The sequence below is a fragment of the Microcystis aeruginosa LEGE 91341 genome (assembly GCF_015206885.1).
In the GTDB taxonomy this organism is placed as follows: Bacteria; Cyanobacteriota; Cyanobacteriia; order Cyanobacteriales; family Microcystaceae; genus Microcystis; species Microcystis aeruginosa_H.
In genome coordinates this window covers 1-42,331 of sequence record NZ_JADEXY010000015.1, presented here as the reverse complement: position 1 = coordinate 42,331, position 42,331 = coordinate 1, and the positions used below count along the sequence as shown (strand labels likewise).

The window sequence follows — 42,331 nt, the reverse complement described above, 5'->3', positions numbered from 1 at the left end:
AGGCAAGAACTTACAAAGACTTAATAGAAGGGATTGAATTAGCTATGTTAGAAGTTACTCAAAAAGATATTCGCAATTGGTTTACTCACTGTTGCTACTGTACCTCATGAGTCAGAGAATTGCTATATATTGGGACTAAGTGTATTAGAGTATATGTACTTGAGTTTATACTCTTTTGGGCTTAATCGAGTCTTCCTTAAGACTTGGTAGATTATTTTAACGCAGGTCCCTGTTGCGGTTAATGTTAGGCTTTTGCTGCCGAAAAACTTTGCTGAGATTTTCCCCGATAATGCTAGGAATATTCAACTATTAAACTGGCGATCAATCCTGCACTCCTAAAACTGTAAATTTGACAAAAACTGATAACTGACTACTGTTTTGGATTAAGCCACCAAGAGGAAATCGTTGGCTGTTAGGCTAGGATTACCAGTTAAAACCGCAAAATTGGCACCGGTTCCCAAACCCGCTGCGCTACCATTTTGGTTATAGAATAGATGGCCAGTGCCACTGCTATAAACAATAAAAGCATTACTAGCGGCAACTAAACTATTATTAGCAACGACGGCGAAATTACTAGCTTGACTAAAACCATTACCAACCGCACTGGTTAAAGCAGCAAAAGTGGTTTTGCTCAGGACAATTTTATCTTGATTAACCACGAAATCGCTGATCGTATCTACCCCAAAATCGCTGGCAACAAAAGCACGAGTAGAGCGATATTCAATTTGATCAATTCCTGCTCCACCCGTGAGAGTATCATTACCCGCATTACCTGCGAGAGTATCATTTCCTAAGTCACCATTGAGGATATTATTGCCACTATTACCTGTGATGCGATTATTACCTGCGTTACCAGTGCCGTTAATCGGATCCGTGCCAATCAGTTGTAGGTTTTCTAACCCATTTGTGAGGACGGTGCTGACATTGCTTTCGAGAGTATCGGTGATGGTGATCGTCGCCATCGCCCGGGCGATCGTGGCGTTGACTGGGTTGGACAGGGTAACGGTAAATGTTTCGTCCGCTTCGTTGAGGGTATCGTTAGCGATCGGGACGCGAATAAAAGCGGTGGTTGTATTGGCCGGAATCGTCAAAATTCCCGAGGACGAGGTGTAATCCGTAGCAGCGATCGCTGTGCCGTTGGTGGTGGTGTAGTTGACGCGGATCGGTTCACCGAAAGGGCCGTTAAGACGGACGGGGATCAATGCGTTCGCTTCCAATCCCTCCAGGAAGATCAGGTTATCGATCGTCAGGGTCGGTAGATCGTCGTTGGCGATCGTTCCCGTGATGGCTTCCGTCGTCCCACGGGTGTAATCGGTTCCTGGAGCGATCGCGAGAGAGACGGTTTCATTGGGTTCGATGAGCGCGTCGCCGACGGGATCGATGGTGACGATCGCCGTACTTGCACCCGCGTTAAAGCGTACCGTTCCCCCAGTCGCGGTAAAAGTGAGTGCCCCAGTTTGGGTGTAGTCGGTGGTCAAAGTTGCAGTTCCCGTGACGTTGAAGTTGACTGTGAGGGGATTGGTGAGCGGGCCGCGACGGGTGAAGGTGTACAGGAGGTTCGGTGTACCGTTCTCGGTGACGGTAGCTGGGGAAACGGTTAGGGTGATGTCCGACAGGTTCGGTAAACGACCGATCACGGTGTCGCCGTTCAGATCCATCTCGAAATCCCGCTCTAATTGTAATGCCGTCGGGGAGGTGGGGGAGATCGGAGCGTCATTTCCCGCAAACTGCCAGTCCGCGTCCATTGTCCAAAGTTCGAGCGCGTTCGTCGTCGTGTTTCGCCAGACGATCTGATTAATTCCGTTTAGCGTTTCCGCGCCGAGAATCTGTCGTCCAGGATTCGAGGTTTCCGTCAGAGGTGTACCGTTAATCGCCCCGATCGCCGTATCTCCTAAGCTCGTTCGGGCGTAGAGTCGGTTCAGGGTATCCCGGACGATCGCAACCGATCCCGCCGCTTCAAGGTTGGTGAAGGTCATACCGATCCGGCCGTCTCCGTTGGCATCGAACTGGAATTTTTTCTCTAGATTGTACGCATCTAGGGTATTTAATCCGTTTGTACTATCCCCGCCGAGCCAACGCCAATTCGTATCGGTGTACCAAACCTGAAGATAGTTATTGCGGGTATTTTTCCATAAAATCTGGTTGAGTCCGTCGATCCGCTCGACCGCGAGTGCTTGCCAATCGGGATATTGACCGATCCGGAGTGGCGTATCCTCTAGGCTATAAAGCGGGAGGGTTTCTTCGCTCGATCGCGCGTAGAGACGATTGGCCGAGTCGCGGACGAGGGTGATATTACTGCCTAAACTCGCAGGTTCGATCACCGTGTAAACATCGTTATCGGTGAGGGTGATAACCGCGCCGCTGGTGGCTCCGAGGGTGTAGCCAGTTCCCTCGGAGATCTGTAAAAGAACGACTTCGTTCCCCTCGATTGCCGTATCCTCGATCGGGTTAATCGTGACGGTGGCGGTACTACTTCCCGCCGCGAAAGTAACTCTTCCGGTGAGATTACTGTAATCTACCCCGTTGGTAGCCGACCCAGCAAGGAGATAGTTCACGGTCAGCGCGTTCCCTATATTCCCGCTTCGGGTGAGGGTAAAAACGCCCGCGTTGGCCGGCTCGCCCGCGCTGGCATCGGTGACAGCCACGGTGATCCTGGTTACGGGAGCGGCGGGAACGAAGACAAAAACCTCGTCGCCTAGACTGGTATAGCCTCTGACCCGAGCGATCAGTTCATCGCGTTCCCCCAAAGGTTTAATAAGGTAAATTTCTACTGTGTCGCTACGGAAAGGTTGTTGTTGGACGAGATAGTCCGCTCGCGAACCGCGTAGTTGAATCCGATCACCCTCGGAAAAATCGGCATCTTGGATATCGGCGTAATCCTGATAGCCATCATTGCGCGTGTTACCGTCATCGTAGCCGATCCAGTTCGCGCCACCGAGGATGAACAGATCCGCCCCCGCTCCCCCGTAGAGATTGTCCTGTTCGTTCTGTCCGGGGGTGGCTGCGTTGGGGTTGACCCCGATCAGGCGATCGTTATCATCTTCCCCGTACAGGGTATCCGATCCCCAACCGCCGATGAGAAAATCGTTCCCGTCCTCCCCGAAAAGCAAGTCCTCCCCGCTATTACCGTCGATGGTATCATCGCCGCCGTTGCCGCGGAGACCTTCTGATGTGCTAAAACGAACACTATCCGATCCCGAACCGCCGAGAATAAAATCGTTATCCTCCGTACCGGATAGATTGCAACGCTCGATCGAGATCAGCGTATCGACTTTATTCCCACTAATTACCGTACCGTTACCCGTGGCGGTATCGTAGGTCATGAAAACTGGGCTACCGGAAAAATCGATCGAGTAGGTATCGGTTCCCGCACCGCCATCGACGGTATCGTTTCCATTCGACGAAAACAATCGATCATCTCCTGCGCCACCGAAGAGGGAATCATTGCCTTCCCCACTGTCAAGATCATCGTTGCCGTCGCCCCCGTCGAGGTTATCGGCTCCATTGCCGCCGAAGAGAGAATCGTTTCCCCCGTTGCCGTAGAGGGTATCGTCGTGATTCTCGCCGTAGATGGTATCGGCATCGTTACCCCCGTAGAGGAGATCTTTATCCTCGCCGCCGTAGAGGACGTTATTGCCGGGGTTGCCGTAGAGGGTATCGACCCCATCGCCGCCGTACACGGTATCTCTTCCCCCGTCCCCGTAGATGAGATCGTTATCGTCATCGCCGTAAAGAACGTCATCGCCGCCGTTACCGACAACGGTATCGTTTCCTTTTCCCCCGCTTACGTTGGGGTCGTTACCGCTACCACCGAGGAGGGAATCGTTAAATTCCGTGCCGATGAGAAAGAGGCGTTCTACAGAGATTAATAAATCTGTTTGATTCCCGACGATAATCCGCGGGTTTCCCAAAGTGCCGCCGTAGTCCATCGTTATCGCCGTCGGGGAAGTGTTGTAAGTCGTATCGTAGAGATCGGTTCCTACACCCCCGTTCAGGGTGTCATTGCCGCTACCCCCGACGAGGGTATCATCGCCGCTATCGCCGTTCACGACATCGTTCCCGAGACCACCGAGGAGATAATCGTTATCGGAACCGCCGTTGAGAATATCGTCGCCACTATCGCCGGAGAGGGTATCATTGCCCTGATTGCCAGAGATGGTATCGTTGCCTGCGCCACCTTGAATATTGGAGTCATTGCCCGACCCCCCGAAGAGGACATCGTTGAAGGAACTACCGATGAAGTTATCGAATTTCTCGATCGAGTAGAAAAAGTCCCGTTCGCTCCCGACGGTGATCGTCCCGTTACTCGAGGTGATTGAGTAGGTCATTACTACCCGCGCTGCGGAGGCGTTGTAGTCGGCGCGGTAGGTATCGATTCCGTTACCACCGTAGAGAGAATCGTTGCCCGCGTCTTGGTAGAGAATATCGCCCCCTGCGCCGCCGTCAACGAGATCGTTCCCGTTACCGCCGATGAGAAAATCGTTTCCATCGCCTCCGTAGAGGGAATCGTTTCCCTCGTTGCCGTAGAGTTCGTCGTTGTCGCTTCCCCCGTCGAGGTAATCGTTCCCGTTCTTACCGTACACCGAGTCATCGCCACTGTTGGCGAAAACCGTATCGTTGCCCGCGCCCCCGTCGATATTGTTATCGTTGGCGGTTCCGCCGAATAGATAATCGTCGAATGCGGAACCCAGAAAACCGCTAAAACTCTCGATCGAGGTAAAGGCATCTCTTTCTCCCCCCACCTGGATCGTCCCGCTCCCGGTCGCGATACTGTAGGTCATGATGACGTTGCTGATCGCGTTCCGATAATTGCCGACGAAGGTATCGGTTCCCCCCCCACCGTCGATGATGTCGTTCCCCGCCTCGGTAAAGAAGAAATCGGAACCGCCGTCCCCGTAGAGGGTATCGTCACCCCCCCCGCCGAAAATCGTGTCGTTTCCGGCTAATCCCTCAATGATATCTGCGCTCGCAGTTCCCTGTAGATTATCGTCATTGTTCGTACCGACGATATCCTGCTTTTCGACCACTAGCTCTCGTCCGTCCACCACGATCATCGCGTGATCGTCTTCTTCCCGCCATCGGTTCAGAATTTCCGGCGATAGCTCCTGTCCGAGGACGAAAGCGGCAAAAATCGCGCCCTCGTCCCCTTTTGTATCGATCGGGTTCAAAGAGTGATCGATCGCGTGACCGATTTCTTCGAGAAGAAGGTTCACCAATCCCTCGGAACTTATCTGGCGATCGGCGATATAAATAGTATCGGTGGCGCTCGAGTAGGCTCCGCGCGCGCCGGGTAAGCGATCAGCGGGGAGGACTACGATCGCTGGCAAGTTACTAAAATCTCCTCTTTGCCATTGAATGCGTAGGGTTTCCGCTTTACTGGTGTCGTACTGATTGCCGAAAATTGCGGTTAAGCTTTGATAATAGGTTTCTGAATTGGCAAATTGAGCAAGAATGGCTTCTAGTCCCAATCCCATCAAGATATTGCCAGAATTAGCCGCGCTAGTCATGGTAAAAACTCCTTTTTGTTTGGCCTCTATTACTTGTTGCGGAGGAGGCTTAATTTTTATGCAGTGGCAAGAAAACTTGTTACATAAGTTCATAATTGTGGGAGAGCCGTAAAGCCGACTGATCCCAAAAAGCAATTAAGAAGTAACGATTCGATCAAAATTTTTGAATGGGTTAGGGAAGAAAATGCTGGTAGTTTTACTCCAGACAAGCCACTTTTAAAATTCTAAGTGACGATCAATACAGATCATCTAATTTTTTTGTAAATTATTGCTACAAAGGTCTGAAAAAATGAGACCTTTAACATTAACAAAAATTCCTTGACAATATCTTCCAAATATGATAGGGGAGCGGCCTTCTGGTAACTAAGGCTAATAGTTTACCGCTATCTAAACGAAAAAAAAGGAGTGAAAATAATCACTCCTACTGATAATCACAAGAAAAACTGTCTTAAATCTAGAGAGCGTTGGCCCCCGCTACTACTTCTAACAATTCTTGGGTAATAGCGGCTTGACGCGCTTTGTTATAGGTACGGCTTAAAGTGCCAATTAACTCGCTGGCGTTCTCGCTGGCGTTACTCATCGCCGTCATCCGGGCGGCTAATTCACTAGCTGCTGATTCCTGGAGGGCGCGCAGTAATTGGTTATTTAAGTACAAAGGTAGGAGAGAATCGAGAATTTGGACGGGATTCTGCTCAAAAATCATGTCTTGGGGAAAAACCTGCGCCGGTTGGCTGGCCATTTTTTCCCGTTGTACCTTAAATTTTCCCTCTTTAGTCACCAAACGGAAAATCTCGTCATCCTGTACCGCTAAACCTTGGGTAGTTAAAGGTAACAGGGTTTGAATCACGGGAGTGGAACTGATCAGGGAGATAAAACGAGTATAAATTAACTCGACTCGATCGACTGTTTCCGATAAAAATAAGGAAAGCAATTCATCCCCAATCGTGCCAGCTTCATCGGCAGTGGGAATCTGTTCGAGGTTAATAAATTTAGCGGCAATGGGAGCATTCCGGCGCTCGAAATACTGTGCCGCTTTCCGGCCAGCAATAACTAATTGATAGTTAATCCCTTGCTCTTTTAATTCATTCATCCGTTGTTCGGCACGACGGATGACGTTAGTATTATAACCGCCACAAAGACCTCGATCGCCTGTGACTACCAACAGAGCCACGGTTTTTACTTCCCGTTGGGCCAGCAGGGGTAAATTAACATCACTAAAGGCTAAACGACCTTGGAGATTATAGAGTACCTGAGCGAGGGCATCGGCAAAAGGACGGGTACACAGAACTTGTTCTTGGGCGCGTCGCACTTTTGCGGCCGCCACCAGACGCATAGCCTCGGTAATTTTTTTGGTATTTTTGACCGATTGAATTTGGTCGCGAATCGCTTTGAGATTAGGCATAATTCAGTTATCAGTTATCAGTTATCAGTCATCAGTCATCAGTCAAGATTCAGGGTTTAGGAGGGAATGGAGAGGTTGGGAAATAGGGAGATCGGGAAATTTCAACTAATACCCCAAAACCCCAAAACCTCAACACCCCATCCCCTAAAACCTAACCCCCATTACCAACATTCATTTACTGATTACCGAGATTATTTAAAGGCTTGTTTGTACTCGTTGATACCATCTTTGAGCAGGCCTTCTGCTTCGTCGTTGAGTTGTTTTTCGGTGCTGACGATCTCAACGTAGCGAGGTTTGCTAGTTTTCAGGTATTCGCGTAAACCGGCGCAGAAATCGATAACTTTATCGGTGGCGATATCGTCGAGATAACCGTTTAAACCGGCATAAACCACCGCCACCTGTTCCCAAACGGAGAGGGGGAAGTTTTGGGGCTGTTTCAGGATTTGACGCAGACGTTGACCGCGAGACAGTTGTGCTTGGGTGGCCGCATCAAGGTCAGAAGCGAATTGAGCAAAAGCTTCTAATTCGTCAAACTGGGCTAATTCGAGTTTTAATTTACCAGCAACTTTCTTCATCGCTTTCGTTTGGGCCGCCGAACCGACGCGGGATACGGAAATACCAGCGTTAATAGCGGGACGGAAACCAGCGTTAAAGAGGTCGGTGGAGAGGAAGATCTGACCGTCAGTAATCGAAATTACATTGGTGGGAATGTAGGCAGAAACGTCACCGGCCTGGGTTTCGATAATCGGCAGGGCGGTCATGCTACCACCACCGAGGGCATCGCTGAGTTTAGCGGCGCGCTCTAGTAAACGGGAGTGGAGATAGAAAACGTCGCCGGGGTAAGCTTCCCGACCAGGAGGACGACGCATGAGCAGGGATAGCTGACGATAAGCTTGAGCCTGTTTGGTGAGGTCATCGTAGATAACTAGGGTCGCTTTGCCTTTATACATGAAGTATTCAGCGATCGAAGCTCCGGTATAGGGGGCGATATACTGGAGGGTGGCGGGGTCGTTAGCGTTAGCGGCCACCACTACGGTGTAATCCATGGCACCTCTTTGGGTGAGGGTGTCGATTACTTGGGCGACGGTGGAGGCTTTTTGACCGATGGCGACATAGACACAGATTACGTCTTCGCTTTTCTGGTTAATGATCGTGTCAATGGCGATCGCTGTTTTACCAGTTTTTCTGTCACCGATAATTAACTCCCGTTGACCACGACCGACGGGAATCATGGCATCGATAGCGGTAATGCCGGTTTGCATCGGTTCACAGACGGATTTGCGAGCGACAATACCGGGGGCGGGGGATTCCACCAGACGGGTTTCGCTGGCGAGGATGTCTCCTTTCCCGTCGATGGGACGACCGAGGGCATCAACCACGCGGCCGACTAAGGCATCACCCACGGGAACCTGAGCGATTTTACCGGTAGCTTTCACCGTACCGCCTTCTTTAATCCCGAAACCGTCACCCATTAACACCGCACCGACGTTATCTTCTTCGAGGTTAAGGGCGATGCCGACGGTTCCATCTTCAAATTCTAATAGTTCTCCCGACATGGCCTGTTGTAGGCCGTAGATGCGGGCAGTACCGTCACCCACTTGCAGGACGGTTCCCACGTTGGAGACCTGTACTTCTTGGTTATAGGATTCGATCTGTTGACGAATAATTGTACTAATTTCGTCGGGTCTGATAGCTACCATAGTTTAATCTGGGAAAAAGTAAAAAATTAGAAGGTGAAAAAACGGCAAAAAAGAGAGATTAGATGACCTTAGCGCAGGGAGAGGCTGAGGCGTTGTAGTTGACCGCGAATGCTGGCATCAAAGACCTGAGAACCGACTTTGATCACCACACCACCGATCAGGCTGGTATCAACTTTGGTTTTCAGTTCGACCACGTTCGCCCCGGTTAGGGTTTTCACTTTGTCGATGACGATTTGTTTTTGGCTATCGTTCAATTCGGTGGCCGAGGAAACTTCCGCTAAAACGGTGTTGGTCAGCGCTCTGGCCAGGGTGAGATATTGTTGACAAACGGGTTCTAAAAATTGAATCCGACGTTTATCGACTAATAACATCATGAAGTTAGTTAAATAGGGATTGGCACTGGTCCCCATTACTTGGGAAAGAACGGCTTTTTTAGCTTCTTCTTTGATGACAGGATTGCCGATAAAAGCTCTTAGATCGGGAGCATTTTCCAACAATTCTAAGAGGGATTTAATTTCGCCGCCGATCGCTTCTAATTGTCCGCTGCTTTGGGCGACGGAAAGTAATGCTTGGGCGTAGGGTTCGGCTATTTCTGAACTGATTAAACTTCCCTGCATCTATTTACCTCCTAGGTTGGCCAAACTGCGATCAATTAGGGTTTGTTGTACCGATTCTTCCAGACCGGCGCTTAATTGGGATTCCACATTAGCTAAGGCTAAAGCGGTAATTCTTTGGCGTAATTCTACTAAAACGCGATCCTGTTCCGCCGAGAGATCTTTAGCGGCACTTTCGCGCATTCTTTGAATATCGAGTTCGGCTTGGGCGGCGATGTCGGTGGTGACAGTTTTAGCTCTATCTCGAGCATTATTGATAATTTTTTCGGCCTCTTGTTTTGCCAGGGCGAGTTTTTTCTGTTCTTCGGCGAGGGCGTTAGCGGCAATATTTTTCCGGTCTTCAGCTTCGGCTAAAGCTTCAGCAATCTTCGACTGACGTTCTCCGAGGATTTGTCCGAGAACTTTGCGGCCGTAGAAGATGACTAAACCGAGCAGAATTGAGAGGTTAAATAGGTTAGTTCCTAGGATATCGGTGTTGATGCCGAATCCTTCTGCTGCCGCTTCCTTCGCCTCCGTGGCTAATAATAAAACTGTGTCGATGATCATGATTATTGAGGGCGGGGAGTAGGTTATTCAGTTATCAGTTATCAGAGGTAAGTTTCCAGTCTTCTAACTCCTGACGACTGACTTCTATCTTTTCACTGATCACTGTTATTAACCAAGGGCTGGGGTTTAGCGAACGAGTTCGGGGCCGAGGAGTTTTTCGAGAATTTGACGGGAAAGAGAGGCCACTTGTCCTTCTAGAGAACGAAAGGCTTCTTCTTTCTGTTGGGCAATTTCGGCGGCGACGGCTTCTTTACGAGCGATCGCTTCTTTTTGGGCTGCGGCAACTCGTTCGCTGGCTAGTTTTTGGGCCTCGGCTTGCGCTTGGGCGATAATCTCTTGGGATTGTTTACGAGCCGAAGTTAATTGCAATTCGTACTCTTGTACCAGTGCTTCGGTTTTGGCTAGTTGTTCTTTGGCTCCGCCTTCGGTTTGCCGAATATACTCCGCCCGTTCATCTAAAACTTTACTGAGGGGTTTATAAAAAACGGCGTTCAGGATCACTGCCAAAAGAATAAACTGTAGTGCCATCACTGGCAGGGTGGCATCGAAATCAAACATTGATTTATTCCTGATAAATAGAAGCTATAGACAGGTTCAAAAAAGGAAGATGATCCCCCTGCTTTAAAAGTAAACAGTCAGGGGGAATCACTAAAATTCCCTTAACTAGCTATCAGCCTTCCGTCCCAAAAACCAGATTTTTTAGTTGGCTCCCTTGGCGTTTTTTAGAGTTTTTAAAACTCTGCTGCCAAGCTAGGGACTGGGGGCTGATAGCCCACTGCTTTTTTAATTAGGCGAAGGGGTTAGCGAACAGTAAAACGAGAGCGATAACCAAGCCGTAGATGGTTAAGGATTCCATGAATGCCAAGCTGAGGAGAAGGGTACCACGAATTCTTCCTTCAGCTTCGGGTTGACGGGCGATACCGGAAACAGCTTCTCCAGAAGCAGTACCTTGACCAACACCGGGGCCGATAGCGGCTAAACCAACGGCGAGGGCGGCGGCGATAACGGAAGCGGCAGCTACTGTGGGGTTCATGGTGATTTTTTCCTCTATTTACTAATCAATTTCAATCTGTTGTTTACAGAGCGCGTTCTCAGCCGTAAAAAATGGCTGGTTTTCTGATCAAAACTCCCGAAAGAGTTTTTGGGAAAGAACGATCTGGGAATTCAGTTGCTCATCCTGAATTCGACCAATAATTTCTTAGTTATTATCCTATTATTTGGACACTTTTTCCTAAGAAATTTTTCTTTTTTCGTCCCTCGCTTTTAAGCGTGTTCCTCTTCGTGTTCCGATTCCAGGGCCTCATGGATATAGGCCCCGGCAAGGGTGGCAAAGACAAGGGCCTGAATAGCGCTGGTAAATAAACCGAGAGCCATCAGGGGTAGGGGTACGACTAGGGGGACAAGGAAGACTAATACGGCTACTACCAACTCGTCCGCGAGGATGTTTCCGAAAAGACGGAAGCTGAGGGAGAGGGGTTTGGTAAAGTCTTCTAAAATTTTGATCGGTAATAGCACGGGAATCGGCTCTAGGTAGTGAGCGAAGTAACCGAGTCCTTTTTTACTGATGCCTGCGTAGAAGTAAGCGAGGGAAGTCAGTAGGGCTAACGCCACCGTGGTATTGATGTCGTTAGTGGGGGCGGCTAATTCTCCTTCGGGCAGTTCGATTAACTTCCAAGGAATCAAGGCCCCTAACCAGTTAGAAACGAAGATAAATAAAAATAGGGTGCCGATGAAGGGCAACCAGGGTCGATATTCCTTTTCTCCTAGCTGGTTTTTGGCTAAATCGCGCAGAAATTCGAGAACGTACTCCATGAGGTTTTGAATACCGCTAGGGACTTTCTGGATCTTGCGGGTAGCGGCGATCGAGGCGATGATTAAGATAGCGAAGACGATCCAGGAGACCGCGATCACTTGCCCGTGAATTTTTAGTCCGCCGATGTGCCAGTACCAGTGTTGTCCCACTTCCAGGGAAGCGAGACTATAAAAATTAAGCACACTTAAACTGTCTAACATTTCCACCTTGGGGAGATTCAGGTTCGCAAATCAGGGTTATTTTAACGGTCAAAGGGTTTAGGAATCGGCTTTCTGCTCCAACTTGAAGATGGTTTGCAGGGTATAGACGATGATCGCCCCTTTATAGGTCAAAAAACCCAAAAAAACTGGCACTATGTGCAGTTCTTGCCAACGACTGGCGATGATGATTAATCCAGCGAATAGGGCTAATCCTTTTTTGCCTACCCGATTTTTCGTTACCCCCAATTTTTCCACTTCCCCGGCCAGGAGTTTTAGGTAAACGACTCCCACCATTGCCCCCAATAGGTAATTAAGGGCAGTATTGAGGGAATAAAACAGCCACACGGGTATAAAGATCAGACCGCTTAAGATCAGGGTGGTGATCAGTAGGGTGTTTTGTAGTTGATAGTATTCCCGCATCGGATCTGACGGCGGGTTGGTTTCTGGGGTTGGGGGAGATTCGATCGATGGGTCAGACAAGGTACACCTAAATCAGCGATAGACTAATCTCAATATCTGGATTGCTTTCCCAGCTATGACGCTCAGGTAAGCCACAAGACATATTATCACGGCAGCGGCAACAATTATTAAGCAATTGTAAATTGTCATGATTCCGTCGGTCGTCGGTCGTTAGGAGACAGGAGACAGGAGACAGGAGACAGGAGATAGGAGACAGGAGACAGGAGACAGGAGACAGGAGATTACTTTTATTTATTATCCCCATTTCCCCACTTCCCCACTTCCCCCTTTCGCCAGAATTAGTCTCAATCAGGTTTTTTTAAGAGTTTTGCCCCACAGTTTTTACAAAAATTGGCATCTATATCGTGACGGGGTAAACCACAATCTGGACAAGGATAATCAGTTTGAGTGCCAGATTTTAATAGTTGTTTAGTCAGAGTGCTAATTTGTAAGGGGATTAACAAAACTCCCGTTAAAATCATTAAAACTGTCACCATTTTGCCCCCATCAGAAAGGGGAGTCACATCCCCAAATCCCACGGTAGTCATAGTCACAACGGCGAAGTAAAAAGCATCAAAAAATGTCCGATAAACTTGGGGATTAATTGGGTGTTCGATCTGATAAATTAAACCAGCATAGACAAAAATAATCGAAAATAGAGTTATTAAAATGCGAATAAATACTATCTGATCGGAAGTTTTAATTTGAAAAATAGAAAGATCGGAGCCAAAAAAACGAATCACTCGCAAAATTCTAAACCAGCGAAAAATTCTAAAAAACCTAATATCAAAAAAACCAAAAAATAGAGGCAGGATTGATAATAAATCTAGGATGGAAAAAATATTAAAAACAAAGCCTAGTTTTGATTCCGCACACCAAAACCTAATTAAATACTCTAGGGAAAATAAGCTTAAAATTCCCCAATCAAGCTGACGTAACCACATTTGCCAAGTGGCGGATAAGGGATAGGTTTGAGCCACATAAATCCCCAACGAGAGTAAAATTAATGCTAAGATAAGCAGATTTACCGTCAGTCCGATCGCCGTGGTGACATCCTCTAAATAAAAAGCTATCTTGGCACGAAAAGAGAGCATAAATTCAGCTATCAGCCATTTAGGAGTCAGGAGATTTTTCAGTAAACAGTAACCAGTAATCAGTGAACTGATAACTGATAACTGATAACTGATTAAGGTAATTCCACCGAAGTTGGTTTAGCAATATGAGGCAAACCCCAACCCAATTTTTCCCGGAGGATGCGGAAGAATTCCGTCGATTGCAGACGAATAAAATGGACTTGGTGGGGCGATTTCTGCACATTAATTCGATCTTCTGGCAAGATATAAGAACCGCCATTGCCGTCCACTACCATCACCATCCGATTAGCAGTTGCTGGGAAAATATTTACTGTTTCCTTGTCAGAAAATACCAAGGATCTGGAAGCTAAAGAATGGGGACAAATGGGGGCTAATTGTAATACCGGCACATCGGGAGTTATTACCGGGCCACCGGCACTGAGAGCATAGGCAGTAGAACCGGTAGGAGTGGAGAGAATCACCCCATCGGCAGCGATATCGACGGGTGCGTGTTCACCAATTTGAATCTCAAAATGACACATACTGGTGAGGGGTTCCCGGTGGACGACCACCTCATTGAGAGAAAGTGCCTCCCAGAGGAGGGTATCTTCGCGAAACAGTCGCACCGTGATCATCGAGCGATTTTCGAGGGTGTATTTCCCCTCTAGAACCAGTTCTAAGGCGGGTTCAAGCTGATTTAGGTAAATTTCGGTCAAAAAGCCCATGTGTCCCGTATTGACCGTTAACAGGGGCAAATTGAGGGTGGCCAACTGCCGGGCTGCCGATAGGACTGTACCATCGCCCCCCAACACGATCGCAAAACTTAAATCTTGCTCGAAGTGGGGGGGGACTAACTGATCGATCGGAGTAAAACAAACGGGACGAGAGGGTTTAGAATGGCCTAGCAGGCCACCGCTGCCGGTAGCCATAAACACCTGCCAACCTAAAGAAAGTAGCTGATCTTGTATCTGATGGGCTGTTTTACAAGCGATAGGCTTAATATCGTTGTAAATAATGCCGATTTTGGGCATTGACAAATTTTCCTACTGCTGGTTCACGCTTTCTTTTTGAAAGGGGTTTTCTTCTTCTTCTGAGCTTTTTGTTTCTCGAAGTCGATTTCCTTGAGCTTCTTGAGAATGCGGCTAAAGTATTCTTGTAAATAGGATTCTAAAGTAGTTGTTTGACTCGGATCAAGGCCAAATACTTGATAAACTTCTGCCATGGGGGCATCAAGGGCTTGACCACTAGCGAGAACTTCCGCAAAAGCTAGTCGGTCAGATATATTATAAGTCCACTGGAAACAATGGGTTATTCCCCGCATAAAACGCAGTAATCCCATGGGTAAACGCCAAATTTTCCCCTCTTTACCCGATAGGCGTTCGCAAACTTCGATAATTTCTTCAGCTTTCCAAGCTTTGCTGCCGACCACGGGATAGGACTGACCGACGGTTTCGGGGACTTCTAAAGCGCGAACGGCGAATTTAGCGATATCTTGGGTGTCCATGTAGGCGATCGCTGTACTTTCTCCCGTGATCCAGACGGTTTGATTATCTAACATCGGGATGGCGTATTGACCGATTAAACCCTGCATAAAGCCACAGGGACGGAGAATTGTATATTTTAAACCCGATTCTGCTAGAAATTTCTCCGTACAGCGTTTTATCTCCATTAAAGGCACGTTGGGATATTTTTCGGCATTGAGAATCGAAAAGAAAATAAAGCGATCGACTCCGGCGGTTTTGGCCGCTTGAATCAGATTAACTTTACCATCCCAATCCACCTGTTTAATGCTGGCTGAGTCCGTCGCCCGGGCCGTAGCGGCATCGATCACCGCGTCCATTCCCTCTAAAGCAGGAATAATGGTACTTTTATCCCGCAGGGTTCCCCCGACTAATTCCGCGCCCCATTCCTTCAAAAAAGCCGCTTTTCTCTGACTGCGTACCAAACAACGCACTTGATGTCCCTGATCGATGGCATGACGCACGATCTGTCGCCCTAGGGTTCCCGTCGCACCGACAACTAATACTTTCATCTATAATTAATTTTTTGTTACATTTGTTAACACTTCTCTAAGATAGTATCAAAAAAGTGGCTCATTAGGGATAGAAAAATTCTAAGATTCCCCGATCCCCGTCCAGTTCTACCATTGTTCCCACTGGTAAAGCGGCATTATCGCCATCATGACCGAAAGGTAACTCAGCAATAACCGCAATGCCTAAATCGCCCAAACGCTCTTTTAAGACTTCCTCCACGCTTTGACTATCACTGCCGGGGGCCGCCAGACAACGGCTAAAACGACCGAGGGCAATGGCTTTAATTTGGGAGAAAATGCCCAGCATTCGCCACTGAGTTAACATTCGATCAATCCGGTAGGGGGCCTCGGTTACGTCCTCTAGGGCTAAAATTACCCCCTCTAGGGTGGGTTGAACCGAGGTTCCGAGGAGGTGGGTGGCTACGGTTAAATTGGCCGGTAATAAGCGTCCCCGCACTTTGCCCCCACCCCAACCTTGACCGATAAGAGGAGCTAAAGGACGACCTTCCAGAAGAGAAAAGAGGCGATCAATTGATTGGGGACTTTCTTGGGCTAAGGTGGTTAAAACTGGACCGTGAACGCTACAAATGCCCTGTTTCGCTAAACTCCATAAAATCCCCGTCACGTCGGAAAAACCGATTAACCATTTTGGGTTAGTTTTTGCCCATGTCCAATTTTCTAAGAGGCGAGCGCTACCGTAACCCCCCCTAGCGCAGAGAATTGCTTGACAATCGGCATCTTGCCATGTTTGGGCTAAAGCTTGACGACGTTGCTCGTCGCTACCAGCGAGATAACCCAGACGATTCGACCAATTCTCGCTAAATTCCACTTGATAACCCCTCGATCGCCAGATTTCTACGCCTTTTTCTAGGGCGGCTAATTCCTTGACGGATCCACTGGTGGCCACCAGAGAAACTTTAGCACCGGGTTGCAGAAATGATGGGATGATCATAGGTTAATTCTCTTTTGTGGGCGGATTAAGCGGAAATTACAGGTAATTTTGTGGCAGCATGAAAACTGACAGCATATTCTATCGAATGTTTCTCGATTTTCCCGATTCGTTCTTTGAATTAATTGAGCGACCCGATGCTATCGTTAGCAATTATCGATTTACTTCCCAAGAAGTTAAACAACTAGCTTTTCGATTGGATGGTTTATTTTTGCCGCTCGATAATCTAGAAAATTCACCCTTTTATCTGGTAGAAGTGCAGTTTCAAAAGGATGAAGACCTATATTATCGATTATTTTCGGAACTTTTCCTGTATCTTAGACAGTATAAACCTTTATCACCCTGGCAGATAGTTGTTATTTATCCTAGTCGAGAAATTGAGCGAGAACATCCCCAGCAATTTGCCGATTTTTTATCCTTGGCCAGGATTAAAAGAATCTATCTGGATGAATTGGCAAATGACGAGACTCCTTCCTTAGCGATCGCCATGGTCAAATTGGTTACGGAAAGTGAGAGTCAAGCTGTTAATTCTGCTAAGATTTTAATTAAACAGGCTCAAAGAGAAGTGAGCGATCGCTTAGTGCAGAAAAATGTCATTGATTTAATCGAAACCATAATCATTTATAAGTTACCCCAAAAAAGTCGAGAGGAAATTGAAGCTATGTTGGAACTACAAGACCTAAAACAAACTCGTTTCTATCAAGAAGCTTTTGGAGATGGAATTGAACAGGGAATTGAACAGGGAATTGAACAGGGAATTGAACAGGGAATTGAACAGGGAATAAACTTGCAAAAATTGAAAACAATTTCTCTACTGCAAGACCTCGGTTTAACCCCACAACAAATCTCAGAACGCTTAGACTTGACTCTGGAAACAGTGCTTAACTATTTGGCACAACAGCAACAATAATCAAACCTGTTTTAACAGTCCAGAAAAACAGCAGTCGAGAGGAAATAGAAGCTATGTTAGAACTACAAGACCTAAAACAAACTCGTTTCTATCAAGAAGCTTTTGGAGATGGAATTGAACAGGGAATTGAACAGGGAATTGAACAGGGAATAAACTTGCAAAAATTGAAAACAATTCCTCTACTGCAAGACCTCGGTTTAACCCCACAACAAATCTCAGAACGCTTAGAATTAACTCTGGACACAGTGCTTAACTATTTGGCACGACAGCAACAATAATCAAACCTGTTTTAACAGTCCAGAAAAACAGTAATTGCTAAGTAGTGGACAAATGGATAGTAGCGAATCAGTGACCTTTAACCTATCAGTGATGACTCGATGAATAACGACTTATTGACTTTTCTCTTTGGTGTTGTCCTTCTCATTCTCTATCTAGTTTTTTCAGCTTTAACCGAGATGGGAACAAAATGGCCTTGGACAAAAAAATAGAAATACTTATAGCGGTAAGCGCTTGAGTGAGATACAAACCAAGCTTTGACTAGCATGGTTTATAGCTCGTGACACTGTACCTCATACGACTGCACACCGTTATATAGAGGTTAATAAACATAACACCGGCCAAGGGATTCGGCCATTGGAAAGATTCTAGAGATTTGCTATCTAAACAATTAACTCGATCGCTCTACTGATAAAATATGAAACTAATTGCTGATATTTCCCCGAGCTTAGATTTATTCTTGTTGCTTTTTTTCTGGCATTGTCTCATCGGTGGCATTGCTACAGTCATCGCTATCAATAAAGGCTATCCAAGATTAAATTGGCTAATCTTCGGCCTTCTGGGAGGAACCTTTACCTTTTTTATCGCTCTTTTCCTGAAAAAAAAGCCCAAAATTTAAGGGATAATATGGCTTGATTATCCTTTAATAGTTCCCATCAACACCTCTAAATCTTCTGCGTCTAACTCCTCTGGGATACCATTACGAATTAATTCCGAAAAATCCTCATTGGGAACCATAAAACATAGTGCATAAAGTCTTTCGTCCCCCACATTTCTAATCTCGTGAATACCCGTGGGACGGACTAATAAACTATCCCCCGGACCGAGGGGAATCGCTTTACCATCACAGATAGCCATTCCCTCCCCTTTGAGGATAAAAAACATTTCTACGGCAAAATGATGACGATGGGTAGGGGTGCGACCGTGGGGATCGAAAATTTCCACACAGACGGTCAAGGAATCCCCCGCTACGGTAGAATCAAAGACGATCGCCAAACGATTCGTATCCCCAGCGCTAATGCGAAAAACTTGATAATCCTGGGGAGATCGAATCACGGGTAACATACAATGATCGCTGGTTAGTTGGCTATTCATCGCTAATTTCGATCGAACTGTGGATGATTCTAAGACTAGCAAAAATTTTCAACTTCGCTCGATTGCGTCCACCACTTTCCTCACATCTACGATCGCAGCCACATCATGAACGCGCAGGATATCAGCCCCCTTAGCGATCGCTATAGCACAGGCCGCCGCCGTTCCGAAAACTCGTTCTTTTGGGTCATCTTTGCCTGTAATCTCGCCGATAAAGCGTTTTCTCGACAACCCAATTAAAATAGGTAAATCTAAATCCCGAAATTGCCCTAATTCTCGCAATAACTCAAGATTTTGTGTCCCAGTTTTGGCGAAACCAATCCCCGGATCGATGATAATATTTTCCCTAGCAATACCCCACTGTAAAGCTTCCTTAACGCGATTCTGTAAAAATTCTTTAATTTCCTTGACTAAATTATCATAATGTGTTAGGGATTGCATGGTTTGCGGATTGCCCCGCAGGTGCATGAGGATGATGGGAACGGCTAATTTAGCCACCGTAGGTAATAATAGGCGATCAAAGGTTCCCCCAGAAATATCATTGATCAAATCGGCCCCGGCGGCGATACCTTGGGCTGCTACGATCGCCCTAGTGGTATCGAGAGAGATAGGAATAGAACTTTGTTGTCGAATAGCGGTGATTACGGGGATAACTCGCGATAATTCTGCTTCTAGGCTAATTTCTTGCGCTCCTGGACGGCTGGATTGACCACCGATATCGATTATATCAGCCCCAGCTTCGATCATTTTCACCGCTTGTAGCAGGGCATTTTCAACATTGTCAAATTCTCCCCCATCACTAAAACTATCGGGAGTAACGTTCAAAACACCCATGATATAGGTGCGTTTTCCCCAAGCAAAAATATGTTCACGAATTGTCGTTAAATTAGACATAATAATAAATCCTGTTGAAAAAGTATATGAATTATGAATTATGAAGTGTGGAGAATAAATCAAAATAATCTCCTGATAACTGATAACTGATAACTGATTACTGATTACTGACGGTGATAGTTAATTTTTAGGTAGGGAAGAATCTTTTAATTCAAAATAAGCTTGTACTTCTTCTTTCCAGAGTTGATATTTTTCTTGGATTAGTTGATATTGACTAGCAAAATCGAGGTTACAATCAACGAGATTGCTATCGATATCGGATTGCACTAATTCCCGTTCGATCAGAGTTTCTCGGATAAATTTTAAACATTCTTGTCCTAAAGCTTCCGCTTGATCAATAATTAGCTGGACTTGATTAATTGCTCGATCATACAATGGAGTTTGTGAGTGAAAAATTTCCGAAGATGCGGCCAGATTTCGCAGTCTATGTAATTGATTTTTCTTTTCTACTAAACTGGCAATTTTGGGGTTAATTTCAAAAAGTAAGGTTTTCACCAGAGGAGCCAAGCGGCGAGTATTAGTATAATCGTAGTTATTAAGATCTGATTTAATCAGGTGTACCTGTTGTAAATCGACGGTAATATCGTGGAATTGGATCTCGGTTTCGGTGATGGTGGGATGAATTGTTTTAACTTTCCAAGTGGTAACAGAAGTCAACTGCTGGCGATCACTATTAACCATTTGCCGCTCCATTTTCAGCACATCGAGGGGAATGCTATAAAGTTTTTTCTCAGGGATATAGATAACATCGCTACCGAGAATGCGATCGATTTTAGGACGACGATATAAATAATGATACAGGAATCGATAAAAGCTTTTACTACCTTGAAATATCTGGAGAAATAACCAAATTTTCCAGCTAAATAACCCGCTAAGAAAGCGTCCGAATAGAGGGGAATTCGAGGAGGGGTTATTCATGAAATTCCGTTATCAGTTATCGGTGAGGAATCGGAGGTTTGGTTCTTTTCAGCGATCAGTAAATAGTAAACAGTAATCAGGGATAAAGATAAAGGTAAAGATAACTAACTAATTAACTTAAAACTTACATCTGATAACTGATAACTGATAACTGATTAAAGACGTTCTCCGGATAGATTTTTTAAAGATGCTGGTTTCGATCTTACCTGTTGACGACCGTTACGGACAACCTGTAACATTTGCCCTAATTGTTGATCAAGATGTTCTAAAACCGCTTCAGCATAGTCGTCAGCGCCTTTTTGAATTTCATGACATTCAGCTTGGGTTTTTTGTCGTAACTGTTGCACTTCCTGCAAGGTGCTGTGACGCATCTGTTCGATTTCATCGAGGGTTTGTTGTTGCAAGGATTCGCACTCCTGCTGAACCCGTTGACGAATTTGGGCTGCTTGCCGTTCTGCTTGTTGAATAATACCAGACTCGTCGAGAATTTGGGCGGCTCTTTGTTGAGCGGAACGAAGAACTTGTTGAGCGTATTCCTCCGCTTTAGTGATAATTTCCTGTTCTTCCTGCAAAATTGCTAAAGCTTTCTGTACTGCCGGTGGCACGGTTTCATAGATGATATCGATCTGTTCGGATATCTGTCCCTCATCGATCATTGTCCAACGGGTGAGGGGGATATGGAAACTATCAAAAATCATCTCTTGCAGACGCGCCAAATCCTGATAGATATCGAAATCGACGGGTGGACTGGGAACCCCACTATTAGAAGTGTTAGGTACTGCTTTTCTGGGATCATTAGGTTCTCGGCGCGCCATAGGTTCAGATCGTCCTCATTACTGTATTTTAGTATGTTAACTGTAGTATGAGTAAATATCCCTAGAAACGTTTTCTGGGACTAGATGGGTGACAGAGCCACCGAATTGAGCAATTTCTTTAACCACGCTACTACTTAAAAAACTATATTCTTTAGTGGTGGCTAAAAAAACCGTTTCGATTCCTTCCCAGAGAGTTTTATTGGTGTGTGCCATTTGCAGTTCTTTTTCAAAGTCTGAGAGAACGCGCAACCCCCGCAAAAGTACCTTAGCACCTTTTAATCTGGCATATTCAACCGTCAATCCTGAAAAACTGTCTATCTCAACGTTTTTCAGGTGTTTTGTACAGTAACTGATCTGTTCTATGCGTTTTTCGACGGGAAACAGGGGGTTTTTATGGGGATTGCAGAGAACTGCCACGATTACTCGCTCGAATAGTGGTACACTGCGTTCGATAATATCTAAATGACCGAATGTAACTGGATCGAAGCTGCCGGGGTAGATGGCGATCATTTCTCAACCTGCACACCTCGCCAAAAAGCGATATATCCTTTAATATTTTGGGCTTTTGGTTTAGGATCGGGATAATACCAAGCGGCATCTTTATTGTCCTGTCCATCTACCCTGAGAGTATAATAACTAGCCTCTCCTTTCCAAGAACAAATGGTATGGGTGTTACTGGGTTGAAAATATTCAGCTTTGATGGTATCGGGGGGAAAATAGTAGTTTCCCTCGACAATTTCGCAGTTATCGCTTTCCGCTACCACTGCACCATTCCAAATCGCCTTTGCCATGACACTAACTCCTAGTTCTGGTTCAAAATTATCTTACAACAGAGTTTGTAAATGTTGAACCAGTTGGTTAACCTGCACCACTCCCTCGATTCGATCGATCGGTTGACCATTTTTAAAGACTACTAAAGTCGGTAAAGCTTGAATACCGTACTTAGTAGCTAAATTAGGATATTTGTCTGTATCAATTTTGACAATTTGTAGGCGATTTTTGAAATACATTCCCGTTTGTTCTAGAATCGGAGCCATCATTTGACAAGGACCGCACCAAGTGGCATAGAAATCCACTAACACGGGAAGATTAGTGGTTTGCAACAGTTCCTGAAAACTGGAAAACTCTTTTTTGACTGCCATAAATTGTCACCTCGCCAGAAAAATAGCCTTTTCCCTACTATAGCTTTTCTAGATGTTTCTGAGACCTCCTGTAAAAGTAAGTTATCGAGGCGCTATCGGCTCAAAATATCTTAAAAATCAGATAAATTTGCGATAATTTCCGGTTTTATGGCTAGTATAGTTGTCTCTTGTCTTTTTTATCCTCATCTCCCCACTCCCTATCTCCCTATCTCCTGTCTCCTGTCTCGGAGTCTCCTCACCTAAGGGAAGATTTTTGATTTCTCCAGAGCAGTCATCGATCGCCGGGAAAATGCTAAGTTAAGTAAAGACCCTGAGCCAACTTTCCATGAACATCCTAACCAAGCTGCTTTTTCCCGAAACTAAAACCCCAGAGCAAGTAGGTTCACCGCGAGTACAGAAAAGCCGCCGGGGAATCGAAACCAAATCCGCCGCAGAAATCGTTATTATGCGACAAGCGGGTAAAATTGCCGCCACAGTCCTCAAGGAAATTGCTGAGATCGCTCAACCCGGGATGACGACGGCGGATCTGGATGCTCACGCGGAAAAACGTATCCGCGCAATGGGTGCTACTCCCAGTTTTAAAGGTTATTATGGCTTTCCTGCCTCGATTTGTGCCTCCGTCGATAACGAAGTCGTTCACGGTATCCCTAGCCCGAAAAAACGCCTCAAAGCCGGTTCTGTGTTAAAGGTAGATACGGGGGCCTACTACCAAGGTTATCATGGGGATTCCTGTATTACGATCGCGATCGGTTCCGTCTCTCCCAAAGCCGAAAAATTAATCCGCGTAGCGGAAGAAGCTTTATATAAAGGCATAAATCAGGTAAAAGCTGGCAATTATCTGCTCGATATTGCAGGAGCGATCGAAGATCACGTTCAAGCTAACGGTTTCCAGGTGGTAGAAGATTTTACCGGCCATGGAGTCGGCAGAAATCTCCACGAAGAACCCTCGGTATTTAATTTTCGCACTAATGAGTTACCCAATGTCAAACTCCGCGCCGGGATGACTCTGGCAATTGAACCAATTGTCAATGGGGGATCTAAACATACCAGAACTTTACGCGATCGTTGGACGGTGGTGACGATGGATAATGCTCTCTCCGCTCAATTTGAGCATACCGTCTTAGTAACCGCCACAGGTTACGAAATCTTAACCGATCGCAATAACCTATAAAATTGTCTATAGATTTTTTGCTCCGGAATCTTAATTGAAAATTTATTTAGCGGCAGGATTTAGTCAAAATGTTTAAAAATATCGTTGTTGCCTTAGATTGTGGGGAATCATCCCATCGAGTCCTTCATGCTTTGAATTCCCTCTCTCTAACGGCAAATTCTTACATCATCATCACCCATATTCTCAGTAAGGAGGGAGATGAATCGGCAGTGGATCGCCCTCATCCCTCCCGTGAGATCATTGAAGATCAATTGCGCTGCTATCAATCCCAGATTGCTACCCCTAGTGAAATCGAAGTCATCTTTGGCGATCCCGCGGAGGAAATTATTCGTTTAGCTAATATCTATCAAGCTGATCTGATCGTGATCGGCAGCCGGGGATTAACGGGAGTTCAACGGGTGATCGAAGATTCTGTTAGTAGTCTCGTGGTGGCAGAAGCTACCTGTTCCGTATTGGTGGTAAAAGCATAGCAGCCAGCATTCAGCGTCGAGACTCCCAGACTTGTGAGGCAGCTATCAGGGATCGGATTTGAGCAGCACTACTGACTAATACTAAATCCAGTTATTAAAGACTTATTATCTATTCCTTCTTTTGCCTCTTGCCTCTTGCCTCTTGCCTATCCTGATATGTAGCCTATACTCAACGGATTTAGTATAAAATTTGCAAATCTTATTTTTCCCCGATGTTTTCCCCCATACATTCCCCGGTATTTCCCCACTCAATCCCCAGTTTTCCACAGTTTACCCAGACTTTTCCACAGGCAACAGCGATATAATCGGCACTTGCTTCTAGAAAAAATTAATCTTGATTGTCAAAATCTCTATGGATAGATACTGAGTTACTGTTAAGTTAAGTAAATAAAATCTAGCTCTAAGCCTTATTCCCTCGTAAATATTAAGTTTTTCTAAAGCATTCCTTTACATCTGGTAATATTGCAACTCCCCCCAACTTGGCTCACAATAGTCCTTACTGTCCACTACAGGAGTCAGGGATTTCCCCACTTCCGATCAGAGGTAAACGATATGAATACATCAGTCAGTATCTTGGCAGAAATCCCCGAAATTCTCCACCAATCCCTACAACAATACCTAGAAACTCACCCCGGTTGGGATCAAGATGGTGTGTTTACGGCGGCTCTGTCATTTTTTTTGCTTAATTGTCAATCCCCCGAAAGGATGAATTTTGAGGAGCAAAATAGCTGTGCCAAGGTTTATCTAGAAACTTTGTTCCAGCGCTCGGAGTGCTAATTCGGTGATAATGAGAGTCGGGTCATTGTTAGAAGCCCGATTTCTCCATATGAATTCCGATAAAACCCCTAATTTAATCATTCCTCGGCTAATTATCGGTTTGGGTAATCCCGAACCCAAATATGATCGCACCCGTCATAATATCGGTTTTGAAGCTGTGGACTCATTAGCGCGGGATTGGGGGCTATCTTGGCAGGAAAACAAGCGATTTCAAGGTTTTATCGCCGAGGGTGACGGTCCTCTCCCGGGCAAAATTCGTCTCTTGAAACCCCAAACCTATATGAATCGCTCCGGGCAATCGGTGCGAGCGGTGCTGGACTGGTATAAACTAGCTCCAGAGTCGATTTTAGTCATTTACGATGATATGGATCTGCCCCTAGGCCGGTTGAGAATCCGTCTATCGGGATCGGCGGGCGGACACAACGGTATTAAATCGATGATTGCCCACGTTGGCACGGAAAACTTCGCTCGTTTACGCATAGGAATCGGTAAATCAACCGAAAAAGCGACTATTTCCCACGTTTTAGGCCGATTCACCCCCCAAGAAAACGAAGTGCTCTTGAAAGTGTTAGACTTGTCCAGAAAAGCGATCGAACTTGGTCTCAAACAAGGGTTACAAAAGGCAATGAGTCTCTACAATAATCAAAGTGTAGAGATTGGCTCTAATCTATGCTGATAGCAAATAAGCCTGATTTTAGTAATGGTTATAATCGTCATTTTCGTCTATACTGTTACAGAACCCTTGCTTAAATTTTGATCGGCCTTTGCTAGATTAGGTCAATTTTTATCCTCGATATTAGCAGTTTAAGTATGATTAATCGCCAAAGTTTGCTGAGATTCGCCCACAAGTTTAATCTCATTTTATTGATAATCGCTACAGTTTTTTGTCTTTGGGGTAATGCTGCTTTTGCCCATCGTCCCCATGATGTAATTAGTCAAGTGGAAGTTTCTCCCGATTTCCAGACAGATAATACAGTATATATCTTGGTGCGAAATAACTTTTATAAGTCTAGCGATGGAGGTAGCAACTGGACAAGATTAATTCAAGGTTTAGATTATACGGGGGAATTAAGTTCCTTATCCCTATCTCCCCTCAATAAAAATATTCTCTATCTAGCTTCAAGATCCGATGGTATTTATAAAAGTGAAGATGCGGGGGAATCTTGGCAGAAAGTTAATCAGGGTTTAGCAACTAACTTTATTAACTTTGTACAAATTGCCCCTTCCGATCCCAATATAGCAGCAGCAGTGGGATTAGAAAAAGGGGTTTATTTAACCGAAGATGGTGGTAAAAATTGGTCAAATATTTTCCCCACCAAGGCACTGATAACCTTTCTCGCTATTACTCCCAACAATCCTAATCGCATTTTTTTTGGGGATGAACAGGGTAAATTATACACTTCCTCCGATGGGGGGAAAACTTGGCAGAATCTCCCCTTACCCGCTAATGTGGGGGCAGTGGATACAATTGCTTTTTCCCCTAATCTAGACAGGGATAAAACCTTTTTTGTCGGCACAAAAGAAGCAGGTATTTTTAAAACCGTTGATGATGGTAAAACTTTCCAAGCTGTTAACGAAGGAATTAAGGATAAAATCATCGAAGACATCGTTATTTCTCCCGACTATGCCCAAAATTCCACCCTTTATGCCATTACTTGGCATGACGGAATGTATGTTTCTCAGGATGGGGGCAAAAGTTGGACAAAAATGAGCGAGGGTTTAACCAAAGATAAACAGGCTGATGATTATAAAGTTCCCCACTTTATGGATTTAAAAATAGTTCAAGACACGATGTTTTTAGGGGGATTTAATGGCTTATTTAAAACCACGGATAGCGGCAAACAATGGCAAGAAATAGAAACTTTAGCCCGGGCAACAGTTATCGCTATGGCGGTTTCTCCTAATTATGCCCAGGATGGCACTGTCGTCATTGCTAATTATGTAGGCAATATCTTCATCAGTCGCGATCAAGGGGAAACTTGGACACCAATTAATCGCGGTTTAGAAGTTTATCGACTTGGTAAAGATCCCGAAGAATCAGGACAAGATCCCCGGCGTTTCTTTGACATTGCCTTTTCTCCTAACTATGGAAAAGATCGAACTATTTTTGCTGGGTTTTTACGCAATAGATTTGCCAAATCCGATAACGGTGGTGATTTATGGAAAATTATCGAAATTGATCAGGGAGTCCGCGGCCCGAGGATAGTTCCTTCTCCAGATTTTGCCAAGGATAAAACTCTTTTTCTTACCAATCAGCAGGGCAGAATATTTCGTTCTACCGATGGAGGAAATACGGTTAAAAATATTAGTGAAGTGGGCAAAATTTCTGGTAATTATGCCCCTGCTATGGTAGCTTCCCCCGATTTTGCTAAGGATAAAACTTTGTTTGTCACGGGAAAAGAGGGTATTTATCAAAGTGTTGATGGTGGACTAACTTGGAAAAACGTCAGCCAAGGAACACCCCTATCAAAAACCGCTAATGTGCAGTTGGCAATATCTCCCAATTATCCCAGTGATGGAACTATTTTTGCTGGGACAATTTCTGGTTTGTTTGTCAGCAAAGATGGGGCTAAAAGTTGGACAAAATTAGAGAAACCGGGGTTTAATCCGCAAGCATCAGTAGAAACCATTGCTATCTCTCCTGATTATGCTAATGATCGCACAGTAATAGTTAGTTTACAGGGAGATGGTTTGTTTAAATCTACCGATGGCGGGGACACTTTTAAGCTAATTGGTGATCCTAAAATACCCCTAGTGAAAATTCATAGTATCCCTTCCTCTGGTATCTCCGTCCAATTTTCTCCTAATTATGCTCAAGATAAAACTTTATTCGGTTTTGGTGGCGCTAAAACTACAGTTTTTCGTTCCACCGATGGGGGAGAAACTTGGACAAGTGTGACTATTCCTCCTCACGCGGAAGAAAATACACCCCGCTATAAAATCGGTGAGTTTTTCTCTGGTCCCCTTGGCACAATCCTACGCTTAGTTATCCCGATTCTCCTGGCAATCGTCGCTTATTTTCTGGTGGGTTTCTTGAAACTGGAGAAAATTATTAATCTTCCTAAACCATTCTTCCGCATGGCAGGGGCATTTATGATTTTTCTGTTTGTTTTCTTTGTTATCATCACCCAAGTTTAGGAGAAATTTTGACCGGCGGGGCTTGACAAATCCCGCCGCTTGCCATATAATTATATGTATAATGGGAATCCGTGCCTGCCTGCGACCTCTAATTTTTACAGCAGTTATCCCCTCAGACAATTAACCATCGGCAACGTAGGGATTGACCATCTTAGCGGGGTTAACAATGCGATCAAAATCCTCTTCCTCGATGTATCCCAGTTGCAAGGCTGCCACTTTCAGGGTTAAATCCTTTTCTAGGGCATAATGAGCGACGTAGGCAGCCTTTTGGTAGCCAATCACGGGACTTAAAGCAGTCACCAGCATCAAGGATTGATTTAAAAAAGTCTCAATTTGTTTTTGATTAGCAGTCATCCCCTTAACCAAAAACTGACAGAAGTTACTGCAACCATCCGTGAGCAAACGGATAGACTGCATGAGATTATGAATCAACAGCGGTTTATAGACATTCATCTCCAGATGTCCTCCAGCGCCTCCCATCGTCACCGCTAAATCATTAGCTATCACCTGCACTGCTATCATCGATAAAGCTTCGCATTGGGTGGGGTTAACTTTCCCCGGCATAATTGAAGAACCCGGTTCGTTTTCCGGCAGCTGTAATTCTCCGATTCCACAACGGGGACCACAGCTAAGTAAACGGATATCATTAGCAATTTTATAGAGGGAACTAGCGATAGTTTTCAGTCCCCCGCTCAAGAAAACGAGAGCATCGTGGGAACCTTGCACCGTAAACTTATTAGGAGCGGTAATAAAGGGTAATTTGGTCAGATTAGCGATTTCGGCAGCCACATCTCGATCAAAATCTGGAGGAGCATTAATTCCCGTACCCACTGCTGTTCCTCCCAAGGATAAACGATAGACTTTTTCTAGACATTTTTCTAGCCAATCGCTGCCGTCATCTAATAAACCCACATAACCGGAGAATTCTTGTCCGAGGGTTAAGGGGGTGGCATCCTGTAGGTGAGTCCGACCAATTTTAACTATATTTGCCCATAATTGCGCCTTTTCATCGAGACTATTCCGTAATAGTTGCAGACTGGGAATTAATTTTTCCTTGACTGCCAAGGCAACGGCAATATACATGGCCGAGGGAAAGGAATCATTAGTCGATTGGGACATATTAACATGATCGTTGGGATCGACGGGAGTTTTGCTCCCCAGAGGATTCCCCGTTAGTTGACTGCAACGATTGGAGATGACTTCGTTGATGTTCATGTTAAATTGAGTGCCACTTCCCGTCATCCAAACGTAGAGGGGAAAGTTATCCGCGTGTTGTCCGGCTAAAATTTCATCGCAGACTTGACAGATAAGGTTTTTTCTCTCCTGAGTGAGACGATTTTTTTGCTGATTGACAATTGCACAGGCTTTTTTGAGAATGGCATAGGACCGGATCATCTCCCGGGGCATGAGATTATCACCGATACTAAAGTATTGTAGAGATCTTTGGGTCTGCGCTCCCCAAAGTTTATCGGCAGGTACGGGAATTTCTCCCATGCTGTCTTTCTCGATGCGAAATTCTGTCATCTTTAAGTTACTTCTGCATCTGGCCTGAAAAGAGAGGGTCTCCAGGACGAAACGGATTCCCATTATAAGAAAAGTATAAGTCAAGTCTGGCTGGTTTGTCAAGCTCTATGGGAACTTTTTCTGGCGGCATTTTTACCCGGGAGGTTGACAAGAATAACTGGCAGGGTGCTGGAGTGATTATGAGACAAAAACTGTTATATTTTAGGGAAGATAATCAGTAAAAAAGACGGGATTGGAGACTATGGACACAGCGACCGCATTAAGTTGGACATTGGGAATTATCTTAGGGTTGATGACCCTTTTGTTTATCTTACGGATCGTGCTGACTTGGAATCCACAGGCAGATTTAAATAGCTTTCCCTTTAATATTATTGCCTGGCCCACAGAACCTTTTTTAATCCCCGTGCGTAAACTCATCCCACCCTTGGGAGGAGTTGATATTTCTCCAATTATTTGGGTGGGAATTTGTACGCTGCTGCGGGAAATTCTTCTCGGTCAACAGGGTTTGATTACCATGGCCTTAAAATAATTAGGGTCTGCTGAAAAAGTTTTTCCTGGGGGTAGGAGTCAGGAGTCAGGAGTCAGGAGTCAGGAGTCAGTAGCCGGTCGTTTCAGGCTTTGTTGCCCTTGTTTTTTGTACCAAGCCATGTACTACAAGAAGGATAATGCAAGGTTTTTGAAAGTCCCAATCCTATTTTCGCAGCATGAACATCGGACTTTAACAGGTCAAAAGCCTTATTTTAAAAGGGTTTTACCATTATTCAGCAAGCCCTAATTATTTAAGCGACTAAAATATGCTGACATAATTTATGTTCTAATTCTTTTTCCTGTTCTTCTAGGGTAATAATCGCCTGTTTGATAATACTTTTAACATCCATACCCTGGTCGGATTGTTTTAACCATTGTTGTGCGGTGTTACCTTCGCGGAGGATTTTTTGTAGGGGAGAGAGGAAACAACTAAAACCCTTTTCTTTAGCAACGGGATAAACTTGAACATAGAGGTCTTTAATCCAATCCCTAGCTAAGATTTCCCGGCCGTCGTACCAATGTCTCAGGGTGGCATCAAGACTAAAACGTGCGGCAGCCTGTTCGTTTTCTTGGGTTAAAGTTAATAGATCCTCACTGCGATTGCTACTAGGTAATTGACTTAAAATTAAGGGGTCTAATTGGGGATCTTGTAAAAGTTGAGTTAAACGGGCCTCTAAAAAAGCCATAACTGCTAATAAACTAATAGGATCAGCAATCAGGTCACAAATTCGCAATTCTAGACGATTGAGATTATAGGGACGATTGCTACCGTTAGGACGTACCGACATCCAAAGATGACGAACATTCTGCATTGTACCGAGTTTTAATTGTTCCTCGGTCCAGGTGACAAAATGTTTATGACTTTCAAAGAGGGGAACATAAGCGGGAGTTTGGGGGAAAACTTGCCAACGACGGGAATGGGAACCGGTGATTTTACCATCGAGAAAAGGAGAAGAAGCACTTAAAGCCAAGTATAAAGGAGCTTCTAAGCGAATTAAGCGACAGGCACGCATTAAATCCTCATAATCGCTAATACCGACATTAATATGAATACTGGCCGTGACTATATTAGTGCCGTAGGTCTGTTCGATATAGTCATGATAGGGATTGTGGGGGTCACTGCGATAAAAATGTTGACTATCGCCCAAGGAGAGGGTACTACCAGGGATGAGGGTATAATCGCCTAAACGACGCAAATATTGCCGTAGAGCTAGACGAGGTTTTAAAGTGGCGCATAAAAGACGGTCATAGTTAGTCATGGGGGCCGTGGTATATTCTACGTTACGAGTATCCGGTTCCCGGACAAAACCATCTAAATCCTTGACAATGCGATCGGATAAACCGATAACTTCTCCGGCTGCTGTTCCGGTGTACATTTCCACTTCAAAACCTTTACTTAGGAGCATCGTCAATTCACCCTGCTGTGTCTATTTTGTAGTTTGACATTATTTGGACTGTAAATGACGTTCGATCAGTAGAATCGCTACTATATCATCAATGGGGCGATCGGGAAGACGCATACCCTGGGGGATGAGTTTCTGTAATCCTTTGGGGGGAAACATCAGCCAATAGCGATCGCGCGCTTCTAGGGTACTATTGCGTTCATCCACTAGAGTAATTGGGACGGTGACACGAGCGGCAATTTTTTCGCGCCAACTTTTTGAAGTGGTTTGATTCCCCATCACCAGTAATTCGATCGGATATTGTTGACAGAGACTGGCTAAACGCTCGATCGCTTGTGACGATGCTATCACCTCATGGGTATAAATTTTCCCCGTCGATGACCTGACCGCGATTCCACATTTATCCTTACCCGGATCAAAACCGAGAATACACATAGTTTTTATCTTCTGCAGCAGTGGTCGGTTTTATTAAATCACTAAATCAGGGACTGTTTTGATTGTCAAGGGTTTGGGCTTCGGCCGTGAGCTCAGGCTTCGACGGTGAGCTCAGCCGAACCGCCGAACGGGTGTGGGAAGTGGGGATAATAAATAAAAATAGTCTCGGAGTCTTCTTAATACTGTCTTCTGACAAATATGATAATGCTCAACGGATTTAGTCTCGGTGAAAATTTAACGGGAGAGATAGCGGCTTTGAGTGCGGCGGCGCTTTGGGCGGTTTCTGCGGCGATTTATAGCCTATTAGGCCAGAAAATCCCGCCTTTATTGCTTAATTTTCTGAAAGGAGTAGTCGCGATCGCTTTAATTGCCCTGACGCTGCCCCTTTCCGGACAATGGCGCGATATTAATCAGCAAAGTTCGGTATTTATACTCTTGACAAGTGGCGCAATTGGTATAGGAATCGGTGACACGGCCTATTTTACCGCCCTTAATTATTTGGGACCGCGAAAAACCCTCCTCTTAGAAACCCTTTCGCCTCCCTTGGGGGCGATTCTAGCGGCGACTTTTTTGGGGGAATCCCTCAAAATATCGGCTTATATGGGCATTATTTTGACCATCTTCGGGGTTGCTTGGGTTATTTCCGAAAAAACTCCCGAAATCAATAGTCAACGCCCCTGGCGGCAGGGAATTGTCTGGGCTTTAATTGCGGCGATTTCCCAAGCGGTGGGGGCGGTTTTATCTCGTCAGGCACTGGTGGAGTCGGGAATGTCTTCTTTGCAGAGTACCCTTTTTCGTCTGTTAGCGGGGACGGGAATAGTGTTAATTCTGATGTTTTTTCGCCGTCAGGAATCATCGTCACCGATTAACTGGTCATTGCGTCTGGTTGCTATTATTATTGTCACCGCTTTTGGCAGTACGTTTTTAGGAATTTGGTTACAGCAAACTGCTTTAAAATTCTCTCCTGTGGGTATTGCCCAAACTCTCACCGCTACCAGTCCTTTATTTGTCCTGCCGATCGCAGCCATGATGGGGGATCGGATTAACTTGCGGGCGATTTTCGGGGTGATGATTGCTTTGCTAGGAATTGGGATTTTGTTTCAATAAGTGGTTTATTCATCGGTTTGTAGTCTTGTTTTAGCAATAATGCGGGTTTTCTTTAAATCCCCTTCGCTCAATTCTTCTCCCACCTGTAAACGGGTGGCATTAGTTTGGAGGACAGTGGCGGCATTTTTTTCTCCCAATTGTAGTGCAGTTTTGGCTGCGGTTTGTAGCATGGTAGCAGCAGCTGCTCGATCGCCCTGTTTTAATTTTTCTTCGGCGATTTGGGTTTGACGATATTTGGCTAAAGTGAGAATTGATTTCTGGACTTGCTCGTCTAATTGGGATTGATAGAGAGCTTGGGAGGTGATATCAAGGCTAAAAGTCGCAGTTTCTAGCCCTTTTTGACCGGAAGCGGGATCATCGTAGCGAATCTTCACTTTAGCTATGGTGTGAGTACCGGGGGGAATTTGGTCAATATAGAGATTGAGGAGGAGAATTTTTTCTTCATCTATCATTAAATCCCCCAAACGGGTGATGTAAAAATTGCCCTCTTTTTGTAGGCTCATTTCTATAGTTTCTGGAGCAACTTGGGCAATGGGTTTTAACTCCGCTAAATGAGTCCGAGCATCTAATTCTAATTGCAGGAAAGCGTTAGTTAACCGCACAGATTGCAGACGGTTAAATAGACGAGTAAATTCAATTAAAGCCTGTTCGGGTCTTTCGATATAGGATAAACTTCCGCCAGCGATATCGGCAATTTTTTCTAGGATATCTTGATTCCAATGATCGCCAAAACCGAAGGTATTTAAGGTGATGCCGTACTCAGCTGCTACTGCGGCTAATTTTAAACAGCGTTGATTATCTCCATGTTCATTTTCACCATCGGTAAGCAGAAAAATATGAGATACATAACCTTTGCTGCCGCTGGAACTTTCTTGAATACCTAATTTTATCCCTTCATCGATTGCCGTGCCTCCTCCCGCTCGTAATTGTTGAATTTTTGAGCGAATTAAGGTCAGATCATCCTGTCGCGATTGGGAGGGAAGAATAACTTTAGCGCGATGATCGAAAGCTATCACCGAGAGACGATCATTAACCCCGAGGGATTCTATTAAACTTAAAGCCGCTTTTTTGACCGTTTCCAGGGGTTTTCCCTGCATAGAACCGCTATGATCGAGAACTAAACAAAGATTAATCGGTAAATTTGTGTTGATCTGTTCACTGGTGGCGGCGATCGAGAGCATCAGTTGACGTTGACTGCTGCTTTGATTAGCATCGATATTACTGTCACTCAAGGCCGATTTTAGAGTTACCCGCATAAGAGTTTTTAATCATGGTCGTTGATATTTATATTCTAATGAGTATAGTTAGATTTGTGCTTATTTTCCCGTCTGGCATCGAGTTAGACAAGTTGTAAAACTGGGTGCATCTCATTTTTGTCAATCTACATTGATCTTAAAAATTAGGAATTGTCCCCAAAAAAGAGTCTAAATCAATCAATAAGTCCTGAACAAAAATAGAAAAGGAATAAATAAGTAGGTAGGTATTAAAAACTTTCATATCCCCCCGCCTATCGGCACCCCCCTTATCAAGGGGGGCAGGGGGTATCGAACCTAAAATCCATTTTAAATTTAATTATAACCAGCTACTTAATGATGGGGAAAGTCTGTATTAATGGCACTTTTGCTCCTTGACTGTTAGCTTTTTGTTAACCACAAAGACAGGAAGTTATACCAAATTTCTAAATCCATGACAGACATCCGCGCTCGAATGCTTGCCAAGCCTGCATTCGTTGTGACGCGAATAAAGAAAAATGGTATTAGGAGATAGGGATTTCGGGAGATGGGGAAATTTTAGCTAAATTCCCTAACACACCAAAACCTACCCCCAAGAAAAACTTTTTTAGTAAACCCTAACTAAGGGAGAGAAGGAAGGTGAGAGGAACCATTTAAGATAAAACAGCGATCGCTTGTTCTAAAGCTAGGGAAATATGGGTCCAATGGGTTCCCCCCTGACAAAAAACGATATAGGGTTCCCGGAGGGGTCCATCGGCGGAGAATTCCGAGGTGCTACCATCGATAAACGTGCCACCAGCCATCACTACTTGGCTCTCATAGCCCGGCATTTGGGCAGGAATGGGATCCAAGTAGGAACCGATGGGAGAATAGGCTTGAATGGCTTTACAGAAGGCAATCAGCTTATCGGGGGAACCGAGTTTAATCGCTTGAATAATATCGCGTCGAGGCACAAAAGGAGCAGGATTGACCGGATAACCCAACTTATCCCCCACATAGGCAATTAAATGACTGCCTTTCATCGCTTCTCCCACCATTTGCGGCGCTAGAAACAATCCCTGATAAAGAAGACGATTTTGGTCAAAAGTTGCCCCTCCCTCGCTACCGATTCCCGGTGCTGTCAGACGATAGCAGGCCATTTCTACTAATTCCGCTTTACCTGCTATGTATCCCCCGGCCGTGACAATTGTACCTCCGGGGTTTTTGATTAGAGAACCGGCCATTAGATCTGCCCCCACGTCGGTGGGTTCTTGGGTGTTGATAAATTCTCCATAGCAATTATCGACAAAACAGACCGTATTCGGGTTTTGTTGTTTAACTATACGGACAATTCTCTCGATTTCGTCAATAGACAAACTCGATCGCCAGGAATAACCGCAGGATCTTTGGATATGTACTAAACGGGTTTGGGGTTTCACTGCCGTTGCCAAGGCCAACCAATCGATCGCACCAGTAGAATCTAGCTCTAATTGGCGATAACTAACGCCAAAATCCTTTAAAGAGCCTTGACCACTACCTCTAATTCCAATTACTTCCTCTAGGGTATCGTAGGGCGCACCGGCTACCGCTAACATCTCATCCCCCGGTCGAAGAACCCCATACAAGGCACAGGCGATCGCATGGGTTCCTGAAACAAATTGTACTCGCACAGCTGCCTTTTCGGCCCCCAGGGCTTGGGCGAACACTTGATCTAAAGTATCCCGTCCCAAGTCATCATGACCATAACCACTAACACTAGCAAAATGATGCACCCCGACGCGGTTTGCACGGAAAGCACCGAGGACTTGACGGAGATTTTCCTTGACCTGTGCGTCAATTTCCGAAAAGATGGGGAGTAAGGCCTTTTCTGCACCGTGGAGTAGAGAGGGGATATCCATCAAACAATAGACTGTGATATTTGTTACTATTTATTAAGCGTCAAAGTTTCCCCTGTGTCAAATCGAGACAGATAAGACAATGATGCTCTGTCTCCTGTTGTTTCCCTTTGGGTTATTCAATGACTGTTGCGACTTCCGAAAAACTTCCCATTGACTGGGTGACTCTCATCTACATGGCTTTTATCCACCTAGTGGCTCTTTTAGCCTTCTTGCCTAGCAATTTTAGCTGGGGTGCTGTGGGAGTGACATTGATTCTTTATTGGATTACTGGGGGTTTAGGAATTACCCTCGGTTTCCATCGTTTGGTTTCCCATCGGAGTTTTAAGACTCCCAAATGGTTAGAATACTTTCTGGTTTTGTGCGGAACCCTCGCTTGTCAGGGGGGTGCGATCGCATGGATAGGTTTACATCGTATTCATCATAAATATTCTGATACTGCTCCCGATCCCCACGATTCTAATAAAGGTTTCTGGTGGAGTCACATGGGTTGGATGTTGCACGAAATTCCTGCTGATGAAGAAATTGCTCGTTTTACCCAGGATATCGCCGACGATCCTTTCTATAAATTCTGTCAAAATTATTTTGTTCCTATCCAAATTGTTTTAGGCTTAATTCTCTATGCTATGGGTGGTTGGCCGTTCGTAATTTGGGGAATTTTTGTTCGCTTGGTCTTAGTTTTCCACTCTACTTGGTTTGTCAACAGTGCCACTCACAAATTCGGTTATGTTAGCCATGAATCCCACGATAATTCTAAAAATTGTTGGTGGGTTGCTCTCTTAACTTTCGGTGAAGGTTGGCACAATAATCACCATGCCTATCAGTATTCTGCCCGTCATGGCCTACAATGGTGGGAGGTTGATCTGACTTGGATGACCATTCGTCTGCTGCAAATTCTGGGATTAGCTACTAATATTAAGTTGCCTCCCACCACAGCAGTCACGACAGAAAGTTAGTTTTATCCAGTTGTTAAATTAAATCTAGCCGAACTTATGTTTAAGTTCGGTTATTTTTTCCCCGACTTAACCCAAATCTAACAGCAAACCAGACCCCCCGCTAGACAGCCTAATCCATTGGCCTTTCTATTCGATTCTCTCACCATCTCTATCGCTGACTTTTTCTAAGCCATAGCATAAAAAAGTCAAACTATCAATATTTTTAACAAATATTTAATATTGACGCTGATGTGCCGGAAAGACCCCAGAGAACGTATATTTAAAGCTAATCCCCAAATTATATTAAGTTTCTAATGAAAAAAATCTCGATTTTAGGCTCCACTGGCTCGATCGGTACTCAAACTCTCGATATTGTCACCGATCATCCCGATAAGTTTCAAGTGGTGGGATTAGCCACGGGTAATAATATTCAACTACTATCGGAGCAAATTCGGCAATTTCGCCCGCAAATCGTGGCGATTAATAACGAAAGTCAACTAGAAGACCTGAAAAGCCTAATTTCCGACCTTGACTATACCCCGATTATCCTAGCAGGAAAGGAAGGAGTAATCGAAGTGGCCCGTTATGGCGATTCCGAAAGTGTCGTCACGGGAATTGTCGGTTGTGCGGGATTGCTGCCGACAATTGCCGCTATTACTGCCGGTAAAGATATCGCTCTCGCTAATAAAGAAACCCTGATTGCTGGCGGTCCGGTGGTGCTGCCTTTAGTGGAAAAACACGGAGTTAAATTATTACCTGCTGACTCGGAACATTCAGCTATTTTTCAATGTTTACAGGGAGTTCCCACTGGGGGATTAAAAAAGATTATTCTCACCGCTTCTGGGGGTGCTTTTCGGGATTTACCGGTGGAAAAATTGTCACGAGTAACCGTAGTTGATGCCCTGAAACATCCTAACTGGTCGATGGGCAGAAAAATCACCATCGATTCGGCTACTTTGATGAATAAAGGTTTAGAAGTTATCGAAGCTCATTATCTATTTGGTGTCGATTATAATGCGATCGATATTGTTATTCATCCCCAAAGTATTATTCACTCTTTAATTGAGTTACAGGATACCTCAGTTTTAGCCCAATTAGGCTGGCCTGATATGCGTTTACCCCTGTTATATGCCTTGTCTTGGCCTGAAAGAATTTATACCGATTGGGAACCTTTAAATTTAGTTAAAGCCGGCAGTTTAACCTTCAAAGAACCCGATCATCAAAAATACCCCTGTATGGGATTAGCTTATGCGGCCGGTCGTGCGGGTGGGGCAATGCCAGCAGTATTAAATGCGGCCAATGAACAGGCAGTAGCATTATTTTTAGAAGAAAAGATTAGCTTCTTAGATATTCCACGGGTGATTGAAAAAGTTTGCGATCGCTTTACAATTCATAACAGTTCTACCCCTAGCCTAGATGATATTTTAGCCGCCGATAATTGGGCGCGTCAAGAAGTATCTAACTGTCTGATTGCCAATCTGGTCTAGATAGTCTAGATGCTGTAGGGATGTTAACTATAATGTCTCTACAGGTCTAGGATAGAAAAATAACTAATTTCGGCTATTTTTTCTAGTTAACTATATTTATGATGATCATGACAAGAGTTGATAACCTTCAATAAACCTCTTGCCTAATTAATTTTTTAGGTTTCAAAACTGGCAAAAATAAGGATTAAATTGCCTAAAATCTGTAAATAGACCATTTAATTGATTATTATTGATTCTTAATTCTCCTGACTACTGACTCCGTTCGGCTGAGCTCACGGCCGAAGCCTAACCCTAACAACAATTTTTGATTTTTACAATGAGGTCTAATAACCCTGAAACTTTCTCAAAAATAAGATAAAATAAACAATATAGCGGTTATTACGTTTAATTTTCTATGGTTACAACTTCTCTATCCCTCCCCGAAATCGCCAGAGAAACCCGTCAAGCGAGTCGTCAACTGGCTATCCTGACTAACGAAGAAAGGAATGAAGCTTTAGAGGCTATTGCTGAGGCTTTAACTGCCAATGCTGATAAAATACTAGAAGCGAATATCGCCGATGTTCAAACTGCCAAGGCGATGGAATTATCTCCGGCTTTATGTGCGCGATTAGAGTTAAGTCCTGGCAAATTAAAAGCTGCCATTGCTGGGGTGCGAGATCTGGCTAAATTAGCAGATCCTTTAGCTACTATACAAATTAATCGGGAATTAGATCAAGGTTTAATTCTGCGGAGAATAACCTGTCCTTTAGGGGTTTTAGGGGTTATTTTTGAAGCTCGTCCCGATGCTTTAATTCAAATTACCAGTTTAGCGATTAAATCCGGTAATGGCGTTATTTTAAAAGGGGGGAAAGAGGCACTCCGTTCTTGTCAAGCTTTAGTAACAATTATTCATCAAGCATTGAGTCAAACTAAAGTTAATTCGGCGGCGGTGCAATTGTTAACAACAAGAGAAGAAATTCAGGAACTCTTAAAACTTGATCAATACATCGATTTAATAATTCCTAGAGGTTCTAACGAATTTGTGCGTTATATCCAAAATAATACCCGCATTCCTGTCCTCGGCCATGCCGATGGTATCTGTCATCTCTACATCGACAAAGAAGCCGATTTAAGCAAAGCAATTAGAATTACTGTTGATGGTAAAACCCAATATCCTGCCGCTTGTAATACCATTGAAACTTTATTAGTTCATCAAGACATCGCTAGAGAATTTTTACCCGCATTGGCCCAGGCATTAGAGGAAAAAAAGGTTAAATTATTGGGAGATGAAGCAACTCGTCAGATTATTAACGTAGCATTGGCCACAGAAGAAGACTGGCAAACCGAATATAGTGATTTAATTCTGTCAATTAAAATTGTCGATAGTTTAGAATCGGCAATCGAACATATTAATTATTACGGTTCTCGACACACGGAAGCCATTGTCAGCGAAAATTTTAACACGGCCAAAACCTTTAGCGATCGAGTCGATGCCGCCGGAGTTTTTCATAATTGTTCCACCCGATTTGCCGATGGTTTCCGTTACGGTTTTGGGGCCGAAGTGGGTATCAGTACCCAAAAAATGCCCCCCCGTGGTCCAGTGGGATTAGAGGGATTAGTGACCTACAAATATCAATTAGCCGGAGATGGTCATATTGTCGCCGATTATTCTGGGGAAAATGCCCAATCTTTCACGCATAAGGATTTATAGTCGAGAAAAAAGCCGATGTTTACAGGATTAATTCAAGCCTTGGGAACAATTCGGGTCGTGGATACCGATAGACTCCATTTGTCTGTATCCTCTGATACAATTCTCCAAGATTTAATGATTGGTGATAGTGTGGCTGTGGATGGGGTTTGTTTGACAGTCGAGGAAATTCTCTCAGAGGGTTTTCTGGCCACCGCTTCCCCGGAAACCCTACAGCGCACTACTTTGGGACGAAGGATGAAAACAGAAACCAACGTTAACCTAGAAACCTCTTTGCGGGTGGGTAGTAAAATCGGCGGTCATTTTGTTACCGGTCATGTGGACGGTATTGGCTGTTTAGTCGAATCGATAATCGTGGCTAATTCGTGGGAAATGACCTTTGCTGCCCCTAGTTCCCTAGAAGAGCAGTGGAATAACTACATAGCTCGTTATATCGTCGGTAAGGGCAGTATAGCTGTTAATGGCATCAGTTTAACCGTGGCCGATTGTGATGCCTCCGGCAGCTGGTTTAAAGTGGCTGTCATCCCCCACACCTACGCTGAAACCAATCTTTCCCATTTAAAATTAGGCGATTGGGTGAATCTAGAAGGGGATATTTTAGGCAAATATGTGGAAAAATTGCTAGGAATGCGCTCTCATCACCCTCCCACCGAGATTAGCTTAGAATTTCTGGCTGAACATGGTTATTAAAAAATGCGTAACCCAGTGAAAATCTGATTGATAACTTTTTCCTATATAAAAAACCGGTGGAAAGCTTGACATTAGCCAAAATCCCCAGACAATGTTAAGTTAAATTAACCAATAGCCGAGGCTTGTATTTAAGGAAAACCCCTTATGGTAGCAACACCAGTTCAACAGAAATACGACATCAAAGATATTAGTTTAGCCCCCATCGGCAAACAGCGCATCGAATGGGCCGGTCGGGAAATGCCAGTTTTGCGTCAATTAGCCGAACGTTACGCCATCGAAAAACCCTTTGCCGGACTGCGTTTAGTCGCTTGCTGTCACGTTACCACCGAAACCGCCAATTTGGCAATCGCACTAAAAGCTGGTGGCGCTGATGCGTTACTAATTGCCAGTAATCCCCTTTCCACCCAAGATGATGTGGCCGCTTGTTTAGTCGCTGATTACGGTATCCCCGTTTATGCAATCAAAGGGGAAGATAACGACACCTATCACCGTCACGTTCAAATCGCCCTCGATCATAAACCCCAGATTATCATCGATGATGGTTGTGACGTGGTGGCTACTCTAGTTAAAGAAAGAAGTCACCAATTACCCGACATTATCGGTACTACCGAAGAAACTACCACCGGTATCGTCCGTTTGCAAGCCATGCTCAAAGCCGGGGTGTTATCCTTCCCCGCAATGAACGTTAACGACGCAGAAACCAAGCATTTCTTTGATAATCGCTACGGTACAGGTCAATCTACCCTTGATGGTATCATTCGCGCCACCAATATCCTCCTCGCCGGTAAAACCGTGGTTGTGGCTGGTTATGGTTGGTGTGGTAAAGGTGTGGCTATGCGGGCCAAAGGTTTAGGCTCTAATGTAATTGTCACCGAAATTAACGCCGTGCGTGCCATTGAAGCGGCGATGGACGGTTTCCGGGTTATGCCCATGGATGAAGCCGCTAAAGAAGGCGATATCTTCATCACCGTTACCGGTAACAAGCACGTTATCCGGGCCGAACATTTTGACGTGATGAAAGATGGGGCGATTGTTTCCAACTCCGGTCACTTTGATATTGAAATCGACCTGCAAGCTTTAGGCGCAAAAGCCGATAATGTCAAGGAAGTTCGCAACTTTACCCAACAATATAGACTAAAAAGCGGTAAATCCGTCGTTGTTATCGGTGAAGGTCGCCTAGTTAACCTGGCAGCCGCCGAAGGTCATCCTAGCGCCGTTATGGATATGAGTTTCGCTAACCAAGCGATCGGTGTAGAATACTTGGTTAAAAATCAAGGTAAATTAGCCCCCGGTATCTACTCAATTCCCTACGAATTAGACCAGGAAATCGCCCGCTTGAAACTGCAAGCTATGGGGATTGAAATCGATACTCTCACCGAAGCCCAATTAGAATATATCAACTCCTGGACTTCCGGAACCTAATATCAGTTATCAGTTATCAGTTATCAGTTATCAGGAGTCGGTCGTCAGGAGTCGGTCGTCAGTAGATTGCTTTTATTTATTCTTGCCACTCCCCCACTTCCCCATTTCC

At 44.9% G+C, this 42,331-nt stretch carries 39 protein-coding genes and 2 pseudogenes; 16 read left to right on the top strand and 25 right to left on the bottom strand.

Annotated elements, in window-relative coordinates:
- A pseudogene (locus IQ234_RS04275) lies at positions 1-110 on the top strand (IS630 family transposase); the annotation flags it as partial.
- Between the two features lie 273 nt (positions 111-383).
- Here the strand turns inward: IQ234_RS04275 and IQ234_RS04270 are convergent.
- From IQ234_RS04270 to IQ234_RS04210, 13 genes are all read right to left on the bottom strand, one after another.
- Positions 384-5,507: a Calx-beta domain-containing protein gene (locus IQ234_RS04270; RefSeq protein ID WP_193956156.1), complete on the bottom strand. Its 5,124-nt coding sequence runs from the start codon at positions 5,505-5,507 to the stop codon at positions 384-386.
- 454 nt (positions 5,508-5,961) lie between these two features.
- The gene (locus IQ234_RS04265) at positions 5,962-6,909 is read right to left on the bottom strand and encodes a F0F1 ATP synthase subunit gamma (RefSeq protein ID WP_193956155.1); all 948 of its coding nucleotides are present in this window, start codon (positions 6,907-6,909) and stop codon (positions 5,962-5,964) included.
- A 191-nt stretch (positions 6,910-7,100) separates the two neighbouring features.
- Positions 7,101-8,609 carry a F0F1 ATP synthase subunit alpha gene (gene atpA / locus IQ234_RS04260; protein ID WP_002769608.1) on the bottom strand — a complete coding sequence of 503 codons (1,509 nt, stop codon included), beginning with the start codon at positions 8,607-8,609 and terminating at the stop codon, positions 7,101-7,103.
- A gap of 68 nt (positions 8,610-8,677) precedes the next feature.
- Complete coding sequence (gene atpH, locus IQ234_RS04255; protein ID WP_002769606.1) at positions 8,678-9,226, bottom strand: ATP synthase F1 subunit delta; 549 nt, start codon at positions 9,224-9,226, stop codon at positions 8,678-8,680.
- Positions 9,227-9,769 (bottom strand): F0F1 ATP synthase subunit B, encoded by a 543-nt coding sequence (locus IQ234_RS04250; RefSeq protein WP_110578667.1) that lies wholly within the window; start codon positions 9,767-9,769, stop codon positions 9,227-9,229.
- A gap of 126 nt (positions 9,770-9,895) precedes the next feature.
- Complete coding sequence (locus IQ234_RS04245; RefSeq protein ID WP_002740070.1) at positions 9,896-10,327, bottom strand: F0F1 ATP synthase subunit B'; 432 nt, start codon at positions 10,325-10,327, stop codon at positions 9,896-9,898.
- A 229-nt stretch (positions 10,328-10,556) separates the two neighbouring features.
- Positions 10,557-10,802, bottom strand: a complete 246-nt coding sequence (atpE, locus tag IQ234_RS04240) for an ATP synthase F0 subunit C (protein ID WP_002740068.1) — start codon at positions 10,800-10,802, stop codon at positions 10,557-10,559.
- A 230-nt stretch (positions 10,803-11,032) separates the two neighbouring features.
- Positions 11,033-11,782: a F0F1 ATP synthase subunit A gene (gene atpB, locus IQ234_RS04235; protein WP_002739857.1), complete on the bottom strand. Its 750-nt coding sequence runs from the start codon at positions 11,780-11,782 to the stop codon at positions 11,033-11,035.
- A gap of 57 nt (positions 11,783-11,839) precedes the next feature.
- A complete protein-coding gene (locus IQ234_RS04230; protein ID WP_002739749.1) occupies positions 11,840-12,202 on the bottom strand; it encodes an ATP synthase subunit I in 363 nt (120 codons plus the stop codon).
- Positions 12,203-12,546: 344 nt separating this feature from the next.
- Positions 12,547-13,335, bottom strand: a complete 789-nt coding sequence (locus IQ234_RS04225) for an ion transporter (protein ID WP_193956154.1) — start codon at positions 13,333-13,335, stop codon at positions 12,547-12,549.
- A gap of 92 nt (positions 13,336-13,427) precedes the next feature.
- Entirely contained in the window at positions 13,428-14,345 is a 918-nt protein-coding gene (locus IQ234_RS04220; protein WP_002765357.1) for an NAD(+) kinase, read from the bottom strand.
- A gap of 23 nt (positions 14,346-14,368) precedes the next feature.
- Complete coding sequence (locus tag IQ234_RS04215; protein ID WP_193956153.1) at positions 14,369-15,346, bottom strand: SDR family oxidoreductase; 978 nt, start codon at positions 15,344-15,346, stop codon at positions 14,369-14,371.
- A gap of 64 nt (positions 15,347-15,410) precedes the next feature.
- On the bottom strand, positions 15,411-16,298 hold the full coding sequence (locus IQ234_RS04210) for a S66 peptidase family protein (RefSeq protein ID WP_193956152.1): 888 nt from the start codon (positions 16,296-16,298) through the stop codon (positions 15,411-15,413).
- Between the two features lie 58 nt (positions 16,299-16,356).
- Here IQ234_RS04210 and IQ234_RS04205 point away from each other — a divergent pair, with 58 nt between their 5' ends.
- The 3 genes and pseudogenes from IQ234_RS04205 (at position 16,357) to IQ234_RS04195 (ending at position 18,100) form a co-directional block, all read left to right on the top strand.
- The gene (locus IQ234_RS04205; protein WP_193956151.1) at positions 16,357-17,205 is read left to right on the top strand and encodes an Rpn family recombination-promoting nuclease/putative transposase; all 849 of its coding nucleotides are present in this window, start codon (positions 16,357-16,359) and stop codon (positions 17,203-17,205) included.
- A gap of 32 nt (positions 17,206-17,237) precedes the next feature.
- Positions 17,238-17,483, top strand: a pseudogene (locus IQ234_RS04200) (flagellar assembly protein H); the annotation flags it as partial.
- A gap of 416 nt (positions 17,484-17,899) precedes the next feature.
- Positions 17,900-18,100, top strand: a complete 201-nt coding sequence (locus IQ234_RS04195) for a hypothetical protein (protein WP_039899996.1) — start codon at positions 17,900-17,902, stop codon at positions 18,098-18,100.
- A gap of 17 nt (positions 18,101-18,117) precedes the next feature.
- Here IQ234_RS04195 and IQ234_RS04190 read toward each other — a convergent pair whose 3' ends face one another.
- From IQ234_RS04190 to trxA, 7 genes are all read right to left on the bottom strand, one after another.
- Positions 18,118-18,576 (bottom strand): cupin domain-containing protein, encoded by a 459-nt coding sequence (locus tag IQ234_RS04190; RefSeq protein ID WP_193956149.1) that lies wholly within the window; start codon positions 18,574-18,576, stop codon positions 18,118-18,120.
- A 48-nt stretch (positions 18,577-18,624) separates the two neighbouring features.
- Positions 18,625-19,467 carry a dihydropteroate synthase gene (gene folP / locus IQ234_RS04185; RefSeq protein WP_193956148.1) on the bottom strand — a complete coding sequence of 281 codons (843 nt, stop codon included), beginning with the start codon at positions 19,465-19,467 and terminating at the stop codon, positions 18,625-18,627.
- A gap of 120 nt (positions 19,468-19,587) precedes the next feature.
- A complete protein-coding gene (locus IQ234_RS04180; RefSeq protein ID WP_193956147.1) occupies positions 19,588-20,385 on the bottom strand; it encodes a hypothetical protein in 798 nt (265 codons plus the stop codon).
- Between the two features lie 155 nt (positions 20,386-20,540).
- A complete protein-coding gene (locus IQ234_RS04175) occupies positions 20,541-21,200 on the bottom strand; it encodes a hypothetical protein (RefSeq protein WP_193956146.1) in 660 nt (219 codons plus the stop codon).
- 36 nt (positions 21,201-21,236) lie between these two features.
- Positions 21,237-21,710 carry a pantetheine-phosphate adenylyltransferase gene (coaD, locus tag IQ234_RS04170; protein ID WP_193956145.1) on the bottom strand — a complete coding sequence of 158 codons (474 nt, stop codon included), beginning with the start codon at positions 21,708-21,710 and terminating at the stop codon, positions 21,237-21,239.
- The gene (locus IQ234_RS04165) at positions 21,707-21,991 is read right to left on the bottom strand and encodes a DUF427 domain-containing protein (RefSeq protein WP_002750041.1); all 285 of its coding nucleotides are present in this window, start codon (positions 21,989-21,991) and stop codon (positions 21,707-21,709) included. The genes coaD and IQ234_RS04165 overlap by 4 nt, the downstream gene beginning before the upstream one ends.
- A 33-nt stretch (positions 21,992-22,024) precedes the next feature.
- Positions 22,025-22,342, bottom strand: coding sequence for a thioredoxin (gene trxA, locus IQ234_RS04160; protein WP_002765348.1), 318 nt, complete (start codon positions 22,340-22,342; stop codon positions 22,025-22,027).
- Between the two features lie 325 nt (positions 22,343-22,667).
- Here trxA and map point away from each other — a divergent pair, with 325 nt between their 5' ends.
- The 5 genes from map (at position 22,668) to IQ234_RS04135 (ending at position 27,898) form a co-directional block, all read left to right on the top strand.
- Entirely contained in the window at positions 22,668-23,513 is an 846-nt protein-coding gene (gene map, locus IQ234_RS04155; RefSeq protein ID WP_193956144.1) for a type I methionyl aminopeptidase, read from the top strand.
- 68 nt (positions 23,514-23,581) lie between these two features.
- Positions 23,582-23,983 carry a universal stress protein gene (locus IQ234_RS04150; RefSeq protein ID WP_002776463.1) on the top strand — a complete coding sequence of 134 codons (402 nt, stop codon included), beginning with the start codon at positions 23,582-23,584 and terminating at the stop codon, positions 23,981-23,983.
- Positions 23,984-24,535: 552 nt separating this feature from the next.
- On the top strand, positions 24,536-24,760 hold the full coding sequence (locus IQ234_RS04145; protein WP_002739844.1) for a DUF2811 domain-containing protein: 225 nt from the start codon (positions 24,536-24,538) through the stop codon (positions 24,758-24,760).
- A 49-nt stretch (positions 24,761-24,809) separates the two neighbouring features.
- Complete coding sequence (gene pth, locus IQ234_RS04140; RefSeq protein WP_193956143.1) at positions 24,810-25,436, top strand: aminoacyl-tRNA hydrolase; 627 nt, start codon at positions 24,810-24,812, stop codon at positions 25,434-25,436.
- A 134-nt stretch (positions 25,437-25,570) separates the two neighbouring features.
- A complete protein-coding gene (locus tag IQ234_RS04135) occupies positions 25,571-27,898 on the top strand; it encodes a VPS10 domain-containing protein (protein WP_193956142.1) in 2,328 nt (775 codons plus the stop codon).
- A 120-nt stretch (positions 27,899-28,018) separates the two neighbouring features.
- Here the strand turns inward: IQ234_RS04135 and fumC are convergent, their stop codons facing one another.
- A complete protein-coding gene (fumC, locus tag IQ234_RS04130; protein WP_193956141.1) occupies positions 28,019-29,422 on the bottom strand; it encodes a class II fumarate hydratase in 1,404 nt (467 codons plus the stop codon).
- A gap of 241 nt (positions 29,423-29,663) precedes the next feature.
- Between fumC and IQ234_RS04125 the strand changes: the two genes are divergently transcribed.
- A complete protein-coding gene (locus tag IQ234_RS04125; RefSeq protein ID WP_193956140.1) occupies positions 29,664-29,951 on the top strand; it encodes a YggT family protein in 288 nt (95 codons plus the stop codon).
- Between the two features lie 250 nt (positions 29,952-30,201).
- Here IQ234_RS04125 and gshA read toward each other — a convergent pair whose 3' ends face one another.
- Both gshA and IQ234_RS04115 read right to left on the bottom strand, forming a co-directional pair.
- A complete protein-coding gene (gshA, locus tag IQ234_RS04120; protein WP_193956139.1) occupies positions 30,202-31,356 on the bottom strand; it encodes a glutamate--cysteine ligase in 1,155 nt (384 codons plus the stop codon).
- 39 nt (positions 31,357-31,395) lie between these two features.
- The gene (locus IQ234_RS04115) at positions 31,396-31,788 is read right to left on the bottom strand and encodes a pre-16S rRNA-processing nuclease YqgF (RefSeq protein WP_002787977.1); all 393 of its coding nucleotides are present in this window, start codon (positions 31,786-31,788) and stop codon (positions 31,396-31,398) included.
- Between the two features lie 204 nt (positions 31,789-31,992).
- Between IQ234_RS04115 and IQ234_RS04110 the strand changes: the two genes are divergently transcribed.
- The gene (locus IQ234_RS04110) at positions 31,993-32,895 is read left to right on the top strand and encodes a DMT family transporter (protein WP_193956138.1); all 903 of its coding nucleotides are present in this window, start codon (positions 31,993-31,995) and stop codon (positions 32,893-32,895) included.
- A gap of 5 nt (positions 32,896-32,900) precedes the next feature.
- On the opposite strand, the gene IQ234_RS04105 is transcribed toward IQ234_RS04110, so the two are convergent.
- Entirely contained in the window at positions 32,901-34,151 is a 1,251-nt protein-coding gene (locus tag IQ234_RS04105) for a vWA domain-containing protein (protein WP_193956137.1), read from the bottom strand.
- Between the two features lie 629 nt (positions 34,152-34,780).
- Positions 34,781-36,004, bottom strand: a complete 1,224-nt coding sequence (locus tag IQ234_RS04100) for an aminotransferase class I/II-fold pyridoxal phosphate-dependent enzyme (protein WP_193956136.1) — start codon at positions 36,002-36,004, stop codon at positions 34,781-34,783.
- A gap of 119 nt (positions 36,005-36,123) precedes the next feature.
- On the opposite strand from IQ234_RS04100, the gene IQ234_RS04095 reads away from it, so the two are divergent.
- The 5 genes from IQ234_RS04095 to ahcY all read left to right on the top strand — a co-directional run bounded on the left by IQ234_RS04095 (position 36,124) and on the right by ahcY (position 42,222).
- Positions 36,124-36,957 carry an acyl-CoA desaturase gene (locus IQ234_RS04095; RefSeq protein ID WP_193956135.1) on the top strand — a complete coding sequence of 278 codons (834 nt, stop codon included), beginning with the start codon at positions 36,124-36,126 and terminating at the stop codon, positions 36,955-36,957.
- Positions 36,958-37,250: 293 nt separating this feature from the next.
- Positions 37,251-38,423: a 1-deoxy-D-xylulose-5-phosphate reductoisomerase gene (gene dxr, locus IQ234_RS04090; RefSeq protein ID WP_193956134.1), complete on the top strand. Its 1,173-nt coding sequence runs from the start codon at positions 37,251-37,253 to the stop codon at positions 38,421-38,423.
- Between the two features lie 394 nt (positions 38,424-38,817).
- A complete protein-coding gene (gene proA, locus IQ234_RS04085) occupies positions 38,818-40,113 on the top strand; it encodes a glutamate-5-semialdehyde dehydrogenase (protein WP_193956133.1) in 1,296 nt (431 codons plus the stop codon).
- Positions 40,114-40,128: 15 nt separating this feature from the next.
- A complete protein-coding gene (locus tag IQ234_RS04080; RefSeq protein ID WP_193956132.1) occupies positions 40,129-40,800 on the top strand; it encodes a riboflavin synthase in 672 nt (223 codons plus the stop codon).
- 144 nt (positions 40,801-40,944) lie between these two features.
- A complete protein-coding gene (ahcY, locus tag IQ234_RS04075) occupies positions 40,945-42,222 on the top strand; it encodes an adenosylhomocysteinase (protein ID WP_110579142.1) in 1,278 nt (425 codons plus the stop codon).
- Positions 42,223-42,331: the final 109 nt, after the last annotated feature.

What these genes read in the sequence shown, in the direction of transcription:
- IQ234_RS04270 (WP_193956156.1), bottom strand. Translation starts at nt 5,507, where the DNA reads ATGACTAGCGCGGCTAATTCTGGCAATATCTTGATGGGATTGGGACTA.
- IQ234_RS04265 (WP_193956155.1), bottom strand. Translation starts at nt 6,909, where the DNA reads ATGCCTAATCTCAAAGCGATTCGCGACCAAATTCAATCGGTCAAAAAT.
- atpA (WP_002769608.1), bottom strand. Translation starts at nt 8,609, where the DNA reads ATGGTAGCTATCAGACCCGACGAAATTAGTACAATTATTCGTCAACAG.
- atpH (WP_002769606.1), bottom strand. Translation starts at nt 9,226, where the DNA reads ATGCAGGGAAGTTTAATCAGTTCAGAAATAGCCGAACCCTACGCCCAA.
- IQ234_RS04250 (WP_110578667.1), bottom strand. Translation starts at nt 9,769, where the DNA reads ATGATCATCGACACAGTTTTATTATTAGCCACGGAGGCGAAGGAAGCG.
- IQ234_RS04245 (WP_002740070.1), bottom strand. Translation starts at nt 10,327, where the DNA reads ATGTTTGATTTCGATGCCACCCTGCCAGTGATGGCACTACAGTTTATT.
- atpE (WP_002740068.1), bottom strand. Translation starts at nt 10,802, where the DNA reads ATGAACCCCACAGTAGCTGCCGCTTCCGTTATCGCCGCCGCCCTCGCC.
- atpB (WP_002739857.1), bottom strand. Translation starts at nt 11,782, where the DNA reads ATGTTAGACAGTTTAAGTGTGCTTAATTTTTATAGTCTCGCTTCCCTG.
- IQ234_RS04230 (WP_002739749.1), bottom strand. Translation starts at nt 12,202, where the DNA reads ATGCGGGAATACTATCAACTACAAAACACCCTACTGATCACCACCCTG.
- IQ234_RS04225 (WP_193956154.1), bottom strand. Translation starts at nt 13,335, where the DNA reads ATGCTCTCTTTTCGTGCCAAGATAGCTTTTTATTTAGAGGATGTCACC.
- IQ234_RS04220 (WP_002765357.1), bottom strand. Translation starts at nt 14,345, where the DNA reads ATGCCCAAAATCGGCATTATTTACAACGATATTAAGCCTATCGCTTGT.
- IQ234_RS04215 (WP_193956153.1), bottom strand. Translation starts at nt 15,346, where the DNA reads ATGAAAGTATTAGTTGTCGGTGCGACGGGAACCCTAGGGCGACAGATC.
- IQ234_RS04210 (WP_193956152.1), bottom strand. Translation starts at nt 16,298, where the DNA reads ATGATCATCCCATCATTTCTGCAACCCGGTGCTAAAGTTTCTCTGGTG.
- IQ234_RS04205 (WP_193956151.1), top strand. Translation starts at nt 16,357, where the DNA reads ATGAAAACTGACAGCATATTCTATCGAATGTTTCTCGATTTTCCCGAT.
- IQ234_RS04195 (WP_039899996.1), top strand. Translation starts at nt 17,900, where the DNA reads ATGAAACTAATTGCTGATATTTCCCCGAGCTTAGATTTATTCTTGTTG.
- IQ234_RS04190 (WP_193956149.1), bottom strand. Translation starts at nt 18,576, where the DNA reads ATGAATAGCCAACTAACCAGCGATCATTGTATGTTACCCGTGATTCGA.
- folP (WP_193956148.1), bottom strand. Translation starts at nt 19,467, where the DNA reads ATGTCTAATTTAACGACAATTCGTGAACATATTTTTGCTTGGGGAAAA.
- IQ234_RS04180 (WP_193956147.1), bottom strand. Translation starts at nt 20,385, where the DNA reads ATGAATAACCCCTCCTCGAATTCCCCTCTATTCGGACGCTTTCTTAGC.
- IQ234_RS04175 (WP_193956146.1), bottom strand. Translation starts at nt 21,200, where the DNA reads ATGGCGCGCCGAGAACCTAATGATCCCAGAAAAGCAGTACCTAACACT.
- coaD (WP_193956145.1), bottom strand. Translation starts at nt 21,710, where the DNA reads ATGATCGCCATCTACCCCGGCAGCTTCGATCCAGTTACATTCGGTCAT.
- IQ234_RS04165 (WP_002750041.1), bottom strand. Translation starts at nt 21,991, where the DNA reads ATGGCAAAGGCGATTTGGAATGGTGCAGTGGTAGCGGAAAGCGATAAC.
- trxA (WP_002765348.1), bottom strand. Translation starts at nt 22,342, where the DNA reads ATGGCAGTCAAAAAAGAGTTTTCCAGTTTTCAGGAACTGTTGCAAACC.
- map (WP_193956144.1), top strand. Translation starts at nt 22,668, where the DNA reads ATGAACATCCTAACCAAGCTGCTTTTTCCCGAAACTAAAACCCCAGAG.
- IQ234_RS04150 (WP_002776463.1), top strand. Translation starts at nt 23,582, where the DNA reads ATGTTTAAAAATATCGTTGTTGCCTTAGATTGTGGGGAATCATCCCAT.
- IQ234_RS04145 (WP_002739844.1), top strand. Translation starts at nt 24,536, where the DNA reads ATGAATACATCAGTCAGTATCTTGGCAGAAATCCCCGAAATTCTCCAC.
- pth (WP_193956143.1), top strand. Translation starts at nt 24,810, where the DNA reads ATGAATTCCGATAAAACCCCTAATTTAATCATTCCTCGGCTAATTATC.
- IQ234_RS04135 (WP_193956142.1), top strand. Translation starts at nt 25,571, where the DNA reads ATGATTAATCGCCAAAGTTTGCTGAGATTCGCCCACAAGTTTAATCTC.
- fumC (WP_193956141.1), bottom strand. Translation starts at nt 29,422, where the DNA reads ATGACAGAATTTCGCATCGAGAAAGACAGCATGGGAGAAATTCCCGTA.
- IQ234_RS04125 (WP_193956140.1), top strand. Translation starts at nt 29,664, where the DNA reads ATGGACACAGCGACCGCATTAAGTTGGACATTGGGAATTATCTTAGGG.
- gshA (WP_193956139.1), bottom strand. Translation starts at nt 31,356, where the DNA reads ATGCTCCTAAGTAAAGGTTTTGAAGTGGAAATGTACACCGGAACAGCA.
- IQ234_RS04115 (WP_002787977.1), bottom strand. Translation starts at nt 31,788, where the DNA reads ATGTGTATTCTCGGTTTTGATCCGGGTAAGGATAAATGTGGAATCGCG.
- IQ234_RS04110 (WP_193956138.1), top strand. Translation starts at nt 31,993, where the DNA reads ATGCTCAACGGATTTAGTCTCGGTGAAAATTTAACGGGAGAGATAGCG.
- IQ234_RS04105 (WP_193956137.1), bottom strand. Translation starts at nt 34,151, where the DNA reads ATGCGGGTAACTCTAAAATCGGCCTTGAGTGACAGTAATATCGATGCT.
- IQ234_RS04100 (WP_193956136.1), bottom strand. Translation starts at nt 36,004, where the DNA reads ATGGATATCCCCTCTCTACTCCACGGTGCAGAAAAGGCCTTACTCCCC.
- IQ234_RS04095 (WP_193956135.1), top strand. Translation starts at nt 36,124, where the DNA reads ATGACTGTTGCGACTTCCGAAAAACTTCCCATTGACTGGGTGACTCTC.
- dxr (WP_193956134.1), top strand. Translation starts at nt 37,251, where the DNA reads ATGAAAAAAATCTCGATTTTAGGCTCCACTGGCTCGATCGGTACTCAA.
- proA (WP_193956133.1), top strand. Translation starts at nt 38,818, where the DNA reads ATGGTTACAACTTCTCTATCCCTCCCCGAAATCGCCAGAGAAACCCGT.
- IQ234_RS04080 (WP_193956132.1), top strand. Translation starts at nt 40,129, where the DNA reads ATGTTTACAGGATTAATTCAAGCCTTGGGAACAATTCGGGTCGTGGAT.
- ahcY (WP_110579142.1), top strand. Translation starts at nt 40,945, where the DNA reads ATGGTAGCAACACCAGTTCAACAGAAATACGACATCAAAGATATTAGT.